This window comes from Methanoregula sp. PtaB.Bin085 (assembly GCF_002067035.1).
In the GTDB taxonomy this organism is placed as follows: Archaea; Halobacteriota; Methanomicrobia; order Methanomicrobiales; family Methanospirillaceae; genus Methanoregula.
On the sequence record NZ_MVQB01000060.1, the window covers coordinates 57,672 to 113,634 of the forward strand.

Consider the following 55,963-nt stretch of genomic DNA (forward strand, 5'->3'; position numbering starts at 1 on the left):
AGCCTCCTTCTGATCGGGTTCGGGCTTGGGCTGGTTGTCACCCCGGTTACGACCATGATCATGATGGCGGTCCCAAGGAGCCGGTCCGGCATGATCTCGAGCCTGACAACCCTGTTGCGGACGGCACCCCTCTCTATCGGGATTGCCACATACAACCTCATCTTCATTCAGGGAATCCTTGCCATCGCGAAAAATCACGATGTAACACGATCATCTCCGATGGATATCCAGCTGCATGTGCTTTCTGCCGGGTTCGACCTTGCATTCCTCCTTTCGCTGGCACTCGGAATAATTATCCTGGCAATCGCCGTGATAACCCGGGAGGAGGTTCACCCGGACTATGCCGATGAATATACGGAGATTCTCCGGACCCGTTGAACAGCGTGCTGGGATTCCGGAATCCTGTTTACCAGCTCCCTTTTTATTGTAACCATCTCATCAGATCATGCTTTCAAAATTTCGGGGTAGCAGACAGTGAAAGTTCTATTACGATACCCATGAAAAGATCTGCCGGATATGCATATACGATCGCTTACATTCCTTCACGACAGGTTCCCAGAAGGAGATTGTTACCCGTTCAACCTTGCTGTTTTCACCAGCACGGAGAAGATTGCCTTCAATACGCCCGTCACCTTCTTCATTGGCGAGAATGGTACTGGGAAATCAACACTGCTCCGGGCAATCGCCCGGAATGCGGGCATTCATGTCTGGGAAGAGCATGAGGGGAGGCGGGACAGCAGAAACCTGCATGAAGACCTGCTGCACCAGGTTCTCCGGATCGAGTGGTCAGAAGGGAAGGTGACGGGATCGTTTTTTGCTTCAGAACATTTCCGCCATTTTGCCGAGGCTCTTGATCAGTGGAGCAGGGCAGATGCCGGCTGTCTTGACTATTTCGGCAGCACCTCGCTCATAGTAAAATCCCACGGGCAGTCGCATATGGCGTTTTTTGAGAACCGCTTCGCACGGAAAGGATTGTACCTGCTCGATGAACCCGAGAATGCTCTCTCGCCAAAACGGCAGCTTGAACTGCTGCACCTGCTTCGGGGATTCTCAAAACGCGGGGACGCGCAGTTCATCATCGCCACCCATTCCCCGCTCCTCCTTGCGCTGCCGGAGGCGGAAATATTCAGCTTTGGCAAGGCCCCGATACAGAAGGTCACGTACGAGGATACGGATTATTACCAGGTTTACCGCGACTTCCTTATCGGGAGGGAGAAGTACCTGGGATACGGAGAAAAAGACCGGGACATCAGCCCCGCCTGAACGAATCGATTGCGACGCTGTAAGGAGAACCGTCTTCCATATAGATCAGTTCGATCTCGTTTTCCCCCACGATCTCGCCGATACAGTACCCGCCGTACTCTTCAGTGATAAAGAGCGTCCTGCCGTCCCGCCCGATTGCACCGGCAAATCCGGATACGGATTCATTGCCGTTCAGCGTGAACAGAATTTTACCGGCAAAGATGCGGCCCTTCTGCTCCGTAACATTCATTTTTACAATAAGATTGTGGTACTCTGAAAAGCCCGTTCCCTGGTCATACCCCTGCATGGGTCCGGTCCATGTGCCTGTCAGATCAGGTATACCGGCTCCTGATGTTGAGCCGCCGCCAACAGCCCCGGACTGCTGTGCAGGTGCTGCAGCAGTACACCCGCTGGCAGCAACGGTCAGGAGACAAAGAAGGATTATTCCTGCTGTTTTCATATCCAGTCCATGAAGTATCAGGGAAGATAATCCTTCGGGTTCTGGCGAAAAAAGAAAATTGCTTATGCAACTTTTGTCATGTTCCAGAAATCCGGATCAGTAATGCGGAAGGACCCGCCATCGAACGATCCACGATAATTATAGTTACCGCGCTTTATCCGGTACTCATATCTCCCCATGCCGAGATCGGCCTTCGACCAGGTTCCCATCCTAAGAAGCGTTCCCTGGTTATTATCATAAAATAAAATAACACCATCTTCTCTGAAGGTCCATCGGATATCCGGGGAGTGATCGAGCGGGACGGACTTGTAATTGTATTCGTAATTTCCAGCTCTTGAGTAATAATTGGTTTTCGGGTCAAACTGCAGCTTGTCGAAGATGAACGAACCGATAACGGGATCGTTCTGGACTATAGGTTTCCCGAGTGGGGGTACCGTGGGATCGGGTGCGATTGGCATGCATCCCGTGGAGGTCTGATAACAATCTGTGGTTTTTGCCACAACCGGAGTATGGACAGCTGTGACCCCGCTGGCAGGTGTCGGGGATGATGCAACAGGCTGCGATGAAGAGGCAACCGGGAGGACTCCCCCAAGCCCCGGCACAATGGCAAGTGCTATGGTCCCGATGAGGAGGAGGAGGGATATGATTGAAAAGAGCACCTGGAGGGATCCAAGGATTTCGGCAATCCTGCGCAGGGGATCGTCGTCAGGCCGGAAGAGTTGCTCGTAAATCAGGAATGATGCAAAATTCAGCCCGATCAGAATGGTAGCAAACGTTCCGGTATGTACCAGGGCTGCATCGATTCCCGACCTGAGTATCCAAAAGAGGATCAGGATGATGAAAAAGACGACGTTGACAAGCAGGGTGAATTTTATTAAATTTGCCAGTGTCGGACGTCTTTCATCAGAATAAATCGCCATAGGGAAGTTTTGGGGAATTCGACTGATAAATATTTCTATAATTTTCACATTTTCCTGTCAGACAAATAATCGATCTGGATGAGAATTGCAGTTATTCTTTCCGGATTGTCGTGAATTATCCTCCATGACTTGATCCGGTCACTGCTCCCGATACCTTATGGCCAGAGAGTAGAAAATACTTAACCCATGTCGACAAACGTCTCACCAGAAGACTCTTTCCGCTGTGCCGGAAGACAAAAACAATCAAAGGGGACGAACCGGTATGGAAGAAATTGAGGATATCATTGCCTCAGCAGAAGAAGATGCAGGGGATTTCCCGGATGATGACGAGGATTCCGCTTCGCTTACATGGACAATAGTCGATGGAAATACCGCAATAAAACAAACCGACAGGGCTGCTTTTCTGTACCGGGAAACGATCCTTCCGCTGCCAGTTCAGGAGTTTTTCGGTGTCCTGAACCTAGATCCCGGCCATAAGAAACGGCTCGTTCTGCTTTATGGCACCCGCAGGTTCGATACGTATATTGAGAAAACCGTCCACACCTCACCAGTAACCAGGATGATATGGAAAGCAGATTTTGCAGCAATGCTCAACCAGCAGTATCCCCTGTGGCTTGATTTCTTCAAAAAAACCCGGGCTGAAGCCGTTGATGCGCCAACGATCCAGTTTACCAGGAGGCGGGATCCCGACCATTTTGACCTGGAACTCGAGGGGGCCTGCTCACAGGAAACAGCAGGTGATTTCGAAGTCCCGTACAGTCCAGGGGATACGGTTGACAACGATACGCTCAGGACCGCGTTCCGGTGCGGTCCGCAGGGTGCGATACGGCGGTCCCACGGCATTAACAGCCTGGTCCTTGTGTCTGACCACACCAGCTCCTCGAACGAGGATAAGTGGATCGGGAAGGTCTTCCACTTTACCGGTCCGGGATCCGGGAACGAGCGGGGTCTGTCGTCTCCCCTCAACAAGACGCTCGCTGGGTCACCGGAGAGCGGCATCAGGCTCTTTTTATTCGAGGTGTTCGAAGATGCAAAATACGTGTTCATTGGCGAAGCAGAGCTCGCAGACAGCCCCTACCGTTCCCGGCAGGCGGACGGCGGGAAAAATCCGCATGATGTCTATGTCTTTCCCCTGAAACTCAAAGGAGGAGGGCGGCCGCCGGTTACCCGGAAAGATCTGTCGAAAGAAATTACAGGGTCTGCCCAGAAAAAAGGAAAGCCCCTGCCGCTCCCCGAGCTGGAGTTCCAGGCACGGTATGCAGTCAAAACGGGAGGCAGGCGGGAAGTGGTCTCAGAGGTTTTCGAGCCCGACCGGATCGTTTCAGAATATGCAAGGCGCCGGGCAAACGGCACCTGTCAGCTCTGTAACCAGAATGCACCTTTTGTTACAGCAGATGGTGAACCATACCTCGAGATTCACCATATCATTCCGCTCATCGATGGGGGGGAGGATGTGATCGGGAATGTTGTTGCCCTCTGTCCCAACTGCCACCGGAAGATGCATCTCCTGAACCTGCCTCCGGACGTAGCCCTGCTGAAAAGGAGGACCGAAGGAAAGAACTGATGTACCGGGTTCAATTCCCGGCATTTAATCCATACTGCACTGAACCGGAGCAATCAGTTTCAGATAATCGTAAAATCAAAAAAAGGGAGGCAACCAAACCAGATATGTGCGGAAACCGGCCGGAAGGGAATATGAAAAACATTGTCCTTATCGGCATGCCGGGCGCTGGAAAGAGCACAACCGGTGTTATTCTCGCAAAAGCGTTGCGACGCAATTTCATCGATACTGACATCATGATACAGGAGCGTTCAGGAAGGCTCCTGCAGGAGATCATTGATACCGATGGGCCCGATGCACTCAAGCGAATCGAGGAGGAGACAATCCTTTCCCTTCATACCAGGAATTCGGTTATCGCCACGGGCGGAAGCGTGGTCTTCAGCAGCCGCTCGATGCTGCATCTCAGTCGGGATGGAATTATCATATACCTGCACGTTTCATTTGAAGAGATGGAAAAGAGACTCCGGAATATCATGACGCGGGGTATCATCCTCTCACCCGGCGAAACGCTCCATGAAATGTATGACGAGAGAATCCCGCTCTATGAACGGTATGCTGATTTCACGATCGATTGCTCAGATGAGGATTTCGAGGCGGTTGTTGGTAAGATAATGAGGGTGGTTGCGCCGGAAGGGATCGTGTCAGTACCCTCGTAGATTTAATGACGTATCGGGGACTTCATCAGAAAAGGAGCATTCAGGACAGTAACCTTAAGTTCAGAATGACGCAAAGAACGATCCAGTCACATCAGAATACGTCAGTCATCGTCTTCATAGTCATCGTTCATTTCCGGCCACAGATATTCGTCGTTGGCAGGGTTCCTCGTATCATCTTCATACGGCCGGAGATCCCGTAGCGGATCATCCTCAGGATCCCGCTCACCCCACTGATCGTCGTTCTTTATCCTTCTGATGTGCCTGTCGACGGCATTACCGCTCTTGTCTGCTGACTGGCGCCGTTTGCCCTTTACCATATGATCCCACCACACCCTGACGGTTATGCTGAAAATCAAAACTCAATCCACATTTCAGAAATAAAAAGATTTGCAATGGGAGCAGAAAACCTGTCAGGGGGATGCTCTTCCTCCAAGACTGAGAAGTCGCTTCCGATAAACACCGACAACCTCACGGCCAAAGATGCTGAGATGGGGAATAATCCGGATTACTGCTCCCATCAGTACCAGGAGGAAGATGAGCCCGAGTATCTCAGCACACACATTATGTGCCCAGAAGAAGTTTGCATCGCCGGTCCCCGTTGGATCCGGCAATGAACCGAACCATTTGTCTGAAACTGCAATGAATAGTACGGAAACCCGGAGCAGGTTAAGAAGGAATATCGGGGGAACGATGATGAGAAATGCCTGGATAGCCTGCCGGGGGGTGAGATCCTTTTCTGAAGCAACGATCCCGAGCATCATCGCTATCGCCACAATACCTGTGCAGCCAAGGATGATCTGGTTGGCAAACCCGTTCTCGAAGATCACATCCCATGCAAGCATCCTGGGATGGTGGCCGAGTGCTGTAATGATCATAAACGATATCGTGACCACAAGCGTAATGAGCCCGTTTCCCAGGGCAGGAACAAGCATGAACGGCACCAGTATAATGGTGGCGATCGCCGCGGCACGGGAGAGCTGAAGAACAACGGTATCTTCCCGAAGCAGACAATCCACGGTTATTACGAGAAAAGGAAGCGATACCAGGGCCAGCAGGGGATACAGGAAGTTCGCTTCACGGAGGAGAGCGGGCATCTCTGACCAGAGATTGAGAACAATGCAGGTCCAGCCGGCGATTGCAGGATATTTACGGTACTTCCCTGCAATAAAAAAACCAAGGAACGAGAGGAACGCTGCACCGATGATAATGTCACTCATGGGGAACCTGCGAAAAGTTCTGGTACCCGTTCACCGGCCGGTTTAATATTGCTATGGATTTGCGGGGCACAAAGGATATCATCAAACACATCCTGCACTCTTGTACTCATGCCCCGCATACCAGCAATTCCATTCATAACTGCAGTCTGTCTTGTCCTGTGTGGAGTGTTTCTGAGCGGGTGCGCCGAGAATCCCCGGACGCTGACACCGGACACAGGATCTGTCAGGATCCTTTCGTCGCCTCCAGGAGCGGAGGTCTATCTTAACGGGGAATACCGGGGGACGACTCCCGCTGCCATCAGCGGTATCCCGGCAGGTAACTACTCGCTTGAGCTGCGTGCGAACGGGTATGATCGCTGGACATCTCCTGTTATCATACAGCGCGGGGGCCTGGCGAACATCTCGGCAACACTGGATATTATCCCCGGAACCTCCGTGCCGGTGACATTCACTCCGGCAGTCACTGCCACAGCGCTGAAGGGAAACCCGGATATCCACATCGACGGTTACTGGATGTATCCGCCGGGAACTTCCGGTACTACCGAAAACATGGTACCCCTCCTTATCCACGCCAATGGATTTAATGTCGGGGATGCCGATGCAAGGGTTGTTACGGCATCTGCAAACCTGTACTATGGGGGGCGCCAGATCTGCTGGAAGACCGTTTACTTCGGGACCCTGAAAGCCGGCGGCCATGTTATAACGGAAACGATGATCTCCTGCCCCCTGCCATCGAACCTGAAGAGTGCAGATCTGACAATCCGGTTCGAAAACATCGTTATTTCCCGTTAACGGCACCGGAAGATACTTTCCGTCCGGGTGTTGACCGGATCTGCAATGCTCACGGGTCCTGGTTTCAGGTATTTTCCCGAAAAGGGGGATATGCCCGATCACTGATCTGGATCAACAGGGACAACTGGTTCTAACGAAAAATTATTCCCTGCGCATTGTGACGAACGCGAGAATCACCATGCCGATTGCGACAAGGATGGTGGTTAATCCCACCGGGGATTTTGTCTGGATGGGAGCCGGGCCTGATGGCCAGGTATAGGTTGGAGAGGGAGCAGCTTCCTGCACCTGTGTCTGCACAAGTGTCTGGACCGGTACCTGGACGGTGTTCTGAGCGGTGGCTGCAGCCGTCGTTTGTTTCAACGTCGTTGTTGCAGCGCCGCCAACAACCAGCCCTGATGATCCCCACTGCCGGAAACAGTATTTTGCAACTGACCCGCCGGATACTGATTCCTGGCCGCATGTCGTCTTCGTACACTGCACGTACCCGTTCGTTCCCCATTTAGAGAGAGCACTACCTTCCGAAAGGCATTCACAGGGAGCCTGGCAGGTCGTTGTAGCTGCCGAGGCTGAGCCCCCAATGGGATGTAGGCAATAATACTGGATCATTGCATTCGCACTCTGGCCGCACACATTCTTGTTGCACCGATCGTACCCTTCGGGACCCCATCGTGCTGCAGCTTCATTTTCCGAGATGCATTCGCATGGCGCACTGCAGGTATAATATTGCCCTCCGGCCGAGGGATGCTCATTTTCTGCGCCGATTGACGTAGCTGCGCCCGCTATGCCGCACATGACTGCTATCATTCCGATGAACAGCACAATCCTGACATACTGGTTCCTTATCATTTCCTGTCACCACTCACCGGCCCCCTTCACCGCGCCGGGATTCTCATATGATGATCCGGTTGACCCGGTATTATACGGTTTGTTTTTATTTTTTAAAAAGGGAGATTATTTCCTTCTCAGGCCTGCTGCAACAGGAAGTACCAGTCCAATCGCTGCAAGAATCGTGATAATCCCTGAAGGGGATTTCTGGGTAGCTCCTGCCGCAGCAGGTGCCCCGGCAGCCGGCGCCTGGGCTTGTGCCGGTGGCGCTGCCGAGGATCCTTTCTGGTGGAGGCAGTAGTACTGCACCATCGCATCGGCGCTCTGCCCGCACACGGTCTTGCTGCAATATTCATACCCGTCAGTACCCCATCGCTGCATGGCCTGCGTGAGGGACATGCACTCGCATGGGGCGGTACATGTCGGCGCATCCGCGCCCGATGTTTCGTGAGGCTCTGCAACAATTCCCATCCCGGCAGCACTCACCGTGCCGCACAGGACTGCAGCCAGTCCGATAAGAAAAACAGTCCTGAAATAATCAATTGTTTTCATCGCTGATCATCCTCAACCGACAGGTCCTGATTTCCTGCCGGATATATAGTACGGAGAATTGGCTGAACCGGTAATATACTTTTTGTTTCAGTCGAATCTCGCGAGGCGGGGTGAGACCTGAGAAGCAGCCAAAGGGTTCTTCGACTTGTCGAACCTCACACATGACATCAATACGAATAAAACCGGATAATGAGATCGCCAGGGTATTCCCGTTTCTTAACAGTTACCGGATCGATCGTCGCACTGAAAAGCAGATCGAACACCACGGTATCAAGCCAGCCGGCCTTTTTCACATATTCTGGAAACAGACACCAACGACTTTTATCGTGTCATACCGCGCGGCAGGATTGCGGACCTGCTCCTTTGTTACCGACATGTACGGCATTGCAAGGCCGCCCATGATTATTATATTTCTCGGATTCACAGCCGCTGTCTCACCGCTCACCTGCATACCAGTATCCGGGACCTCGTGCAGTTTCTGCGTCTTTGTTTCATCGAGATATGGTACGAACACCTTGTGATAGTGCAATCCGCGACCGGCCATTGCGAGCACCCCGATAAACGGTGTACAGGTTCCCGTACAGCCATAGTATACGATATGGTCGCCCGGTTGCAGGCGCAGCCCTGGATGTACCCCGGAACGGCCGGAGGATGCCCGTGATCCCAAGATACGTTTCATTAATCATCATCTGCCGGAAAAGAGTTCTTCGTATTTCCATACCAGAATCCATTTACCCGGCGATCCCCTGTTTCCTGCCGGCGGAAAAATATTTTTTTACCGGCATGCCAGTATGCTCATGGAACCGGCCCGGGAAACAATGGAGGAAGAGGTTGTCCGGCACGGCAGCCGTGAGTTTGTACTCACGCTTTCCCGCGAGGATTTCTCATCTGTGTATCCCGGTATGGTTCGGTATATCCTGTCCGCGAGGGAAGGGGATCTTACGCGTGCTGTCTTCCGGACAAATACTTTCGAATATTCCCCGCAGGTTCCTCTCGCCGCTGAAACCGCAGTCCGGGATAAGGTAACCGCATGGAAACGGGAACTCGTGTCGGACCCGGATGCAGTCTTCTCAGTATATCCCCCGGATCAGAAAGGGATACATGGGACTCCGGGAGACAGTGTCATCATCCTCCAGGGCAGCCCCCGGCCGGACGGCAACTGCAGCATTCTGGCCGGTCTGGCAGCAGAAGCCGCACGGGAGGCCGGGCAGACGGTACGGATTATTTATCCCCATGATCTCGATATCCACTGCTGTATCGGCTGTTATCAGTGTTATAACACCGGCACGTGCGTGTTCGATGATGATATGACAGGTATTATTAATGCCGTCCGCGGTGCCCGGCTTTTCATCGTCTGTTCCCCGGTATATACCAATACGGTTCCGGCCGGGCTTAAGCTCGTGATCGACCGGATGCAGGCCTACCATGCGGAGCGGACTCTCCATAGAGACAATGACGGTAAGAAAGGGTTACTCTTGTCGGTTGCCGGCCGCATGGGTGAGGACAATTTTTCCTGCATCACGAAGGTGATCATCCCGTTTTTCCGGAACCTTGGGATAGAACCCGCCGGGCATGTGCTGATCGACAGTATGGATGCCCTAAAGGATATCCGGCAGATTCCCGGGCGGGTGGAAGAAGTAAAAAAGGTAGTTACGGGCAGTCTTCGCAGGTAACATGGAGGGATCGTCTCCTTTACACCGGCCCGGATCACAATCCCCAAATACCACGCAGACGTGGATATGATCAGGAGATGCCTATGCAGGACGGGATCAGGCAATGGTGAAAGTGGGCGTGCATGTCTCGATTGCGGGATCACTGGACCTTGCAGTGGACCGGGCAAAGGATGCGGGATGCGACGTCTTCCAGATGTTCTCCCGGAATCCCCGGGGATGGAACTATAAGCCCCTTGCAGAAGAGGATGCCACGCTGTTCCGGTCAAAGGTAAAAACTACCGGCATCATGCCGGTTGACCATATGCCCTACCTGCCGAATCTTGCCACACCGAAACAGGATATGTTCGATAAGTCTGTCGAAACTCTGACCGCAGAGCTGGATCGGTGCGGCCGGCTGAAGATCCCGTATCTCGTCACCCATCTCGGCCACCATCTCGGCGACGGGATTGCGGGCGGGCGGATGAGGGTGATAAAGGCTATCAGCACGGCAATGAAAAAAGCCGACAATGACGTTATGCTCCTCCTCGAAAATACCGCCGGCGAGAAGAACAGCGTGGGCAGTTCTTTCGAACACATCCGGGGTATCATGGACGAACTCACGTTCCCCGGCCGGCTCGGGGTCTGCTTCGACACCTGCCACGCCTTCGCCGCCGGCTACGAGCTCCGGACAGATGAAGGGATCAGCGATACTCTTGCGCAATTCGACGAACAAATCGGGCTGGAAAACCTCAGGGTCATCCACCTGAACGACACGAAGGGTGACCGGGCTAGCGGCCTCGACCGGCACGAGCACATTGGTATGGGATTCATTGGCGAAGACGGCATGCGGCGTATCCTGCATCACAAGGCCCTCCGGGACCTCCCGTTCATCTGCGAGACGCCGGTCGACGACCGCCGGGATGACCGGGGCAACATCGCAAAGGTCCGGGAACTGGCCCGGTGAGCGGGATACTTCCTGTATCGCGGTCTGCCTCTTTTCGTTCGGCTGCTGCAGACTCCATAAAAAAATTTTATTTTTTCCATTCGATTCCGATCAGATGGTTAAAACCGTTTTTACCAATTAAATAAATTCGACCCCCCCTTGCAAGCCAGTACACGAAATGCAGCAATTTTACCTCATAAAAAAAGGGAAAAATATCGGGAGTCCGGAAGGGCGGTTGGAGGGGGTCGAATTTATTTTTTTCCACTAATGCCATTTCGGAATCCGGCCTGAAAGGAAAATTACGGGAGTGAACCCTGCAGGTCGCGATGCCCGGTCTGCGGGAAAAATAATAATCGACCCCCCGACATGTTTCGGGGGCGGTTTTTCATATATCCTTTATCTGTTCCGGCACCGACCCTGCACTGAGCGATCATGGGAAATTCTTCCAGCCCTGAGTGCGGAGGCCGTCCCGATGGTTCCGGACCTGCGGGGAGGCGTACGATTCGCGCAACGGGATACCGGAGGTTTTTCTTTATCCTGTTTATCGCCACCGGTATCATAATCGTCATCATCGGTTCAGGAATCCTCATGCAGACCTTTACCCTCCAGGGAACCCCCGCACCCGCCGCAGGTCTGGCCGTTCCCCCCACCACAACGGCCATGATTCCGGATTCCGGTGATACTGCCGGGGTCATTACAACGCCGATTCCGTTCTCCCCGGACCTGAACGGAAGTCCCGGCTGGAGCGTCCCTGAGGTGCCGGTCATCAATGCCACGTCACTTGCCGCACGGGTTCACGGCCTGGTCAACCGCGAGCGGCAGGCGCATGCAGTTCCTGCACTCCGTACTGATCCGGCACTCACGTCCCTTGCCTCTGCCCACAGCGCGGACATGGCATCGCACGGGTATTTCGGTCACGTGAACCTTCAGGAGCGTGACGCGACCGCCCGCGGTGCCGCAGCGGGATATGAATGCCACCGCGATGCTGACCCGTATTACTCGTATACCATTGCCGAGAACCTGTTCGCAACGTACTGGTATGATTCGGTCCTGTTCATTCACGGAAGCGCAACCGGGTTTGGCTGGAAAACGGAAGAGATGATTGCGGAGGAGACCGTAGACGGGTGGATGAAGAGCCCGGATCACCGCGAGAACCTGCTCGACGCAGATCTTTCACGGGAGGGAATCGGTGTTGTTGTCGGGGAGAACGATCTGGTCTTCATCACCGAAGATCTCTGCTGAATACCGGATTTTGGAGTGCAGCGGGACCTTCAGCGGTTCACATACTGGTGGTCGTGTACCACCGCCGGCTGCTCAAAATACGCGGCGGTATACTCCCGTCCCTCCACCGTTCCGACGGCATTTTCAATATTCTTCGTGATACCGGTACAGCCTTCGCCCTTCACGCCTCGGACGGCGACCTGCACCCTTCCTTCCCTGTCGATCGTTATCTCAAGTTCCTGCATTTCCATGGTTCTTCTCTCCAGTCTGGTTACGTAAGCCGGTGTACCGGCGCATTCAGCTTCACTAGCGCCCCGGTCAGGAGGTCCCGTGCCGAGAGGCAGAGGTTCCGCTCCGGATCGATGGTGAACGTGCATTCAAACCGCGGTTCGCCCTTCCGTGCCGGGGGGGTGGCGACCAGGAGTGTTGGCGAGCGCTGGTTGGCGTGCACGGCCTGCCCCGCACGGTCTGCATCCTGCGCCGGGCCCGCGAGCCGGACTCCGCCGCCGGAGTCCGAGACCAGTTCGATCCGGGGTGCCGTATCCCCCGGCGTCCCCCCGATCTCGTAAAGCGGGATGCCGAGATGGGTTTGGCCGTCGTACGCTGCACTGATGATGACCCGGGCCACCTGCCCGGCACTCGGGTACCGCGTTCCGCTGTGCACGAGGAAGCGGTAGTGGTGCTCCTGTGCGGCCGGGTCCCAGTACCGCAGCGCGTACGAGCAGGCGATCCGGTCCGCCGTCCGTAACGGGGTCCGGTATCCCGCTGCCCCCCGCGCCGCCGCATCCAGCAGGTGGCCGTCATACACAGCCGCTCCCCAGCACCGCGACCGCACCGCTTCCTGAATGGCGGGGATAGCACAGCCGGAACCGACGAGGAAGACTGTACCGGGAAGGCCTGCGGACACTCCGTGCGTACGGAGCGAAGAGAGCACCCTCCCGATACATTCCTCAACCAGCGGGACAACCTCGCGGGCGGCGAGGATCCGGTCGAAGTCGGCTGCCCCGAACCGGGCTTCGAACGTCCTTCCCGAAAGGGTATCGATCATCCGGATCACTTTGTCCCCTGACGCTGGAAGTCGTTCGCGGAGCAGCGATGCCTCGTACCAGAGCTGCGGCATGAGGCGGAGAGCCCGCGGATCGCTCTCCGGCAGACGGAACCTTGCAAGCAGGTCATGGACGATCCATGCGTCAATTTCCCGACAACTCACCGGGCCGTTTGCCCGCGCCAGCACCCGCAGCCCGCTCCTGTCGCCACCGGAAGATGAATGGCCTGCACGGGCAAGCGCAACAATTTCCAGCCCGGTTTCCGTGAAGCTGACGAGAAGGACATGTTCCCCGTCAGCGGGCAGATACCCGTACCCTTCCAGGACAGCCTCGTACTCACAGATGGTTGAACAGGAGCACGCACCGGCATTGCGGGCGATCCGCTGAAGGAGTTCAGCATATCCCGGCGGTGCCCCATCCGGCAGGCTGAAAACCGGATGGGCCCCGGGATACTGCCGGAACACATCCGACAGGAGCGGTGCCAGAAGATCAGCTGCTGCCTCATCGTACCGGACCATGCGGCCATTCCCGGCCGGCACCTGCACGGGGCTGTTGTCGCAGAGGTACTGCCGCAGCCACCGGGCGGTTCCGGGAGAATCGGCGGTCCCTGCCATCAGTACCGCATCGCCCCTCCGTTCCACCCCGCCATCACGGTATTCGATGAGAGCGGGGACAAGGTGAACAGGAAGACTTCCCTGCGGTGCGGGAACCTCACGGGAGATGCCCGGAAACGCAAGGGTGCGGCACTCCCCGCCCGGTCCGCAGGCAGCGATCACAACAGCGCTTACCCCGATGTCGATACCAAGCCGCACACCACAATCTCCCTGTTCACGTTCCACTGTCATCCTCTTCACCCCGCGATCTGGATATCGTAACACCCGGCTGTATCGGTGGGAGCACAGATCCCGATTTCCCCCTGGAAACGGGCAGCAAGCAGGGCATTGTGGTACTTTGCCTTGCCGCATCCCGGCTCCTCCCCGGCCGGTGCTGTGCCGGCAGCAGCAGGACGGGCGTGCAGGGGGAAGGGGATAACCGGCAACGCATGAAACCGGCAGAGGCCGTCCCCGCCGGAGCTGACCAGCGTCTTTCCATCCGCGAGAACCGCAAGGCCGGTCACGGCTCCGGCATGGGCCGGCACCGTCCGGATGAGGGTGTTGTCCACCAGTGAGAAGAAGGCGCAGGTGCCGGTGTCGTATCCCGCCGCGAGGGTGCAGCCGTCCCCGCTGAACGTAAGGGCGGTGACCCTGCCGGGAAGACCCGGCAGATCCTGCACAGTCGTACCGTAGGGGAGGCGGCAGAGCCGGATGACCCTGTCGCTGCTCCCGGCGGCAATGAGGGTCCCGTCCGGTGAGAATGCGAGCGCCCCCACCTCCGAACGGGAATGGCGGAGGACCCCGCAGGGCTCCCCGCTCTCCATCCTCCAGAGCCGGACCGTGGTATCGTTGCTCCCGGTAGCGAGGAGGGAGCCGTCCCGCGATACCGTGCAGCAGGTGACCGTGCTCGTGTGGCCGGTGAATGCACGGCCGGGGGTCATCTCCGGCACCCGGAAAAACCTGCAGGCACCGTCCCAGCCGCCGGTAACCAGCAGCCCCCCGCCCGGGACGAACGTGCAGCACCGGAGCGATGTCCCCGCCCGTTCCCCTGCTGCGGCAAGACTCCCGTTTCGGATATCCCAGCAGCGGATCGATGAGTCCGCCCCGGTAATCACGAGAAACGTCCCGTCCGGGCTCATGGCAGCTGCCCTGACGGAAGGGGTGTAGAGGTCGAGGACACGGACAAGGGTGCCATCCGATCCGTCGATGAGCCGCGCAGTACCGTCTTCCGTCACGGCTGCGACAAGGTTGCCGGCAGGACCCGCGAGAACGGCGATCCCGCCGGCATGCGCATCGAATGTCCGGACGATTTCAGCGCCAGGAACCCGCCAGAGCTTCGTTGTCCCGTCCCAGCTGACCGTGGCGAGCCTTGCGCTCCCCTGGGCAAGAGTGCAGGTTGTGACTGTCTTTTTGTGGCCCCTGAACTCCCGGACGAGTTTTCCGTCCGGCATGCGCCATATGCGGACAGAGCCGTCGTGGAACCCTGCCGCCAGGATGCTGCCGTCGGCTGCAGCTGAACAGGAGGTGACGTGTCGGCTGTAGAGCGGGATGGATACCTCCGGCACCGTCTTTTCCGCCTCCCAGCAGACGATCGCGTGACGGTCGCTCCCCACCGCAAACCACCTGCCTTCCCGGGGTACCGCGCTGCAGAGCGCTCTTCCGGAAAGGCCGGTATATGTGCACTCCTTCTCTCCCGTCACAACATCCCACCGCGCAGGATGGCCATGTTCATAGACCGCAAGACAGGATCTCTCCCCGGGATCGAAGGATAGATGCAGGACCGGGCTGCCGTTGCCGGGAAGGGTCTGCGGGCTGGTCCCGTTCACGGGCCGGACAACCGAGAGCGTGCCATCCGCATGACCGCAGGCAGCAATTTGTCCTGATGGTGCGGGCGCAATGCAGGTAAGTGGCGAAGGATGCAGCCTAAGGGTATACAGGGGCCGGCCGGCCCGGATATCCAGTATCGTCAAACGGCCATCAGCATCACCGGCAAAGATTGATGTACCGTCGTGAGAAAGGGCTGTTGCTGTTCCGCTGCCCTCTCCATTCCATGTCCAGACCGGCGTGCGTCCGGAAAAGCCATGGCAGCGGACCGTGCCGTCGTCACTGGTGCTGACAAGGCAGGTGTTGTCTTCCGGGATGCCGAGGAAGCGGACCGATCCCGGTCCGGCGGCAAATTCCATGGCAGGACCGGCCGAAGCCGTCCGCCATACCGAGAGCATTCCGTCGCAGCTGCCGGTTGCCAGCAGGCTGCCATCCATGGAGAAGCAGAGCCGGGTCACCTGGCCTGCCGGCCTGCCCGCCGGTTGCCGGTGTTCAGCCGAAGGTGCAGGATGCAGCCAGCGATCCGGTACCGTCTCTGCCAGATCCTCCCAGAGAAGCCGGTCGTCGCCAGGGGGCGCCCATCCCGCGGTTCTCAGGGCACGGACCGCTTCCATGCCCAGGGACAGGGGGGCAAGGGGTACCAGGAGCCAGAGGTCACCCCACCGCTTTTCTTCGGTGAGACCGGCCAGCACGATCTCCCACTCCCCGTACGACCAGCGGGGAGCATTCCGCGTCACGTCCGGTCCCGCCAGCGCCCGGGCAAGCAACCCTGCGGTGCCGTTCCTGCGGGCAGCCTCCCGGATCCTGAGCCGCACCGGTCCATCTGCAGAGGTATATCCCGCTGCAAGGAGCGGGAGAAGTCCGCCGGGACCGGGCCGGACAGGTTCTCTGTTCCGGGAAGTGCAGAAGAGCCAGAGGGCGCGGTCGGCCGGGTCAGCGGGTTCGAACCCGCACCGGGTGGCAAGCGCGATCAGCTCGTCATTGTCCCAAAGAAGGCATTCCCTGCAGAGAATTGCCGCCTGCTCCGGGTTTTGCAGCCGCATCAGCGCCTCCGATGCGATATGCCGGGTGCCGGGATCGTTTGCGGTGCAGAAGACAGCAGCCAGTTTCCGGACAGCAGATACGTCCCCGGTTCTCACCCGCCGGGCAATTCCCCGCACGGAGAAGCGGTAGAGCAACGGGCTGATGACAGGGAAACGGCCGCAGGACTCCATCCGCATCACGTCCGTGCGGTGTCGAACGTCTCGAGCGCGATCGTCTTCTCTGAGGGCGGGACCTCGCTGCGGGCGGCTGCGCGGGATGCAGAGACCGCCCTCCCTTCAGCAAGGTACGACCTGAGCAACGCAACCGTCTCGCGCTGGGAGATCGAGAGGGGGACCTGCCTGCGGATGCAGGAGAGGATATCTTCCGTGGTCACCCTCCGCATGCTGTCGTTGAAGGCAAGGTACATGGCATCGATGATGGTCTGTTCGATCTCTGCCCCCACATACCCCTCGCTCTCGCGGGCGAGCAGGTCAAGGTCATAGTCGGCAGGCACGCACTTGCGCTTTTTCAGGTGCACGGAAAAGATCTCCCGCCGCTCGGCAGGGCTCGGCAGGTCCAGAAAGAAGATCTCGTCGAACCGCCCCTTCCGGAGGAGTTCAGGCGGGAGGGCTGCGATGTTGTTCGCCGTTGCCACGACAAAGCAGGGCGAGGTCTTGTCCTGCATCCAGGTCAGGAGGTGGGCAAAGACCCGCTGGCTCGTGCCGGCATCCCCGCTCCCGAACGCGAACGCCTTCTCGATCTCGTCCACCCAGAGGATGCACGGGGCGATCGTCTCGGCAAGGGAGAGGGCCCGGCGCGTCCGCTCCTCGGATTCGCCGACAAGGCTCCCGAAGAGAGCCCCCACGTCGAGGCGGAGGAGGGGGAGGTGCCAGAGGTCCGCGATCATCTTCGCGGTCAGGCTTTTGCCGGTGCCCGGGATGCCGATAAGGGCGATCCCCTTGGGGGAGGGAAGGCCGTAGTCCCGGGCCTCGCCGGTGAACGCCCGCTCGCGGAGGCGGAGCCAGTCCTTGAGCACTGCAAGGCCGCCGACATTCTCGGGGGTCTCGGTCAGGCTGTAGAACTCGAGCGCGTCTGACTGCGAGAGGATATCCCGCTTGTCGGCGATGATGGCATCGATATCGGAATCGTCGAGCGTTCCTTTCGTCACGATAGCCTTGGAGAACGAGCGGCGGGCCTGGTTCAGGGTCATGCCGAGCGCCGCCTGGATAATCTTCTCCCGCCCTGCCTTCGTCAGCGCATGGGTGATGCCGCTCGTTGCAAGGAGCAGGTCAAGATCTGCCGAGAGTTCGGCTGCCCCCGGAGGGGGGAAGTGGACAAGGACCGCATCGTCCCGGATCTCCTCCGGCACGCGGGTGGCCGGGGTGATGATCACGATGGTGCGGCGGTTGTACCGGAATTTCTGGGAGAAGTTCCGGATCCGGCGCTTGACCTGCGGGTTGTTCCAGTACTCGTGGAAGTCCTTGAGCACGATCACCGCGTTCTCGTCGGTCTTCTGGATATCGTCAAGCGCGGCGAGCGGGTCGCGGGACTGGGTGTGGAAGTTTTTGTTCCCCGCAATCACCGCAAACCCGTCAACGGCATCCCAAGTCACGCACTGCCGGGGCGGGTCCCACGTGTCGCACACCTCCCTGATCTTTGTCGTCACCCGCTCCTCCTCGGGCGTCATCACGACGATGAGGGTGACGCGGGCACGCAGCGAGACATTGAGCCTCCGCGAGAAATCCGGTTCATGGAACTGCATCACTCCCACCTCCTGACAACGATCCGGAGCGTGCCGTCCTGCTCCTCGGTCTGGGATATGACCTCAAACCCGTCCTGCGCTGCCTGTTGGAGGACCATCTTCCTGGCATACTCCTTCTGGATGGAAGCGGCCTGCCCGGCAAGTTCCTGCGTGATCTTCCGCTCGTCGGTTCCCGCAACGCCCCACCAGTCGGCGACCATGTCATAGGTGCCATCGGGGCTCTTCACAAAACCGATCCCGTACCCTTTCCGGATCTTCGCCGCGATGTCCACCTCGTGCTCGCCATGGTGGCCGCGGATCACCGTATCCGTCTCAACCTCGTACCCGAGGTTCTCAAGACAGGTCACGAGCGCCTCGCGGTGGCGGAACTGCGTCTTGACCCGGCTGTAATGCGACATCTCATGAACCCCCGCAGCGCGATGAAAACTCTGTGACGAGCGCCGGTGTCGGGAACCCGGTCGTTGTCACGGTGCCATCAGGGGCGATGGTAAATTCCATCCTGCTGCCGGCGCCGGCCGGACAGGCTGCTTTCCGGGGGACGGGAATCCTCGTGCCAAGCGCGATCACCTGCTGGTTCGCGGATCCCTTCAGCGGGTCCGGTGCCGCCAGGCCGGCAACATAGGGGCCGGTGATGAGGAGATCCGTAACTGCGAGGAGTGCGGGCCACGTGGGATCGTTTCCTTCTGCAAGCTGTTCCGTGGTATAACCGGAATAGGTTATCACGGACAGGCCGGCCCTGCGGAGCCGTTCCCCGAGTTCCGCAAGCGGGCCGGCCTGGGCAAACGGTTCTCCGCCCGAGAAGGTAACACCGTCAATACCGGGGATGGAAAGGATTGCCCTGGCAAGGTCGTCGGGATCAACCAGCGTTGCCGGAGAAAAGGACTGGAACTGCCCGTTGAAGCACCCTTCGCAGCGGAAGGGGCATCCCTGCACCCAGACAACGGCCCGGATGCCCGGTCCGTTCACCGCGGACCGTGAGAGGAAACCCGCGAGGTTGAGCATGCTCATCGGCCGGTATCCGGGGTCGTTGTATTCGGTCACCATCATCTTTCCGCCACCTGTTCTGGCACGGGAAACAATTCCGGTGTGGGGGCCCGTGTATCCTATAGTATTACCCGAGGTTTCCCGGAATGGTGTTCATCCGCGGGGACGTGCAATTCAGCATACTTATGAGATACGATTGGACTATACAGGTTCGATTTTTCCCTTTTTAAAGGCGATCGGCCCGCAGTTTGTCAGTATTTCTTTTGTATTTCCTAAGGAGTACTTCGGTTCCTTCCCATGCCTTCCGGACACGAACCACGCGCTGGCAGAAAGAGGAAAATGGCCGGATCGTAATCCCTAAGTAAACAGGGAATGCCACCACATGATGCGCACGGTATTACCTGGCCACTCTCCCCCCGCCGCCCTTATATCCCCACGGCAACAATAGATCCGGTAGTGAAAGCGGTTATTGATGGAACGGCAGTGAGGCTCGGGAAGGACGGGCGGTCCCTCTATGACCAGAGCGGGTACGGCAGGCCGGAGGGCGAATGCCTGCGGCTTTCGCCGCAGGAAACCCTCTACCTCCTCCACCGCCAGAAGATCGAGGTGCCCGGGCATACGTTCGAGTCCCTGTTCGCGGAATTCGGGGAACAGCCCGGGTTTTTGCGAAGTTTCCTTGTATACCGCGACCTGCGGGAGCGGGGGTACGTTGTCCAGACCGGCCCCCACGACTTCCGCGTCTTCAGGCGCGGCGAGGGGCCCGGGAAGGGCGAGTCCCTGTATCTTGTCCGGGTCCTCTCGGAACGCGACCCGATCCGCTTCGGGAAACTTATCGAGGAGGTCGTCGCTTCAAAGAACATGCGCAAGCAGTACGTGCTTGCAGTGGTTGATGACGAGGACGAGCTCACGTATTACGAGATCAAGCTCCCGAAGCTCGCCGATGCCTGCAGCACGCTCCCTGCACCCGGGCGGCATGATGCGGTGCTCGTTGGGAAATCCGCGATGGTTTCCGTTCCCGAAGGATCCGATCTTGAACAGGCAGGGTACGGGAAACGCCTCGATCCCGGCCGGCTGATACTGTCCCCGGTAGAACTATCCTTTCTGATAGGGAAAGGGACCGTCACTCTCATGCGCAATGGAGAACCCGTTGGGCTGGAAGAATTCACCACCCTTGCCGGCGAGACCGACGCCGAGCTGGGGTTGAAAAATGCGGTCTATGCCGAGCTCCGGTCCCATGACTATACGCCTCGGACCGGCTACAAGTTCGGGCACCACTTCCGGGTGTACTGCGGGAAGAATGTCCACTCCGACCTGCTCGTCCATGCCGTTGAAAAGGAGGCTTCCTTCCCGATGAGCATCATCTCCCGATCCGTACGGATGGCGCATTCGGTCAAAAAGAAGATGTTCTTTGGCGCCGTACATTCCTCCGGAATCCAGTTCGTGGAATTCGCCCGGATCAAACTCTAGAGTCACTACCATGGCAGAACCGCAGATCAACCCCTGGTCAAGCACCCCGTCCCTTGATATCGAGAAGACGTTTTCCGATTTCGGTATCGACCCCATCGCACCGGTGATGGCAGAACTCCCCGAGATCCCGTACTTCATGCGGCGGGGCATCGTTGTCGGCCACCGCGACTACCTCCCGATCGCACGGGCGATCCGGAACAAGACGCCATTCCACATCCTCACCGGGTTCATGCCGAGCGGCCATCCGCATCTTGGCCACCTCATGGTGATGAAGGAGGTGGTCTGGCATGTGCAGCAGGGCGGGAACGGGTATATCACGATCGCCGACCGCGAAGCGCACGCGGTCCGGGGCCTGTCGTGGGAGAAGTGCAACGAGTTCGGGAAGGAATACCTTGCCTGCCTGTATGCGCTCGGTTTTGACGGGACGACGTATTTCCAGAGCAGGAACAACCGGCTCAAGGACCTTGCTTTCGAAGCGGCGACAAAGGTGAACTTCTCGGAACTGACGGCGATCTACGGTTTCGGCCCCGACACTGATCTCGCCCACGCGGACGCCGTCATCACGCAGGTGGCCGATATCCTCTACCCCCAGATCGACCGGGAACCGGCACCGACGCTCGTGCCGGTCGGAACCGACCAGGACCCGCATCTCCGGCTGACACGGGGGATCGCCCACAAGATGCGGATGTTCACGGTCGAGGAGCGGGACGGGTACATCAGTGTCCGGTCGAAGAATGCCCCCGATGCAGCAATGGAAGCCATTAAAAAAGCCTTCCCGCACGCGAAAAAGTACGAAGGGCACGTGGACATCAAAGGGGCGCAGTGCGCCGATGTGAAGGAGAAGGTGCGTACCATCGAGCGGGCACACGGCGGGTTCGCGTTCTATACCCCCTCATCCACCTACCATATCTTCATGCCGGGACTCACCGGCGGCAAGATGTCGTCGAGCATCCCGGAGAGCATCATCTCGTTCTACGAGCCCGAGGCGGTCGTGAGAAAGAAGGTAATGAGCGGGATCACCGGCGGGAGAATGACCCTCGAGGAGCAGAAACGCCTTGGCGGCGAACCGGACAAGTGCTCGCTCTACCTCCTCAACCTCTTCCACATGGTGACGGACGATACCGAGCTTGCGGAGATAAAACGGAAGTGCATGGCCGGCGAGGTCACCTGCGGGCAGTGCAAGAAGGAGACTGCAGAGCGGGTTGTTACGTTCCTGAAAGATTTCCGGGAGAAGATGGACGCATGCGCGGACAGGATACAGGTGTAAGATGGCGGAACTGACACAGAACGAGAAACGGCTGCTTGCTGTGCTTGAGAAGGAAAAGAAAGCGGATGCCCCGCATATCGCCGGCCTGCTGGGTGCAACTCCCGAGGCGGTCGTGCAGTGGGGCCACCTGCTGGAAGACAAGGGACTTGCCGCGGTGGAACGGATCGTGGTAAAGGAGTTCACGTTCACCGATGAAGGGAAGACCTATGCACAGAACGGCCTTCCCGAGACGCAGCTCCTCCGCTTTATCCTGCCGGGGACACAACTTGCCGATCTCCAGAAGCACGAGGCGTTCCGGATCGGGTTCGGCCAGCTTCGGAAGAAGAAACTGATCACGGTCGTTGGGACACAGGTATCAAAAGTCCCGGGTGCGTCGACCGATGAGGATGAATCGGCCCTGAAAAATCCGGATGCCACCAGCCCGAGGACAAAAGAACTGATCAGGCGCGGGATCCTGCAGGAATGTGAGACGGTCCGGAATGTCATTGCCATCACCCCCACAGGGCTCGAACTCGCGAAGAAAGGCCTCGATCTCCGGGAAGAGACCGGCACCCTCACCCGCGAGATGATCCTGTCGGGAAGCTGGAAGACCGCAAACCTCCGCCGCTATGATGTAACCAAGCTCCCGAAGAAAACCTGCCCCGGGAAGATCCACCCTTACCAGCGGATCATCCAGGAGATGAGGGAGATCCTGCTCGATATGGGCTTCGAGGAGCTCTACGGAGACATTGTCCAGCAGTCCTTCTGGAACTTCGATGCCCTCTTCCAGCCGCAGGACCATCCGGCCCGCGAGATGCAGGATACGTTCTACCTCAGAGAGACCCTGCCGCTTCCGCCGGGATGGGAGAAGGTGAAGGCCATGCACCTGTCCGGCGGCGAGACGTCCTCGACCGGCTGGGGCGGAACCTGGAAGGAGGAGAAGGCCGAGCAGTGCGTGCTCCGCACCCACACAACAAGCCTCTCAATCCAGCACCTTGCCCGGAACAGGAATCCTCCGGTCAAAGCGTTCGCGGTTGGACGGGTCTACCGGCGCGAGACGATCGACACCACCCACCTTGCCGAGTTCGAGCAGCTCGAAGGGATTGTGATGGACGAGGATGTCTCGTTTGCGAACCTGCTCGGGATCCTCCGCGAGTTCTACAACCGCATGGGTTTCACGAGCGTGCGGTTCAAGCCCTCCTATTATCCCTACACCGAGCCGAGCCTCGATGCTGAAGTGTATATCGACGGCATCGGCTGGATCGAGATGGGCGGGGCCGGCGTCTTCCGCGAGGAGGTCACGGCACCGATTGGTATCAGTTACCCGGTCCTTGCATGGGGCCTTGGCGTCAGCCGTATCGCGATGCTCCGTCTCGGTCTCAAGGATCTCCGGCTCCTCCACAAAAGCGACGTGGCGTTCCTCCGCGAGACACCATCGCTTCGCAGGGCAAGGGGAGGGATCTGAAATGGCGGTCATCACCCTCCCCTACAGGTATCTCGAGCGGCTGACCCGCACCGATCGGAAAACAATCCTCGAAAAGGTGCCCCTCATCGGTTCCGATATCGAGCGCCTCGAGGAAGACCACGCGGACGTGGAGTTCTTCCCGGACCGGCCTGACCTGTTCTCCCCGGAAGGAGTTGCCCGGGCCATGCGGGGGTATCTCGGTATCGAGACCGGCCTCCCCCTGTACCCGGTCAAACCGTCAGGTATCTCGTTCACCATCGACCCGAAACTGGCAAACATCCGCCCGGTCCTGGGTGCTGCAGTAATACGGGGTGTTTCTTTTGACGATGAGTCCATCCAGAGCATCATGTCCCTCCAGGAGTCTCTCCACTGGGCAGTCGGCCGGGGCCGGTCGAAGGTTGCCATCGGGATCCATGACATGGATACCGTGAAACCGCCCTTCCGCTACCTTGCCTCCCCCCGGAGCAGGAAGTTCGTGCCGCTCGACTACTCAGAAGAGATGACGATGGACGAAATCCTTGAAAAGCACCCGAAGGGCAGGGATTATGCAAAGATCGTGAATGACTTCCCCCTCTTCCCGCTTATTGTTGACCGGGACGACCATGTCCTCTCGTTCCCGCCTATCATCAACGGCGAGCGGACGCGGGTGACCATCAACACGAAGAACATCCTGCTCGACACCACCGGCACCGACCGGCGGGCGGTCTCTGTTGCCGTCAACATCATCTGCACGGCCATGGCAGAGGCCGGGGCGGCCATCGGGAGCGTGGAGATCGAAGGGGTACAGACCCCCACCCTCACACCGGCTGAACGGACCGTGAGCGTGAAGGAGTGCTCCCGCCTCCTCGGTGCTGACCTGACTGCGTCATCGATGGCGGAACTCCTGAAGAGGATGCGTTTCGGAGCTGAACCTGCCGGTGCAGACACGGTGATGGTGAAAGTGCCCTGTTACCGGGCCGATATCATGCATGACTGGGATCTCTTTGAGGACGTGGGGATCGCGTACGGGTATGACAGGCTTGAGTCCCACCCGCCGAAGACCTCCACCGTGGGTAAACCCCACCCTGTCCAGGTCGCGATGGTTCTTGCACGGGAAGCCTTTACGGGGCTCGGTTATCTCGAGGTGATGCCGTTCACGCTGACCAGCGAGGAAGTCATGTACGCACGGATGCAGCGCCCGGAGACAAAGGGTGTGCTTCGCGTACTGCATCCGATCACTGTCGAGAACACAGTCGTGAGGACGGAACTTCTCCCCCTGCTCCTCGAGTTCCTCACCTTCAACCGCCACCGGGAGCTCCCCCAGCGCCTCTTCACGGTCGGCGACGTTGTCGTGGACTGCAGGACCCATCAGCAGGCAGCGGGCGTCAGCACTCATCCCGATGCGGATTTCTCGGAGGCGTACGCATCGGCCGATGCCGTGCTTCACGAGCTCTCTGTCGATTATACCGTGAGGGAATCGGCTGACCCGGCCTTTATCGACGGGCGGCGCGGCGATATTATCGTTGCCGGAAAAAGAGTCGGGGTCTTCGGCGAGATCCACCCTGCCGTGCTCACCGCCTTCGAGCTCGAGCACCCTGTTGCAGCGTTCGAGTTCGACCTCAGAGCCGTACCGGGATACCCCGGCCCCTGAGGTATTCTTTTACATCTTTTACCGTGAATTCGCCGTAATGGAAGACGCTTGCCGCAAGACAGGCATCTGCCTTCCCGTTCACAAACCCGTCATAAAAGTGTTCGAGGGTGCCAACCCCCCCGCTCGCAATCACCGGTATACCGGCTGTATCGGATATCGCGGAGGTGATCGCAATATCGAACCCGTTCTTCGTGCCATCGGTTTCCATGCTGGTGAGAAGGATTTCACCGGCTCCCCGTTCCTCGGCCTCCTTTGCCCAGGCAACTGCATCGATGCCGGTTGGCCTGCTCCCGCCATAGATCACCACTTCATACCAGCAGGTTCTGCCGTCAGTGAGCTGTACCGGGATTGCTTCCGGATTGGGAGTAAAGTTCCGGCGCACGTCCATTGCGCAGACAATGCACTGGGTGCCGAAAGCCTCAGCCCCGCGGGTGATGAGCGCGGGATCGTGCACAGCACTCGTATTGAGGCTCACCTTATCGGCGCCGGCCCGGAGGATCTGCTGGATATCATCAATCGATTTCAGCCCGCCCCCGACGGTGAGCGGGAGGAAGAGCTGGTCGGCTGCACGCTTGATGAGTCCGACAATGATCCCCCGCTTCTCTTTCGATGCGGTGATATCGAGGAAGACCACTTCGTCTGCTCCCTGCTCGTTATACCGCCCGGCCAGCTCGACCGGGTCGCCTGCATCCCGGAGACCAAGGAAGTTTGTCCCTTTCACAACCCTGCCATCCTTGAGATCGAGGCAGGGAATGATCCGTCGCGTGAGCACCATCGGGTACATTCTTTCCCGGCCGGAACTATCTACATTTCCCACGCAGGATACCCCGCGGAGTTTTTATGTAACCTGCCGTCCCTATTCATAGGGTAGTCAGTATCCGGAAAGCCGGTTTTACCGGGATTTCCCCCCATGAGGATTTCCATGAACTCAGGAAAATTAAAGATCGAATGGGCGGCGCAGTACATGCCGGTGCTCGCGGCCATAAAAAAACAGTTCGAGAAGGAGAAACCCTTTGCCGGCATGACGATCGGTATGGCGCTCCACGTCGAGGCCAAGACCGCAAACCTCGTCTCCACGCTTGCCGCCGGGGGAGCAACGGTGCACATCACCGGCTGCAACCCGCTCTCAACGCAGGATGATGTTGCCGAGGCCCTCAACCACGTGAAGAACGTGCACTGTTATGCAAAGCGGGCATGCACGGTCGACGAATATTATGAGGCAATTGACCGGGTGCTCGATGCAAAGCCGGTCATTACCATCGACGACGGGATGGACCTCATCCATTACATCCACACAAAGCGCCGCGACCTCATAAAAAATGTCATCGGGGGCTGCGAGGAGACAACAACCGGGATCCACCGCCTCCGTGCCATGGCAGCGGACCGGAAGCTCGAGTTCCCGGTCATTGCGGTGAACGATACCCCGATGAAACGGTTCTTCGACAATGTCCACGGGACCGGAGAGAGTGCCCTGTCATCCATCATGATCACGACGAACACCCTGATTGCCGGCAAGTACTTCGTCGTTGCAGGGTACGGGTTCTGCGGCCGCGGCCTTGCACGGAAAGCCCACGGGCTCGGCGCCAAGGTCATCATCACGGAGGTCGACCCGCGGCGTGCCCTTGAAGCCCACATGGACGGTTTCATGGTCATGTCGATGGATGAAGCGGCGGCAGTGGGAGATATCTTTGTCACAACGACCGGCAATGTTGCGGTCATCGGTGCACGGCACTTTAAAAAGCTGAAGGACGGTGCCATCCTGTCGAACGCCGGTCACTTCAACGTCGAGATCGATATCGACTGGCTTCATAAGAACGCCGGAAAGATCATCCAGCGCGACGGCATCGAGACGTTCATGCTCGGGAAGAAGGCCGTCCACGTCCTTGCCGAGGGAAGGCTCGTCAACCTCGCCACCCCCAAAGGTATGGGCCATCCCATCGAGGTCATGGATTTAAGTTTCGCCCTTCAGGCGCTCTGCACGCTCCATATCGCAAAGAACGGGAAGAAGCTCAAGGGCGGTGTATATGAGGTGCCAAACGAGATTGACGAGCAGGTGGCAAACCTCAAGCTCGCATCGCTGGGCCTCTCCATCGATACCCTCACCAAAGAGCAGAAGAAATACTCGTGCAGCTGGGATATCGGGACGTAAGATCCAATCCTGTTTTTTTATATTCCCTGTGAAGGGATCATTTCCAGGGAAACACCATCCGATTATTCTCCTTACCTCACCCTCCCCGCGTACAGGTATTCCTGCGCCCATCCGCAATAGTTCCCGAAATGCCTCCGGGCAAACCGGTGGATCGTATCATAGTCGCGGTTCGTAAGCGGGGTATCTGCAGATAACTCTGGCAGGTAGTGCTCCGCCATGATCCGGCGGATCCAGACATCGACCGGGAATGCCTCGTACTTCTGGAACGCAAAGAGCAGGATGCAGTCGGCAGCTTTCGGGCCGACGCCTTCAAGTGTCATCAGCTCTTTGCGGGCATCCGCGTAAGGGAGCCGGCTGATCGCGTTTGCCCAGTCCTTTGCATTGGTAACTGAGGATGATGTACCGAAAACATAGGATTGCCGGTACCCGAGCCGGCATTCGGTGAGCCCGCTATGGCCTTCACAGATAATAGAGGACGGTTCCGGGAACGTATGGTACACGCGCCCCCGGAATTCAATGCGTTTCCCGAACTTCTCCGCGATGGAGGCGATCCTGCGGCGGATCGTTGGGATATTGGAATTGGTGGAACAGATATAGGAGATTGTGCATTCCCACGGGGGCTGCCGTACGAGGCGGAGCCCCCGGTTCTTTTCAATGCATGCATGGATGAACGGATCGGTATCGATAGAGTTGAGGATTGCCACAAGATCGGTATCGAGAGAGAAATAATGAACGATGAACGATGCAGGCGCTCCCTCGTACGTCAGCCGGTTCCCGTCCTGCCGTATCCTGATGACACGGTCACCCACAACCCCGTACCACCAGCTGTCATCCATGCGGTTCCAGCGGAACACCTGTCCGCAGGAGAGGGTGGCATCCAGACTGAACGGCTGGTCGTGTCGAAGTGTCAGGCAAGGCATCGGATATATACCCTCACCAGTTTATCCCGGAGACTTATTATGCTGTTTCTGAAGGCAGCGAACTTCCAGACACTTCCCGGGAAGGCAGGATAAGAACGAAGATGATTTTAATATATAAATCAATAGTTCCTGTCATGGAACTGGCAGCAACGCTGAAGGCTTTTATTGAAGAGGGACAGGATTGGGAACGCAAACACACGTCGGTCAGGGGAGTGTCGATCATCCGGCTCCCGGCGACAAAGAACCGCGCCGCTTCCCTGGCAATTGATATCAACCCGGTTGGCGACAACGGGCTCCCGATGAAGAAAAAAGGAATTATGATCATGAACGCGGCAGAGCTTGCTGCGTTCCGGGCTGCTTTCAACAACGAAAAGATTGACGGTCTGATCTCCGCGCTCGAGGAAGTGCTCCCGGAACGCAAGGTTTCAGGGAAACAGGCTAAACCGGACGTTTTGCAGATATAACAAGAAAAACCCAATCAGCTCGGGATATCCATGAGGGTGGCGACAGCGTTATGCGCGATACTGGTAATCACAGCGACAGCACTGACAGGATGTCTCGGTACAAAAACAATTCCGGAACCATCCCCGCTAAACCCCACCCTTCTCATCGATTACCAGAGGTCTGGAGGGATCGCTGACATAGACGACCGGCTGGTGGTCTTTGATAACGGTGCCGCCATCGTACATAGCCGGAGCATCAGCAGGGAGATAACGCTCAACCAGTCCGACCTGCAATCGGTAATTGCGATATTCAATGAAAGCAGGTTTGTGAGTCTTGAAGGGAATTTTACCTCAGCCCGTGGTGGTGCAGATCTCCTGCGGTACAGAATAAGTTACCGCAACAAGACGGTGATTACCGAAGATACGGCAATTCCTTCCACCCTGGAACCGGTCATCAGGGAATTGGACCGTTATCTGGAGAACGGTCTTGAGAATCCGATCGACCTCCCACGCTACCGCCTGACTCCCTAAGGAAGGGCATGCAGTTCGGTTATACAGTTTTTTCTGCAACGGTGAATTTTACCGGCAGGTCCGGAAAAAACCGGAAACGCGTATTGAGGAAAGGAAATGAAAAGGGAAGGATCGGAAAAATTACCGGTTTTCGTACATGCAGGACTGGACATCGTGCCCGAGTTTGCCGATGGCGTCGGCACGGCATCGCTGGCAGTGCCGCATCTGTTTGACATATTTTGAGCATTCATCCTGCATCTTGCGCTTCATCTCCTGCGTTGGCGGGGCGATGTCGGCAAACTTGTACTGGGAGATGAGGGGGATGAGGTTGAAGGTATATACACCCATTTCGCCGACCTTTTTTGCAATGGCGGGGATGTGGTCCTCGTTGATGCCGGGGATATAAACCGTGTTGACCTTGACAATCATATTCCGTTTTACCGCTTCCTCGATCCCTTTCAGCTGCTGGGAGAGGAGCAGCTTTGCCGCTTCAATCCCGGTATACCGTTTGCCGTGGTAATCGACGAACTGGTAGATCTTCGCTCCGATCTCCGGGTCCACAGCATTGAGCGTTACCGTAATATTACCAACATCATATTTCTGCAGGAGGTCGATTTTGTCCGGGAGCAGCAGGCCGTTGGTACTGATGCACTTGATGACGTTGGGGTACTGTTCGTGCAGTCGTTTCAGAGTCTCGAAGGTCTCCTCGTTTGCAAGCGGATCCCCGGGCCCTGCAATGCCGACCACCTTGATGTAATTATACTTGTCAACCACTTTTTTTACCATATCCATGGCTTCATCGGGATTCAGGACCCGCGTCGTCACACCGGGCCGGCTCTCGTTCACGCAGTCGAAGTCGCGGATGCAGTAATTGCACTGGATATTGCATTTCGGGGCAACCGGTATATGGCACCGGCCGAAGTTGTGGCACGCTTTCTCCGAAAAACAGGGATGTTCCTGGATCTTCCGCATCTGCGCGGCATCCCACTGTACCTTCCGTCCCGCAACGTCTGCAACCCGTACCTGGTCCGCCATATTCAACAGTATACCGGATGCGCTGTTAACCTATAAATAAAGTACAATCGTGCTGATCATGGTACACCCTGCTTTCAGCAACCGTTCAAACAACTGTTTATCATGGCAGGCTGAACAATAGGTGAGGATAGCATGAAGAAGTCCGAGAAACTGAAGGGAAAAGAAGCCGTGACTGCCCGGAAGAAACAACGCATGCAGTATGCCGTTGCAGGAACGGCGATAATTTTCTTAGCGCTCATTGCCGGGTATATCCTCTTCAATCCTTTCGTTGCAAAGAACGGCGATACAGTAATGATATATTATACCGGGTCCTTTGAGAACGGCACGGTATTTGACTCCAATGCCGGAGGAAATCCCCTGGTATTCACCATTGGTGACCATGCAGTTATCACCGGTCTTGAAGAGGCAGTAACCGGCATGGCACCCAATTCAACAAAGACCGTGACTATTCCCTCCGATAAGGCATACGGACCGTACCGCGAAGATCTGATCATGGTTATGAACAGGTCCATCCTCCCGCCGGATATCGAACCGGAAGTCGGGCATACCTATTCGATCCGGCGGACGAATGACCGCGCTGTAGCCTATGTCAGAATACTCAGTTTCAATAATTCCAGCATCACGGTTGACCAGAACCACCTCCTGGCCGGCCAGAACCTGACGTTCGCGATTCAGTTCATCGGGTTCAGCAAAGAATAGCATCCCGTTTCTTTCTTTTTTTTCTGAGGTACAACTGCCAGCGTTATGCAAAGCAACGGGAATTTTACATTCATCCCCATTCCAGACAATAATTCAGAAACGATGGGCCCGGCCGGATTCGAACCGGCGACCTCCGCCGTGTAAGGGCGACGTCATAACCGACTAGACCACGAGCCCCAGACTCTTACTATGTCACCCTGTATCCTATTAATAATGTTGATGGCAGGACGGAAGAAGGTGTTAAATGAGGTGAAAGAAACATGGGGGGAGAAATCCCGAACCCCATGCAAAACCATTCCATCGCAACCTGCGCTGATGACTTACGGGGAGGGATCGAACTGCAGGATCTTCCTGCCGTCGCGGTCGAACATGATGAGCTGGTTATTGGTTATTGAGTAGGTTTCTGCATCCTGGAGATCGGTGAAGTAATACGATTCCTGGCTCATGACACCGACGGGGGTCTGGCAGAGGTTATTCTGCGGGACAACCGGACGCCTGAACCAGATCCGGGACTCTTTTCCAAGCTGGTAATCTGATGAGTACCCGTTGCAGCCTCCGGATCCCGTGACCTTCCCTTCATTCAGGAAGGTTGCCGTGATGGTGCTCCCTTCTGCCACCTTGGACCAGATTTTATTTTCACCGGATAACCATCCAAGCGTCCATGTTGTACTGGTGAGAGTCGGTCCTGCAGCCGTGACAGGTGCGGCAGATGGTGTCGGCGTGGTTGTGGATACCGGCATTGCCGGGGTCTGCGCCGGCTGGCTCGCGCAACCGGCAATAAAGGCGGCCATGACGAGCAGGCCGATACAGGCGAAATGCAAAACTTTCATACTAAATGAAGAATTCGTTTTTAAAAATAAACATAGCGGTCTGATTCGGGTATTTTCAGAGCATCTGAAAAAGCATGATGGGATCGCTGGTTTATTGTATCACCGGCTCAGCAGGAACGGGCATGAACGGGGTTCACACAAGGAGACTGAAAATCGCAGGAACAGGATTATTTTCAATAGATCTCCGGTTCAAGGCCTCGGTATGGCGGGGCCCGAGCCGGTTCCATAAAAACGCTCATTGGAGAACCCCTTGAAACGCCCGTTGTTTATCGGCGGTATTCAACACAAAGGTGCCGGAGATGCCATTGCGCCGGGATGGCCGGATCAGGGAGTGCCAGCCATTTCCAGAACACTTCCGGAATCGGATATTTAACGAATTTTTTTTTCTCGTCAGATCCTGCTGAAAAAGTATCAATCGTGAAAAACGTTGTCAATAACTCATTTGACTGCCGGGTACGTACTTAACTCACTCAGAGCGTACTTTACTCCTTTTTTCGGTCTCCGTCGTGAGCGATACCGCCGATCAAGCAGATCCCGATTGAAAAATCGCGGGCAGGGGATGAGGGGTCGGTTGAAAATTTTTTTCCGGAGATCGATGTGCGGTTGAAAGAATTGTTGCGGGGCAGGCAGGATTATGACAGCTTCCTGTCGCGGGGAGCCTTTTTAAAAAAAGGGTATAGTCACATTTCAGCGACTAATTTTTTACTCTGATGGACGCCCCCTTGCGCCAACCCTGCCCCCGTTGGGGGCGGGGGCGCATGTGATTCTTCTGTATTTCCGGGAGGCCTGATCCTGATAATGCAACGTTATCGCAATTGGGGCGCCATAGCGGCGGGGCGAAGCCCCTGGAGCGTCAATATTTTTGTCCTTTCTCATGAACACTTTTTTGATCCGAATTTTGGAACAATGTTCTGACTCTTTTTTTTCTCTCTTAAATTCCTTAACGATCTGGTAGTTAAAATGGCACTATACCCTAAAAAAATTCCCGAATTCTTGTAATGTTCATCATCCGGGTGTGAATTTTTGTATCTATACACGTCTCCGGAACTGAATCATCTTCAAAAATTTTTAACGGTCCGTCGTGTTTAAGCCGTTCAAAAGTATCCTGAATAGATCACCGGTTCCGGTATTCAAAGAATGGAAAAAAGGGAAAAATCCTTTTTTGGAGTTCCGGATTATTCTTTTTTCAGTTTGATATCGATCCCGTATTTCTCAGCGTTCCGGTCGGCGATGGCCTGGATGGCGGCGATCTCCGCGTCCTGCCGCGAGGGCTTGAAGAGATGGCGGAACCGTTTCTGGGTCTTCAGGTACTCCTCGACCGGTTTCCTGACAACCTTCCTGACCTTCGAAACCTTTCCGTCCACCATCTCGAAGTTCACCCAGAGGCCGGTCTCGAGCGCCAGTTTGGCAATGGCGATGGTCTGTTCGCCTTCAAAACCCCACCCGGTACAGCACGGGGCATGGACCTGCACGTAGCAGGGCCCCGGGGTGTTGATCGCTTTCTCGACTTTCTGTTTCAGATCTGCAGGATATGCAACAGATGCCGTGGCCACATACGGTGCGCCATGGGCAGCCAGGATCGCCGGCATGTCCTTCTTGGGCCGTTTGTTCCCAAAGGAACACTTCCCAGCCGGGCTCGTTGTCGTGCTCGCATCATAGGGCGTTGCTCCGGACCGCTGGATACCGGTGTTCATATAGGCCTCGTTGTCGTAGCAGATGTACGTGAAGTCGTGCCCCCGCTCAAATGCACCACTGATACAGATCATACCGATATCGAAGGTTGCACCATCACCGGCCATGATCACGATCTTCTCGTTCCGGCCCTGCTTTTTCAATGCTGCATCGATCCCTGATGCAACCGCCGCAGCATTCTCGAAGAGCGAGTGGATCCACGGGACCTTCCAGGCAGTCTCGGGATACGGTGTGGAGAATACTTCCATGCACCCGGTCGAGTTGACCACGATGGTGTTTGTCCCGGCTGCCTGCGTTACAAGCCGGGCTGCCAGTGCAGCCCCACAGCCACCACAGGCGCGGTGCCCGCAGTCGAACAGTTCGCAGGTCTTCTTTGGTTCGGCCATTTCAGATCAACTCCCTGCGCAGGCCATAGAACTGGTCTCCAATTCCTCTTTCGCAGAGTGTGACGATCTCCTTGATATCTTTCTTCCGGATGTCCCGGCCTCCAAGGCCGAGGATATACCCTTTCACCGGGATCGTGGAACCGTACATTGCATCCCGCACCTCAATTGCTGTTGCACCGCCACGGGATCCGAGAGAGACATTCTTGTCAAGTACGGCAATCCGTTTCACATGCGAAAGCCCTTTCACGATCTCCTCTGCAGGGAAGGGGCGGAAGACCCGGATCCGGAGAAGCCCGACCTTCATGCCTTCGGCACGCATCTCGTCGATTGCATCCTTGACTGTGCCACAGACCGATCCCATGGCAACGATTGCTGTCTCCGCATCTTCAAGACGGTAGGTTTCGATGAGGGCACTGTAATCCCTGCCAAACAGGGAACCGAACTCCTTGCCGGCTTTTGCAATAACACCCTTTGCCCGTTTCAGGGCCTGGTCCATCTCGTACCGGAACTCGAGGTAATACTCCGGCGTGGCATACATACCAAAACTCATGGGATCGCTGGCATCAAGTTTCTCGGAAGGATTGAATTTCGGGAGATATTTGTCGACATCTGCCTGCGTGAGCATGTCCACCGGTTCATACGTGTGGGAAAGGATGAAACCGTCGAAGCAGACGAACGCCGGGAGCTGGACTGCCGGGTCTTCGGCAACCTTGTAGGCCAGGAAGTGAAGATCTGTCGCTTCCTGGTTGTCCTCGGCATAGAAGTGAAGCCAGCCGGCATCCCGCAACGAGATCGAGTCCTGCATATCGTTCCAGATAGAGAGCGGAGCACCCATGGCACGGTTTGCAATCGACATAACGATTGGCAGGCGCATTCCTGAGGCATTGAAGACAACCTCGGCCATCAGCATGAGGCCCTGTGATGTGGTAGCGGAGTAGGCACGGGATCCTGCTGCACTCGCGCCGACACAGGCCGAAAGTGCCGAGAGCTCGTTCTCAACTGTTATATATTCTGCATCGAGCATCCCGTTCGCAACAAAGTCTGCGAGCGCCTCGACGATGTGAGTCTGTGGCGTTATGGGATATGCAGAAACCACCTGCGGGCGGCAGAGCCGGACCGCCTCTGCAACCGCGTGCGATCCTTCGGTTATCTCCATCATCTACTTCTCCTCCTGTTTCATGGTGATCGCTTCCTTAGGGCATTCCTCAGCGCAGATCCCGCAGCCTTTGCAGTACGTGTAGTCAGGCTCGAAGAATCCGTCAGTATTCTCGTGAACACAACCTTCGGGGCAAAGGGTCTGGCACATCCCGCACTTGGAACACTTTTCGTTGTCGAACGCGGGTTTGAAGACACGCCATGACCCGGTTTTGTTATCACGGGACTTTCCGGGCCGTGCCCTGCAGCCAACTGCAAGTGCCATTATGCGGCCCCCTTTACGGTGTCGAATGCTGTTTTTGCCGCCGCGATATTCTTTACTGCAAGATCTCCCGGGAAACGGTGCCTCAGCGCCTTTTCAAGCGCAGCAAATTCAATTTCTCCGGAAGCTGCGGCAAATGCCCCCATCAGCGTGGTATTGGTGATGGGCAGACCGAGCACTTTCAGGGCAATGGATGTTGCATCGATGATGATAAGCTTCACCCCTTCCGGTACCTGGTAATCCGGTTTCTTCTCCGTGTTGACGATGACGATCCCGCCCTTTTTTACCCCGTGGAAGACATTGACATCCTTGATCAGCGTGCTGTCCTGAACGATGATATAGTCCGGTTCGTACACCTGGCTCCGCTTCCGGATTTTCTTGTTGTCAAACCGGACAAAGGCCTGCACGGGCGCCCCGCGACGTTCAACGCCAAATGCCGGGAATGCCTGGGCAAAGACGCCGCCTTCAAATGCAGCGACTGCAATCAGTTCGGCAGCGGTGACCGACCCCTGGCCACCCCTGCCGTGGATACGTAGCTCTCTCACAAAAAATCCCTAATAATCTTACATGATAAATCAATATAAATCTAGAGATCCACCCGTATCCCGAGGACCTCCCGTTTTCCGGAGAAAACGTCGCGGGCGATCCGGGAAAGGCCTTTTGAAGCGCACCATTCGTCATACACTGAAACAGTACAACCAAGGAGTTCCTGCACTTCCTGCGCGATTACCGGTGCAAGACTTCCGGCAAGCGCCACTTTTGCATGGGTGTTGAGAAGGCGGAGCGCTGCGCATTCCATTGCGGCAAACATTGCCACCGCACGCATCCGTTCGCCTTCCGGCAGCGAGAAGTTCACACCGGCATGCTGGAAGGCTTCGTTTGCTGTCCACTCCCCGGCATCCACTTTCCTGATGGCATCGACATCAAGTGCACCGTGCAACGTGCCCGGGGCGAAGATGCAGGCATCGAATGCCCCGACAAGTTTCCCCCCGCTGACCAGGAGTGAGACGGTATTCGAACTGACATCGGAGATTATCACATCCCCTCCCATGGTACTGCAGGCTTCATAAGCAATCCCGATCTTCTCGGGGCTGGTCTGATGGGAATACACTTTGAACCGGGGATCCGTGGGGGATCCTCGATGCAGGCCCGGCATCACGATTGCAGGGATTCCGCTTGCCTTCACCTCGTCAAAAACCCGGGTCCCCCCGCCGATATGCTTTCCGGCCCCGTCACGGCTGACAATTCCCCTGTTCTTCACATTCCGTATATCGGTAATCGCGCTGATATTGTCACCCATGGAATAACAGACTGCAATCCCTTCGATTCCTCCGATCGGGCAGAGACGCGAAAGATCGTTGATGCGGAACTCCTTTGCCGCTTCCCGGGAGATCGCAAACACGCCGTTATCCCCGGCGAAACGCATCGCCGTAGTGCCATGGTCGATACCAATGAACATACCACTAATCCTATAGGATGGAGGACATATTAGGTAATGATGTTTGATGTGGTGACAGGTGGAGCCGGCTTCATCGGTTCCCATCTCGTGGATACACTGGTCGCCCAGGGCAATGAGGTACTCGTCATCGATTCGCTCGTTGCCGGCCGCAGGGAGACTATCGCACGGCATATCGACTCCCATGCAGTCCGGTTCCTGAAAAAAGATCTGCTGAAGGACGGCTGGCAGAACGCGATTCAGGGTGCCGACCGGCTCTTCCATCTTGCCGCGGATCCGGATGTCCGCCAGAGCGCGGCAAACCCGGATCCCACGATGAGGAACAACGTTGTTGCAACATACAGGGTACTTGAGGCAATGCGCCTCCACGATGTTCCGGAAATCGTCTTCACGTCCACATCAACGGTTTACGGGGAGGCAAAAATCATCCCGACACCGGAAGACTATGCACCACTCGAACCAATCTCGGTTTATGGCGCAAGCAAACTGGCATGTGAAGCGCTCATCTCGGCATACTGCCATTCATTCGACATGAAATCCTGGAACTTCCGCTTTGCCAATATCATCGGCGAACGGAGCGGTCATGGTGTTATTACGGACTTCATCAGGAAACTCCGCGCGAACCCCGCCGAACTTGAGATCCTTGGTGATGGCAGGCAGGCTAAATCCTATCTTGAGGTGCACGAATGCATCGCGGCTATGCTCTTTGCCACCGGGAAGGCACGGGGCACGGTAAATACCTTCAATATCGGATCCGAGGACTGGATCGATGTCAAGACGATTGCAGAGATCGTCATTGAAGAGATGCATCTCGAAGGGACAAAACTCCGGTTCACCGGCGGGGAACGGGGCTGGGTCGGGGATGTGCCCCGGATGCAGCTCTCGCTCGACCGAATCAAGGCCCTCCGCTGGAAACCCCAGATGGGATCAAGGGAGAGTGTCCGTCTCGCCATAAGAGACCTGCTGTCAGGATCGTGATGGGCGAAATGAAGTATATTGTCATCCTTGGAGACGGCATGGCGGACGAGCCGCTCGCTGAACTGGGGGGGAAAACACCCCTCGAATATGCCGACACACCGAATCTCGATCGAATGGCTTCTGAAGGCGCCTGCGGTATGCTCCGGACCATCCCCGATGGATTCGAGGCCGGCAGCGACATCGCAAACATGGCAGTCCTCGGGTATGCCCCGGAAAAGTACTACACCGGGAGGGGTCCTCTCGAGGCGCTCAGCATGGGAATCGATCTCGCCCCTGACGATATCGCGTACCGGTGCAACCTCGTCACGATTGAAGAGAATACAATGGCCGATTTCTCGGCCGGCCATATTACCAGCGGGGAGGGTGCCGGCCTCTTCGCATCGCTTCAGGAAGCTGTGCCCGGGGTTATGTTCAGGGCAGGTGTCAGCTACCGCAACCTGCTCGTGGTCCATGGTGGAAAAGGTGCTGTCACTATACCTCCCCACGATATTGTCGGTCAGTCGGTTTCGCAATACCTTCCCACGGGGGAGGATTCCGGGATCCTCCTCCGGTGCATGGAGGCCGGCCGACAGGTCTTCAGCCGGCACCCTGTTAACGCAGCCCGGATAAAAGAAGGAAAGCGCCCGGCAACGGGGATATGGCCATGGAGCGGGGGGCGTAAGCCGGCATTCCCTCGGTTTGCCGAGAAGTACGGGAAGACCGGCGGGATTATCTCGGCCGTCGATCTTCTCAACGGGATTGCCCGCTGTGCAGGAATGGACGTGATCACCGTGCCGGGAGCAACCGGATATCTTGACACCGATTACGATGCAAAGGCACGGTACGCGCTCGAGGCGATCAAACGGCTGGACTTTGTGTATGTCCACATCGAGGCCCCGGATGAAGCAGGTCATCTCGGGAGCATTGAGGAAAAAGTGAAAGCCATTGAACACGTCGACGGTGTCGTTGGTACTATTCGAGATACGTTTGACGGCGTACTTGCAGTGCTGCCCGATCACCCGACACCGATACGTGTCAGGACCCATACCCGTGATCCGGTTCCCTTTGTTGTCACAGGGAAGGGATCGGACGGGAGCGCTGCATTTTCAGAAGCGGCGGGAAGGTCCGGCGGACTTGGGATACGAAACGGAACGGAATTTCTTGAATTCCTCTTCGCGTAACGAGAGGGTGGCATCAGTCCCCTGCTTCATCATGGATCAGTGGGGGTAACTTTCATCATCTGCCGTACCCTTACCGGCGTAATTATCTCTCTTGATACATCAATATGTTTCCATCATGGGTTTTTTAAAACATGATCTGATGCCGTGGTTTTCCCATAATGATGTGGATATCGCCGGAAATTCATCAAAACAAATATTTAAATTGAGGGAACACCACTGCTGATTCATGCAAAAAAGCACGGGAATCCTGTTTGTTTTCCTTTGTATTGCATTCCTATTCGTGGCCGGATGCGCAAATAAGGAGACATCCAATGTAACACCACAAATTGTATACATTACCGTACTGGTTACACCGACACCCGTGCCTACAACGATTCCCACAACGGCCACGGAAATAAAACCCCCCACCGCGAGCCCTGAGAAAATACTGGATGAAGAATTCATTGATTATGTCAATAGCAACAAGATTTTTGAGTCAATGGAATCGCTTGCATATGCAAATCCGGGTTCATATTCCATCAGTACGGGATACAACGCGGCCTCACGCGAGGAGGCTGAACGGTTGACTGCCATTCTGGTCAAATCGAAAATGCCCGGAACCGAGAAGGTGAAGGCGTACCGGTCAGCGATGATGAATGCGCTCGCAATGATGGATGGCAGCACCGCAGGATTCTCGCGGTACCGTGATGCCATGGAGACTGTAATCCTGACAAAAAACGCTGCATTTGCTGAATTGCATTCAACAGGATCAGGCGTTGTAAATGCAATAAACCTGGCTGGTCGGGGAAATGATATTCGGTTGTTCAATACAACGGAATCAGGTTTGAAAATCTTCACGATGCACCATGACGGGGATCATAATTTTGCAATAACCCTCAAAGATAGCGATGGGAGATATATCTCGCTGCTTGCCAACGAGATTGGTGAATACAACGGGAAAAAGTCGGAGAACCTGACAGCAGGAAATTATACACTCGATATCACCGCTGACGGGGAATGGACAATCGGGATACGATCTGGCTGACCGGTTCTCGTTTTTTTAATTGTGTTCAGAGCAGGTATACCCTGCGCCAATGCAGTTATTACCGATGCGGTAAACGTGTACTACAATGAAAAAGAACCTGCTGATGTGGGACGAATCGCTCTTCCGTGACCCTGACGTGCTGGAGATAGACTATGTTCCCGAGCAGTTCGAATACCGTGAAAACCAGATGCGTGAGCTTGCATTCCAGATCCGCCCCGGGCTCCGGGGGGGAAGGCCACTCAACACGGTCTGCAAAGGCCTCCCGGGTACGGGAAAGACCACCAGTATCAAAAAACTCTTTGCCGAGATCGAGGAAACGACAAAGAAGCTTGTCCCGGTCTACATCAACTGCCAGATCGATAATACCAAGTTCGCTATCATCTCGCAGATTTACAAAAAGCTCTCAGGCCACCTCCCTCCGTCTTCCGGTACATCCTTCAAGCAGGTATTTGATGCAGTAGCCCGCATCCTCATCAAGGATGATATTGTTCTCCTCGTGACGCTCGACGATGCAAATTATCTCCTGTACGAGAACGAGATCAACAAAGTGCTCTATACCCTGCTGCGCTCGCACGAGACATACGAGGGGACCAGGATCGGGGTTATTGTTATCATCAGCGACATGGACGTGGATCTCTCGAGGGCTGTCGATGCCCGCGTTGCTTCGGTTTTCCGCCCGACCGAGATCTACTTTGCCCCCTATACCGATGCAGAGATCCGCGAGATCATGAAAGCCCGCGTTACCCAGGGACTGTTCCCGGGCGTCCTTTCCGATGAACTCCTCGATCTCGTGGTCCGGCAGACTACCGGCAGCGGAGATCTCCGTGTTGGTATCGATCTTCTGAAACGCGCAACACTTTCAGCGGAACGGGCAGCCCGGAGGAGCATCGAACGCGAAGATATCTGCGGCGCCTACGAAATATCGAAATACCTGCACCTGAACTATACCGTAAAGACGCTGAAGGACGAGGAACGCCTTGTCCTCAAATCCCTTGCAGAACGAAGTGAACAATCGCACGAGATGAACGCGGGTGATGTATACAAGGAGATCAGGGAATCAAACGCCATCGGATATACCCGGTTTTATGAGATAGTAAAAAAGATGGATGCGATGCGCCTCATCAACCTGCAGTACCGCGAGGGAAAAGGAAGGACGCGGATCATCACCCTGAGGTATGAACCGCACAAGGTGCTCGAGTATCTCAGGTAACCTTATACTGAACCAACGTCGCAAATGTTTCAAAAATATTATCTATCAAAAACCCCTCTTTAATCATACAGGGGTTTTCTTTCATGTTAAGTGTAAACGAACTGGCACTAGAGATTTTTGATAATCTGGCCGATCTGGCCGAGGAATTCAATTGCGCATACCATGAACTGGATAATGGTGCCCGCATCGTTGACTGCGGTGTGAGCACGCGGGGGGGGTATGCAGCAGGCAGGGCCTTCACCGAAATATGTATGGGAGGTCTTGGGGAAGTAAACTTCCGGATGGGGCAGATCAAGGAGTTCCCGATGCCCTTCATCGAGGTTGCAACGGATTTCCCGGCCGTTTCATGTCTCGGATCCCAGAAGGCCGGGTGGACGGTTAAGGTCGGAAACTATTTTGCCATGGGAAGCGGTCCCGCGCGGGCGCTCTCCCTCAAGCCAAAGCACACGTTCGAAGTCATCGAATACGATGATGATTTTGACTGCGCCGTTATCTGTCTCGAAAGCGACCACCTCCCGAACGCGGAGGTCATGACCAAGATCGCCGAGGAATGTCATGTCGATGTCGCCAATGTCTGTGCTGTTGTCGCACCGACTTCCTCCATTGTCGGTTCGGTCCAGGTTGCCGGGCGGTGTGTCGAGACGGCAATTTACAAACTGAATGAACTCGGTTTCGATACCAGAAAGGTCATCGCTGCGATGGGTACTGCACCGGTCCCGCCCGTCCGGGGTGCAAAGCTCGCAATGGGTGTAACCAACGACGCTACCATTTACCACGGCAGGATCAGCCTGACCCTGAAAGCACCCGAGATCAAGGATTATCTCGAGAAGATTCCGAGCAACAAGTCCAAAGGATATGGAAAGCCATTCAACGATATCTTCAAGGAAGCCGGCTACGACTTCTACAAGATCGATACTTCTCTGTTCTCGCCCGCAGAGGTCATTATCAACGAGTTAACATCAGGCGATGTTTATCATGTCGGAACCGTAAACACCGATGTGACCCTGAAATCGTTCGGACTCCTCAAATAGAACGGTATATCAAAAATTGCTATCTTTTTTCGTACCAGTACCCCAGATGTATCCTCCCGTTTTCCCGGGGGTTTTTTGACAAAACCAGGTTCGGAAAATTCGATGTACTTCGGGCATATTCATAAGGAAAACGGTCAGCAGAACATCGGGATCTGAAAAAATTACTCCGACGCCTTCATTGACAGAATATACGGAACAACAACGAGCACAACGATGAGTATTCCCATGAACTGCAGGAAGAAGTACAGGATCTGTTCACGGGTATCATCATAGAACCTGAGATCGAAAGCATATGTTCTGTTCCACCGGACCGTTGTGGTATTGTCCGGGTTTTTCGTGACATTCGCACCTGAACTGAGACCAGCAAGCAGCGGATTCTGCACATTAAATTCCTCGGGGATGGTCACGTTCACATGATACGGCCTGGTAAATACAGCCTGCAGGTGGTTGTCCCGGAGAGGAGCGGTATACGATACAGTATAGTTCCCCTTTTCGAAGGTGATGGAACCGGGCCTGCCCCATGGTGTGCTGGTGTTGAACGGGACCGGTGTTCCGTTTGCCGTGAGACGTATATCCCCTACCGTGAGAGGTACATTTTCACCCATGAAACCGACGTCGGTAAATTCATACCGGGCGGTATCGTTAATCTCAACGATTGCCTCGTACGCTGTCCCGTTTGAGAAGATAATGTAATCTGCCGACAGGGCTCCGGCAAAGGGAGCCATTATCAGCAGGATTACAAGTGCAGCGCAGAGATCAGCGAAGGAAGATCGGCGTCGATCTCCGTGGGGGGCTCGCATTGTTTTATCACCGTATCGGGATCCTTGAGGAGATGCCCGGTGACAATGCAGACAATCTTCTCGTCCCGGTCAATTGCACCCGTTTCCACAAGCTTGCGAATACCGGCAACCGATGCAGCTGATGCAGGTTCGACACCAATACCTTCCTTCCGGGCGAGATCCCTCTGCATCCTGAGAATCTCCTCGTCAGTTACAGATTCAGCTATGCCACCGGTTTTTCGTATTGCCGTCAGGGCTTTCTCCGCATTCACCGGTGCACCAATCCGGATCGCTGTTGCCACAGTCTCTGGATTCTTCTCGGGTATAACTTCTGCAAGGTTTTCCCTGATCGCTCTGACAACCGGGCTCGAGCCGGCTGCCTGGATGCCGGTCATCTTCGGCAGCCTGTCGATGAATCCAAGCTCCTCAAGTTCCATGAATCCCTTATGAACTGCTGAAATATTTCCAGCGTTCCCCACTGGCAGCACAAACCGATCCGGGACCTCCCCCAGCTGATCAAGTGCCTCGAACCCCATGGTCTTCTGGCCTTCCAGACGGAACGGATTGATGGAGTTGAGAAGGTACAGGCCGTGCGAGAGGCAGAGATCGTGGGTCATCTCGAGGGCACGGTCGAAGTTACCGCGGATGGAAATGACCTTCGCACCATGCATCAGGGCCTGGGCCACCTTCCCGACCGCCACCTTCCCGGCCGGGAGCAGAACAACTGCCGGTATACCTGCCTTTGCTGCATACACCGCAAGGCTCGCGGAGGTATTTCCGGTGCTGGCGCAGGCCACACTCTTCTTTTTCAGCTGGAGGGCCATCGAAACCCCGACCGTCATACCCCGGTCCTTGAAGGAACCGGACGGGTTCATGCCCTCATGTTTTGCATACAGGTGCTTAAGACCCATCTCCTTGCCGAGACGTTCAAGGTGATAGAGGGGGGTGCCCCCTTCCTGCAGGGTAACCGGCGGGATGGTTACGGGCAGCAGTTCCCTGTAGCGCCATACAGAAATTGGCCGCTTGTTCCAGGTCGCCCTTTTTATAGTCAGGGTATCGAGCGGGTATTTCACCGCGAGGAGATGCCCGCACTTTTTGCACGTATAGATGACCTCGTCAGCCGGGAAGGTGGTACCGCAACTGACGCATTCAAGATGGTACATGTGAATACTTTGGCCCTCCGGATACATATAGGCGTGCGGTTCCCTGTACAGCCCGAAGAACAGGCAGGCCGGGATATTTCCTGATCCATGGGTTATCGTGCGCTGGTGTCGCGTGAAAGCGATCGATAGAGCGTTTCTTTCCGGTCTTTTTCAACAGGAAACTGACGGCGGGTCGAATCGACAACTGAAGGATCGACATCGATAAACAGCAGTTGTTCTGCATCGTTTGCTCTGGTGATAACAGAACCGCGAGGATCTGCGGCCATGGATCCCCCGGTATACATATCAACAGGATTGGTCCCGGTTGTGTTCACGCCGACCACGTACATCTGGTTTTCGGCAGCACGTGCAGTGATAAAGAGTTCCCAGTGGTTCTGGCGTTGTGCCGGCCATGCCGCCACAACGAAAACCACGTGAGCACCACCCCGGGCATAGAGACGGAATAGTTCGGGGAAACGGAGATCGTAACAGATCGCCATCCCACAGCAAAGCGGCCCGAGAGTGAACAGACCGAGTTCGTTACCGGGATCATAGCCGGCCTCTTCATGTGCGGGACTGAAAAGGTGGATCTTTGAGTACATGGCAGAAATCCCGCCCTCCCGATCAATCACGATCGCAGTATTCCGGGGTTTTCCACTGCCCCCCTGCCGAAAGGATCCAAGGATGCAGATCCGGTTCTGTCCTGCGAGTTCCCTGAGTCTGGAAACAATATTCCCTCTGATATCCTGAATATTCCGGCCGGATTCCGGATCCCACCCGGTTGCAAACTGTTCGGGAAAACAGATCAGGGATGCACCGGATGCAGCGGCATGCCTGATAAAAACGGCTGCCTTTTCAAGGGTCTTTTCCGGCTCTTCCCATACACTGCTGATCTGTGCACAGCAGATCCTGACGGGGGCGGATGGCGGCTGCATGAAAACATCCTCAGGATTGCTCACGGGGCATGCTGAAAATTATCAGGCCGGCACTCATGACAATCAGCATAGCACTTGTCAGGAGGAGGTACGGGGCGGATGCAATCCGGACCCCCAGAAGCATGACACCGATGATCGTGCCGGCAACCGTGATACTGCTCCCGATGAGCACAAGTCCGATGGACGTTAGATCCCAGTCCTGCACACTTACCCTCCCGCCAGCAGGGGAAATGCGGTCCTGACTCCTGTGAGGACGAACTGCACGGCAATGGCGATGAGCAGCATACCCATCAGACGGTTTATCGCCCGGTATTCCCGCTGGCCGATCTTTGACATGATATAGTCTGAATTTTTCATCATATAATAGGTGATCACGATGGAGAGCACCACTGACAGCACAACAACCCCGACTGCCGGCAGCGCTATAGCCGTTGCCTCGTTCATGAGCACGATAGTGGTGGTAATCGCCCCCGGTCCCGCGATCATGGGGATAGCAAGGGGCATTATCGCAATGTCTTCCATATCGCGGGACTCGTATTTTTCTGTTGCCGTCAGCTTGGTCCGCGAGGTTCTGGCATAGACCATCTCCATGCCGATTCCGAAGAGAAGGATTCCGCCGGCGATGCGGAACGCCTCAAGGCTGATACCAAGAAGCTGGAGGATCGCGGCTCCGAGTGCTGCGACAAAGAGGAGGATGAACAGGGCATACCTGCAGGCATCCCGTGCAATGAGTGTCCGGACCTCATGATCAAGACCGGTTGTGAGAGAGACATAGATCAGGGTTGCCCCGAGCGGATTGACAATAATCAGGACAGATGATAATGCCAGCAGGGCAAAACTGATGATATCTCCCGCCATGAAGGATAGTGCGGCTGCAAAAAGTAATAGAGGTTATGGTCCACCCGAACATCTGCTGCGGCAGTTTTTCTCAATATCGTGGTTCCCGAAACCACCCGGAGTTCGGAGAACGCTGAGGGAGTCTTTTCAATCCCGTACAGGAAAAAAGTGAGAGATCAGTATTCGTACAGCACGGCCTCGTCAATCCGCGTGTACGTCGAAAGTTCTGCCGGTTTGAAGTGAATCCCGATCTCGCGGGCTGCACTCTCCGGTGAATCGGATCCGTGGATGACATTGCGCCCGATATCGAGGCCGTAGTCCCCGCGGATAGTGCCGGGTGCTGCCTCCTGCGGGTTTGTTGCACCGATAATCCTGCGGGCGACCGTCACCGCATTCCGTCCTTCCCACACCATGAGGAAGACCGGGCCTCCCATAATATACTGCTTGAGGGAGGGGAAGAAGGGTTTGGAGAGGTGTTCCTTATACTGGTCGGTGACACGGGCCTCCGGCAGTTTTTCAAACCGAGCTGCAACGAGTTTCAGCCCCTTCTTCTCAAACCGTGAAACAATATCCCCGACAAGTCCCCGCTGGACACCGTCGGGTTTGATCATGACGAAGGTGCGGTCCATAAAAAAAAGCTCACTCCTTCTTGCCGGAGGCTTTCCTTCCGGCAGAAGTCCATTCAACGCGGCGGGGGACCCGGCCGAGCTTCTGGTTGTTCTCGCACTTGGTGCTGCAGAAGTAAAAGATGGTCCCGTCTTTTTTTATGAGCATCTTACCGGTACCCGGCTCAAGCTGGGCGCCACAGAAGGTGCACACGTTTTGTTCAACCATTGTTTACCTCCTTGACATCTTCTTTGCTTCGCGCTCGGTCTCAAGGAGCATGACGATATCCCCCTCGCGGATCGGGCCGACCGTGTTGCGCGTGATAATCCGGCCTTTGTTGGTGCCATCGAGGATGCGGCACTTGACCTGCATTGCTTCACCGTGCATGCCGGTGGAGCCAACGACCTCGATTACTTCTGCCGGCGTTGCATCGTCTGCCATGGTAATACCCTCACGCCTTCAGCGCGGCAAGCTGCTTTGCAAGCTCATCGATCGTTTCCTTCGCTTTGCCAGGCTTGATGATGGCTGCAGCCGCGGAGCCGACATCGAGGCCGCTTGCGGCACCGATATCGTTCTGCTTGTTGATGAAGATATACGGGATCTTCTTCTCGTCACAAAGGGGAGCAAGGTGCATGACGATCTCTTCGGGCTCGACATCTGCACCGATCACGACGAGGGATGCAATTCCGCGTTCAATGGCTTTTGTTGCCTCATTGGATCCCTTCTTGATCTTTCCGGTGTCTCTTGCAACCTCAAGGGCTTCAAGCGCCTTGTTCTGGAGCTCCTCGGGAGCCTGTGTTTTAACATAACCTTTTGCCATAACTCACCTCATTCAGGAGTTGATCGCTCCTTCATTACTCATCAGTCAGCAATGATGTAGCCATATCAATTCAACAGGAACGGAAATAAAGGTTTGTGCACAGGTGATCCGGGGGTGACAACGGCACACCGTTTGTTATCCGCAGGGCATCACACGAGCCGGTAGATATCGGTTCCGCGGGATGAATATATTTTCGTCAGTCCATCAGCGGGTAACGCCACCACATACCGCTCGCGTTCGGGAGTGCCGACATAGAGCAGGGTCGCGTTGTATTTTTTCATCAGCGGTACGGTCATTTCCGGCTGCTCATAGATTGCCCTGATATCTGCCGGGCGCTCCGAGTACCACCCGTCATCGTTGCCTCTCCACATGAACTCGTGGAACGGCTGGCCGACGATTGAGGGAATTCCCGTGAATGACGAGACCCGGGAATAATACGAATAATCGCCCTTCTCGGCTTCGACAAGGATCTCCCGGCTGTCAAGGGACCTGAGGAACGCTATCGCACCGGCATCAGCAGGGTTCTGGATTTCCAGATACGCGAGGCCGTCGAGAGTTCCCGGAGCATAACTGACCGGTGCTACGATCACGAACGGGAGGATGAAAAGGATTGTTATGGTGACAACGGTCAGGATCGCAGTTCCTGTCCTTGAAAACTCAGGCAGTCTCAGGGAAACAGCACACCAGCGTCCTGCCATGACAAACGAAGCAGTTCCAAGCATCAGCCATGCGGGAAGGTAGCACTTGAAGACCGTATTCATCCGGAAAAACGTTTCGCCCATGTTATCCTTCATATACACCAGTTCGCATGCGATGAGAATCGCAAGGCCGAATGCGGCAATGATGCCGGGAATATCCCGGTCGGCTTTTGCAACGAGATACACGAACGGAATGACCGCGATCGCTGCCGCAACGTACCCGGGGAGGGCAAACGGCAGGCACACAAGCAGGAGCCATGGCTTTTTCCGGATCTCCGGAACAAGGAGTGCTAACAGGAGGGCGATGAAGATACCGTTCACCCAGAGGAACTGGAGAGGATCCGAGGGGGTTCGGACGAGTGCAATTGCCCCGGTGTGGGTTTTCAGCTGGAGGTAGAACGGCAGATAACAGAGGATCGATACGGGGGGAATCACAAGCAGAAATGCCCAGGCAGACCGGTCGCTGGAAGACCGGTGTCTCCAGATAAGGAGAAATGCCGTGATGACCACAAGGGGAGCGTAGAGAAGCACATCCCATGTGTTGAAGAGCGGCATGGACCCGAGACTTATTGCGACAAGTACCATGGTCCAGCATTTCCCCGCCCGTTCCAGCGTTTCCCAGCGTTTGTATGCATAGATGAGAAGGAAGAGCAGGAAGACCTGGTTGAAGATGGAAACCACATGGGCATGAACGTCCCCCCAGACAAACGAGAAGAGAGGATACTCGTTGATGGTGTTGGTTATCGTACGGGTCCCCAGCCATGACAGGGATGAATCATATGCCGGATTGACTGCCTTTCCCGTGATAATCTGATAGATCAGTGCCGGATTTGGCATTACAAGGGTGACAAGGGGGAGCCAGCGGAGGCGGTCGAGGAGCAGAGTACCGATGGCATAGAGGCTGATCGCAGAAAGGGCAAAGATTGTCGGGAGAGACAGGTTGAATGCAATCGTTGACGGGACGCCGGAGACTATCGCAAGACACCCGAGCATCCAGTAGCCGAGATAATAGTAGACGTTCAGGAAACCCCCGGAGAACCACGGATCGAGCGGGGGGACAACCGGCTCCCGTATCACGGAAGCGAGGAAACCGTGGTCCATGAACTTCTCGGCATAGGAGATAGTCGGATTGGCAAAGCGGATATCCAGCATGAAAAAGAAAGCAATGAGGAAAAGAGCTTCCCAGTGCCAGACGGATTTCAGTTCTTCAGGGGAATAATCTCTATGGTACAGGTGGTATGCCATAAGAGCAAGGAACGGGAGAAGCGCAAGATGGATTGGCAGCCGGACAAGTCCGCAGTACCATGAGAGTATGGTGAAAAGAAGGACCGATGCCGGAAACGCAGCAGGGAAAGCAAATTGTCCGAATGTTTTCTTCAGTGACGGGTAAAGCGAGAGCTGGAGGAGCGTGAGGACAACGAGCCAGCTGATAACACAGAAGGCCTGCTGTTCAGCTGGCAGGCGGTTCCCCCCCTTCGAGTCTGCTGTCAAGTGCCGTCTTTATCGTGGGAACCACCCAGTCACCGAGGTAATAGATCGAGACAATACCACCAACAAGAGTAACAAGATTCTTGATGAGATGATCGATAATTGCAATCAGGATTGCAGCAGAGGCCGACACCCCTCCTGCGAGCCCGAAGGTAAACCAGAGGGCTGCTTCATAGGTACCCATGCCACCCGGCGTGAGCGGGACCGCTTTGACCAGGTTTCCGATGACAATCCCAAGGACAATGATGACAAAGGGGATCTGCTCATCAAACATCCTTACAACAGCATAACAGACCAGAACGTCAAGGAGCCAGATGATAATCGAAGATATGCTCAGGATAATAATGGACCTGATGTTGAGGGATGCCCGACGGATTTCATGGAGCATATTCAGGATAATCATGAGATACCTGTTTTCGGAACTGAACCGGCCGATTAAGAGGAGGAAGAGAAAAAACAGCGCACCTGCTGCAAGGGGAACAATGATCAGGGTTGTAAACCACGCCGGAGCATTCAAAATAAAAAGGAGTGAGACTGCTCCGAGCAGGGCGACCGTAATAATATCAAAGACGCGTTCGACAACAAGCGAGGATATCCCTTCCGAGTATGTGGTGCCGTACTCGTGTTTCAGGATGAAGATCCGGACAAAATCACCGAGACGGGCCGGTAGTATCAGGTTCACGGTCTGGCTGACAAAAATACAAGCTGTTGAAACGGTGACGCTGACAGTATAATTGAGGCTTTTCAGGATGGAGTGGTAACGCCAGCCCCGGAGCCACCAGGCACACAGGCAGATGGCAACGGCGATCGCAAGGTAGAGGGGGATGATATGCCGGATTGCTACGATGAGATCGTCCCGGATGCTGTAGAGCATATAGCCGAGGATCCCGACAGCAATGAGCGTCGGAATGGCAATGGCGCTAATTTTCCGATACATGAATCTGCCACCACAAACGCAGGATTGCAGTGCCCATCTCGAACACATCCCTGAACCGTACTGTTGTGCCTTTCCCTGCACGCCACCGTACCGGTAATTCTGAAATCCGGTATCCTTTGCGCTGGGACCGTACCAGGATCTCGGTATCCCAGAACCAGTGATTTGACCGGATGGCAGGAAGAACAGGGAGAATCCGATCCCGGTTAAATGCTTTGAACCCGCACTGGTGGTCGTATATGCTGCTCCGCAGGATCAGCCTGACGAGGAGGTTGTATCCCCGGCTCGCGATCTCCCGGTCACCGGAGCGAACGATATCGCTGTCAGGCAGCAGCCTCGAGCCGGTCGATATATCCGAACCGTCACGGACTGCGGATATCAGGGCCGGGAGGTGTTTCATGTCTGTTGCGAGATCCACATCGTAATAGCAGACGATTGATCCCCGGGCTTCCCGGATAGCCCGGTTCAGCGCCCTTCCCCGTCCCTGGCGTTCATCGCTGTGGAGGAGGCGGACACGGGGGTCCCGCTTTTCAAACTCACGGACATATTCCGTGCTTCCATCGGTGCTGCCATCTTCGGCAACAAGGATCTCGAAATCGGGAGTTATTGCAGAGAGTGTATCAACAGAAGTCTCAAGAGCGATCTCGAGCGAGGGGCGGTCGTTAAAGACCGGAATGATGGCGGTTATCGCCGTCTCAGCCATGGATATTTCCCCCGCTGATGCATGCAGCTGCTTCTCTTCCTGCCCTGACTGACCCCTCCATGCTGCGTTCAGGATAATTCGTCCGGGAGAACATACCTGCCATGTAGAGGCCCTGCTGCTCATACGAGGGAATCAGCGATTTATAACCGGTAGTGTAGACCGGGCCGGCGAAGGGATCGACAGCAACCCTGTGCCACCGGATCTCTGCCGGTGCAACAGAAAACCGGGTGCAGAAATCGTCGATCATGACCCTGTCGGCGTTTGCCGGGAGGTTGCCGGAGAAATACGAGGCAAGATATATGATGTGTTCGCCATACCGTTCACGGGGGATGAAATTTGTATGACTGACGACAGCACCGTAGGGCGCCCGGTCCTTCATGTTCAGCCAGTAGATGCCGTGGGTCACATCCCGGTCAATCGCGAGCGTAACACACGCAGCACCCTGATAGGGAATCGGAGGAATAGCAGGTCCGCCGGCTTTCTGCAGTACCTGGGGAGGTATGGTGGATAATACCGCATCATACGTCGTATGGTTGACCGCCCATTTCTCCCCTGTACGGGTGAGCGAGGTAACCGGAGTCCCTTTCCCGATGATCCCCCCATTCTTTTCTATGGATTTTTCCAGGGAATCAATAAGGCGCTGGAAGCCCCCGTTGAGATACCCGAGGCGTTCACCCGATACTCCGCGATCAGACCGGATCGCTATCCTGCTGAAAAGCCATGCAGCAGAGACTTCCTTTCTCCGATCCCCGAACTTGCTTTTCAGGAGCGGCTCGAAAAACGAAGTGTAGACGTTGTCACCGAGATGATCGATAATATAACGCTCCGCCGGGATATCGTCAAGAGCGGCGAGATCCGTTTTTTTTGCTGTCAGGGTCAGCAATCCGAGCCGGGCTTTCCCCAGAAGAGAGAGTTCGGGATACCGGATAATCTCCGCAGGCGTATTGAGGGGATAGACTGTACCGCCGGAGTAATACCCGGTTGTCCCGGTCCTCCATTCAAGACTCTCATGGATTCCCAGTTCCCTCATCAGGGCAAACAGGTGGTTATCTCCGGAGAAACAGTGATGGTAATACCGCTCGATCCAGTATCCATTGACATTATACGAGGACAGGCAGCCACCAAGGTACGGCATCTTCTCGAACAGATGGATCTCGTGTTCACCGGCAAGCATATGTGCAGCTGCAAGGCCGGTCAATCCTCCGCCGATGATACAGATCCGCATGGTTCCTGATCCATAGTATTTTTCATGGCGAAATGAAAAAGGCTCCGTAATAGAGCGGAAAAGAGCAGTACATCCCCGTAGATACGATAAGAAAGTTTTTGTACTGTTGAATTCAAGTTCATACGAGTAAAAGGTCTTAAAAGGAATTAAAAGAAAATAATTATCCGTTAGCCCATTGGATGGTGTAACCAGATGCGCGTATTTTTCATAGGGTTTGGTCAAGCGGGCGGCAAAATTGTCGATATGTTCATCGAACAGGACAGGAAGCTCGGGACCAACAGTTTCCGGGGGATTGCTGTAAATACTGCGCGAACCGACCTGATGGGACTCAAGAACATCGAGATGAAAGACCGGATCCTGATAGGGCAGACCATGGTCAAGGGGCATGGTGTCGGCACCGATAACGTGACCGGTGCCCGGGTCACCGCTGACGAGATCGACAGCATCATCAGCGCCATAGACATACGCGGAACCCATGATGTGGATGCATTCGTTATTGTTGCCGGTCTCGGCGGGGGAACCGGATCCGGAGGTTCACCGGTCCTTGCCCGCCACCTCAAGCGGATTTACCGGGAGCCGGTATATGCCCTCGGGATCATCCCGGCACCGGAAGAAGGCCGCCTCTATTCCTACAATGCAGCCCGGAGTCTCACAACCCTCGTGAATGAATGCGACAATACGTTTATTTTTGACAACAGCGCCTGGAAGAACGAGGGGGAGAGTGTCAAGGGTGCATTCCAGCGCCTGAACAATGAGGTTGTCCGGCGATTCGGTGTCCTCTTCCGTGCCGGTGAAGTGACCCGGATGGGCGTAGGCGAAATGGTCGTCGACTCCAGTGAGATCATCAACACCCTTCGCGGGGGAGGCATTACTTCCGTGGGATATGCAATCAGCGAAGTGATGAGCAAGCGCACCAAGGACAAGCGGGGGCTTATCGGGGGTCTCAAGAATAAACTCGGCGGAAGGAAAGAAGCAAATGAAGAGGTTCTTCTCGGGGAAGATCGGTCGGCAAAGATCGTCGCCCTCGTCCGCAGGGCGATGCTGGGGAGGCTGACACTACCCTGCGATTATTCGACCGCGGAACGGGCGCTGGTTATCATTGCCGGCCCTCCTGACGAAATGGACCGGAAAGGTGTTGAAAAAGCGAAGAGCTGGGTCGAGGAGAATATCGCCGGCGTTGAAGTCCGGGGAGGAGACTACCCGGTGCAGAGCGAGTATGTCGCTGCAGTCGTCATGCTGGCAACAGTCGGCAATGCACCGAGGATCAAGGAACTCCTTGATATCGCAAAGGAGACAAAAGAAGATGTTATTAAATCAAAAGAGAAAAAGAGCAGTATGTTTGAGGAGGGTATCGACCCCTTATTTGAGTGAGGTTTCTGATGAAGGGTATAGCTAAGTGTATTGTTCTTGCATTATCGCTGATGTTTTGTTTCCCGGCAGTATCTGCATTTGCAATGTCATCGGTCACCATCGATCCTCCCGGGCCGCTGACCGCCGGAACTCCCGTAATTATCACATTCAAGATCGACCTGACCGCATCCGGGGACGAGACATTCCCTTCAGGAGATGAACTGCAGATGTCAACGGACCTGGACTCGGCCCAGTGGACCTGGTCCCTTGTCCTTGACGGCGTGGATACCGTGCAACCCTCAACATCAGGAAGGGTTCTCTCGGTTTCCGGCTGGATTTTGTCCTATCCTTCCTCCATGGAAGAATCGATGAAGGTTACCCTGCAGGGTAAGGCACCGGCTTCTACCCAGACGACGAACAAGACCATGCTCAAGGTATGTGAATATGACAGTCATGGCAATCTCCTCTCCAGTTCCTGTGTGGAAAAGACTCAGATCATCGTGAACCCGGCAGAGATAACGAAGAAAATAGCGGAGATGGAAGCATCCCTCCAGACATACAGGAGCCATATCGATGAGAAGTCCGCCCTTGGCATCGACACTGCGTCCGGAGAAGCAAAATATTCAGAGGCCGACCAGAAGATCAAGGCTGCAAAAGGCCTGCCATCGACCCAGTATCTCCAGGCATACAGCAACCTGGATGCTGCAAAACGATCCATTGAAGACGGGGAGATTGCCCTCGACCGTGCATGGGCAGAGAGCGAGCTTGCCAATGCCCAGATCCCCATCAACAAAGTCGACGAGATTATTGCGTGGTTCAGGTCCAATGCAAGCACCAGGGATGACGCACAGCTCGCCACCATCATGACAAAACGCGAGGTTGCCGTGAGTTACCTCGTTACTGCCCAGGACGAAATCAACAATGGCAACTACAATCAGGCGAGGGTCAAGGCGCAGGATGCCTTCAATAAGGGTAACGAATCCTACACCGATGCCCTGAACAGGCAGACTGAAATCGGGAAGGGCTTTTTTGCAAACCTGCCCATACCCAAGTTCGGGAAACTCCCGATCGTCCCCATCATCGCAGTTGTAGTGGTCGTCCTTGTCATTGTCGGTGTTTTCATCTACCGCAAGCGTTCACACTGGGACGAACTCGGATAGATCCCTTCAGAAATCCACTTTTTTCTGCACGGTAACCAGATCAAATCATTCCTCCCGGGAATCTTGGGAGAATCCGGATCAATCAATCTTTGATTTTCACTTTCATCAAACCCTGGATGAAAATTGCGGGTATTCCTGTACCCGCTTGTTGGACTCAGAGTGTCCAGCATTTTTCAGCAGATTTTGATCGAAAAATTTTCAGCAAGGATCGATTAGTGATTTTCAAACGCGATTACGATCTCGATTGAAATTCTGATTCGGATCAATCAAGCTTTGATTTTCATTTTTCCATCAAACCCTGATTGAAAAATTTTCAGCAGACTTTGATTGAAAAATCGCAGGTGAACTTTGATTAAAAACCTGCTGCATGATGAAATGCTCCGACGTATTCCCCGGATTGTTGCTGTGGAGGATCAGCTTAACTTTTTGCAGGCAAACCCTGATTAAATTTTTTTCAGCAGACTTTGATTGAAAAATTTTCTGCAAGGTTTGACTGGTGTTTTTCAAACACGATCATGATCGCGATTGAAAACGTAAGCCGGATTAATCGAAACGTGCTTGAAGACAGTCCGCTCTGTCGCGCTCATGCCAATGAAGGCGTTCCCGTGGATTTAGCCTGAAGAAACCGGAGAATTCTTCCGGAAAGAATCCCCGCTCATGCAACGATTCCTGCCCCGCCGCTCATAACACCCGGGCATCCGCCAGATCTGCAGATCATACTCCTTTTTGGCAACGGATGACAATCATTCTCTATGCAGGTGACCTTCCTTGGCACCAACGGATGGTTCGATACCCCCACCGGGAACACAGTCTCAATCCTTGTCCGGACACGGGATTTCGACATCCTTTTCGATGCCGGCAACGGGATATACAAGGCTGACCGGTACATATCGCAGGAAAAGCCGGTGTACCTTTTTCTTTCGCACTTCCATATCGACCATATCGCCGGCCTCCACATCCTCGTCAAGTTCCGGCTGAAAAAAGGTCTGAAAATCTTCTGCATGCCGGGCGGCGCTGCTCTCCTCCATACCTTCGCGGGGGAACCGTTCACGGTACCGCTGGAAAAACTCCCGTACCCGGTGACCGTTACCGAGCTTGAAGAGGGATCCCACACCATCCCGTTCCCTGTCGAGTGCCGGAGACTCGTCCATCCCGCTCCCTGTTATGGCTATCGCGTAGAGATCGACGGGAAGACTGTAACGTTCTGCACGGATACCGGCGTCTGCGACAATGCCGTCACGCTTGCCCGGAATGCCGATCTCCTC

At 55.6% G+C, this 55,963-nt stretch carries 59 protein-coding genes and 1 tRNA gene (2 of these 60 only partly in view); 24 read left to right on the forward strand and 36 right to left on the reverse strand.

What is annotated here, in order from left to right; all coding sequences use genetic code 11:
* Positions 1-378: the end of an MFS transporter gene (locus A4E33_RS12695; protein ID WP_292348610.1), read on the forward strand. It extends 1,257 nt beyond the left edge of the window; 378 of the gene's 1,635 nt are visible here — the last part of the coding sequence; the start codon falls outside the window, past its left edge; it ends in the stop codon at positions 376-378.
* Positions 379-516: 138 nt separating this feature from the next.
* On the forward strand, positions 517-1,263 hold the full coding sequence (locus tag A4E33_RS12700) for an AAA family ATPase (RefSeq protein ID WP_292348612.1): 747 nt from the start codon (positions 517-519) through the stop codon (positions 1,261-1,263).
* On the opposite strand, the gene A4E33_RS12705 is transcribed toward A4E33_RS12700, so the two are convergent.
* Both A4E33_RS12705 and A4E33_RS12710 read right to left on the reverse strand, forming a co-directional pair.
* Complete coding sequence (locus A4E33_RS12705) at positions 1,250-1,702, reverse strand: hypothetical protein (RefSeq protein ID WP_292348613.1); 453 nt, start codon at positions 1,700-1,702, stop codon at positions 1,250-1,252. The genes A4E33_RS12700 and A4E33_RS12705 overlap by 14 nt on opposite strands.
* A gap of 62 nt (positions 1,703-1,764) precedes the next feature.
* Positions 1,765-2,622: a hypothetical protein gene (locus A4E33_RS12710; RefSeq protein WP_292348615.1), complete on the reverse strand. Its 858-nt coding sequence runs from the start codon at positions 2,620-2,622 to the stop codon at positions 1,765-1,767.
* A 262-nt stretch (positions 2,623-2,884) separates the two neighbouring features.
* On the opposite strand from A4E33_RS12710, the gene A4E33_RS12715 reads away from it, so the two are divergent.
* A complete protein-coding gene (locus A4E33_RS12715) occupies positions 2,885-4,186 on the forward strand; it encodes an HNH endonuclease signature motif containing protein (protein WP_292348616.1) in 1,302 nt (433 codons plus the stop codon).
* Positions 4,187-4,317: 131 nt separating this feature from the next.
* On the forward strand, positions 4,318-4,839 hold the full coding sequence (locus A4E33_RS12720) for a shikimate kinase (protein WP_292348618.1): 522 nt from the start codon (positions 4,318-4,320) through the stop codon (positions 4,837-4,839).
* Between the two features lie 101 nt (positions 4,840-4,940).
* Here A4E33_RS12720 and A4E33_RS12725 read toward each other — a convergent pair whose 3' ends face one another.
* Positions 4,941-5,156, reverse strand: coding sequence for a hypothetical protein (locus A4E33_RS12725; protein WP_292348620.1), 216 nt, complete (start codon positions 5,154-5,156; stop codon positions 4,941-4,943).
* A gap of 93 nt (positions 5,157-5,249) precedes the next feature.
* Positions 5,250-6,056: an archaeosortase A gene (gene artA, locus A4E33_RS12730; protein WP_292348622.1), complete on the reverse strand. Its 807-nt coding sequence runs from the start codon at positions 6,054-6,056 to the stop codon at positions 5,250-5,252.
* A gap of 108 nt (positions 6,057-6,164) precedes the next feature.
* On the opposite strand from artA, the gene A4E33_RS12735 reads away from it, so the two are divergent.
* Entirely contained in the window at positions 6,165-6,848 is a 684-nt protein-coding gene (locus tag A4E33_RS12735) for a PEGA domain-containing protein (protein ID WP_292348624.1), read from the forward strand.
* A gap of 141 nt (positions 6,849-6,989) precedes the next feature.
* Here A4E33_RS12735 and A4E33_RS12740 read toward each other — a convergent pair whose 3' ends face one another.
* The 3 genes from A4E33_RS12740 to A4E33_RS12750 all read right to left on the reverse strand — a co-directional run bounded on the left by A4E33_RS12740 (position 6,990) and on the right by A4E33_RS12750 (position 8,904).
* On the reverse strand, positions 6,990-7,694 hold the full coding sequence (locus A4E33_RS12740; protein ID WP_292348626.1) for a hypothetical protein: 705 nt from the start codon (positions 7,692-7,694) through the stop codon (positions 6,990-6,992).
* Between the two features lie 105 nt (positions 7,695-7,799).
* Positions 7,800-8,225 (reverse strand): hypothetical protein, encoded by a 426-nt coding sequence (locus A4E33_RS12745; protein WP_292348628.1) that lies wholly within the window; start codon positions 8,223-8,225, stop codon positions 7,800-7,802.
* Between the two features lie 289 nt (positions 8,226-8,514).
* Entirely contained in the window at positions 8,515-8,904 is a 390-nt protein-coding gene (locus tag A4E33_RS12750; protein WP_292348629.1) for a DUF2124 family protein, read from the reverse strand.
* A 112-nt stretch (positions 8,905-9,016) separates the two neighbouring features.
* Between A4E33_RS12750 and A4E33_RS12755 the strand changes: the two genes are divergently transcribed.
* From A4E33_RS12755 to A4E33_RS12765, 3 genes are all read left to right on the forward strand, one after another.
* On the forward strand, positions 9,017-9,898 hold the full coding sequence (locus tag A4E33_RS12755) for a flavodoxin family protein (protein WP_292348630.1): 882 nt from the start codon (positions 9,017-9,019) through the stop codon (positions 9,896-9,898).
* A gap of 103 nt (positions 9,899-10,001) precedes the next feature.
* Entirely contained in the window at positions 10,002-10,841 is an 840-nt protein-coding gene (locus A4E33_RS12760; protein ID WP_292348631.1) for a deoxyribonuclease IV, read from the forward strand.
* 567 nt (positions 10,842-11,408) lie between these two features.
* Positions 11,409-12,062: a CAP domain-containing protein gene (locus A4E33_RS12765; RefSeq protein WP_292348632.1), complete on the forward strand. Its 654-nt coding sequence runs from the start codon at positions 11,409-11,411 to the stop codon at positions 12,060-12,062.
* Between the two features lie 29 nt (positions 12,063-12,091).
* Here the strand turns inward: A4E33_RS12765 and A4E33_RS12770 are convergent, their stop codons facing one another.
* Genes A4E33_RS12770 through A4E33_RS12795 form a run of 6 tightly spaced genes read right to left on the reverse strand, consistent with a single transcriptional unit; the run spans position 12,092 to position 19,336 of the window.
* Positions 12,092-12,292 (reverse strand): DUF2997 domain-containing protein, encoded by a 201-nt coding sequence (locus A4E33_RS12770; protein ID WP_292348634.1) that lies wholly within the window; start codon positions 12,290-12,292, stop codon positions 12,092-12,094.
* A 20-nt stretch (positions 12,293-12,312) separates the two neighbouring features.
* Positions 12,313-13,932 (reverse strand): hypothetical protein, encoded by a 1,620-nt coding sequence (locus tag A4E33_RS12775; RefSeq protein WP_292348635.1) that lies wholly within the window; start codon positions 13,930-13,932, stop codon positions 12,313-12,315.
* A 5-nt stretch (positions 13,933-13,937) separates the two neighbouring features.
* Positions 13,938-16,718: a WD40 repeat domain-containing protein gene (locus A4E33_RS12780; RefSeq protein WP_292348637.1), complete on the reverse strand. Its 2,781-nt coding sequence runs from the start codon at positions 16,716-16,718 to the stop codon at positions 13,938-13,940.
* 5 nt (positions 16,719-16,723) lie between these two features.
* Positions 16,724-18,289, reverse strand: a complete 1,566-nt coding sequence (locus A4E33_RS12785) for an AAA family ATPase (protein ID WP_292348638.1) — start codon at positions 18,287-18,289, stop codon at positions 16,724-16,726.
* Positions 18,289-18,687 (reverse strand): DUF1257 domain-containing protein, encoded by a 399-nt coding sequence (locus tag A4E33_RS12790; RefSeq protein WP_292348640.1) that lies wholly within the window; start codon positions 18,685-18,687, stop codon positions 18,289-18,291. The genes A4E33_RS12785 and A4E33_RS12790 overlap by 1 nt, the downstream gene beginning before the upstream one ends.
* Position 18,688: 1 nt before the next feature.
* Entirely contained in the window at positions 18,689-19,336 is a 648-nt protein-coding gene (locus A4E33_RS12795; protein WP_292348642.1) for a 4Fe-4S single cluster domain-containing protein, read from the reverse strand.
* Positions 19,337-19,729: 393 nt separating this feature from the next.
* Here A4E33_RS12795 and endA point away from each other — a divergent pair, with 393 nt between their 5' ends.
* From endA to pheT, 4 genes are read left to right on the forward strand one after another with little or no spacing between them, the layout of a single operon-like run.
* A complete protein-coding gene (gene endA, locus A4E33_RS12800) occupies positions 19,730-20,740 on the forward strand; it encodes a tRNA-intron lyase (RefSeq protein ID WP_292348643.1) in 1,011 nt (336 codons plus the stop codon).
* A 10-nt stretch (positions 20,741-20,750) separates the two neighbouring features.
* A complete protein-coding gene (locus tag A4E33_RS12805) occupies positions 20,751-22,007 on the forward strand; it encodes a tryptophan--tRNA ligase (RefSeq protein WP_292348645.1) in 1,257 nt (418 codons plus the stop codon).
* Between the two features lies 1 nt (position 22,008).
* Positions 22,009-23,451, forward strand: coding sequence for a phenylalanine--tRNA ligase subunit alpha (locus A4E33_RS12810; protein WP_292348646.1), 1,443 nt, complete (start codon positions 22,009-22,011; stop codon positions 23,449-23,451).
* Position 23,452: 1 nt separating this feature from the next.
* Entirely contained in the window at positions 23,453-25,081 is a 1,629-nt protein-coding gene (pheT, locus tag A4E33_RS12815; RefSeq protein ID WP_292348648.1) for a phenylalanine--tRNA ligase subunit beta, read from the forward strand.
* On the opposite strand, the gene hisF is transcribed toward pheT, so the two are convergent.
* A complete protein-coding gene (gene hisF / locus A4E33_RS12820) occupies positions 25,050-25,856 on the reverse strand; it encodes an imidazole glycerol phosphate synthase subunit HisF (protein WP_292348895.1) in 807 nt (268 codons plus the stop codon). The genes pheT and hisF overlap by 32 nt on opposite strands.
* 147 nt (positions 25,857-26,003) lie before the next feature.
* Between hisF and A4E33_RS12825 the strand changes: the two genes are divergently transcribed.
* The gene (locus A4E33_RS12825; RefSeq protein WP_292348650.1) at positions 26,004-27,230 is read left to right on the forward strand and encodes an adenosylhomocysteinase; all 1,227 of its coding nucleotides are present in this window, start codon (positions 26,004-26,006) and stop codon (positions 27,228-27,230) included.
* 71 nt (positions 27,231-27,301) lie between these two features.
* Here the strand turns inward: A4E33_RS12825 and A4E33_RS12830 are convergent, their stop codons facing one another.
* A complete protein-coding gene (locus tag A4E33_RS12830) occupies positions 27,302-28,150 on the reverse strand; it encodes a DNA-3-methyladenine glycosylase (RefSeq protein WP_292348651.1) in 849 nt (282 codons plus the stop codon).
* Between the two features lie 134 nt (positions 28,151-28,284).
* On the opposite strand from A4E33_RS12830, the gene A4E33_RS12835 reads away from it, so the two are divergent.
* Complete coding sequence (locus tag A4E33_RS12835; RefSeq protein ID WP_292348653.1) at positions 28,285-28,614, forward strand: hypothetical protein; 330 nt, start codon at positions 28,285-28,287, stop codon at positions 28,612-28,614.
* A 30-nt stretch (positions 28,615-28,644) separates the two neighbouring features.
* Complete coding sequence (locus A4E33_RS12840) at positions 28,645-29,124, forward strand: hypothetical protein (RefSeq protein WP_292348654.1); 480 nt, start codon at positions 28,645-28,647, stop codon at positions 29,122-29,124.
* Between the two features lie 120 nt (positions 29,125-29,244).
* Here A4E33_RS12840 and nifB read toward each other — a convergent pair whose 3' ends face one another.
* Positions 29,245-30,138 (reverse strand): nitrogenase cofactor biosynthesis protein NifB, encoded by an 894-nt coding sequence (gene nifB, locus A4E33_RS12845; RefSeq protein WP_292348656.1) that lies wholly within the window; start codon positions 30,136-30,138, stop codon positions 29,245-29,247.
* Positions 30,139-30,270: 132 nt separating this feature from the next.
* On the opposite strand from nifB, the gene A4E33_RS12850 reads away from it, so the two are divergent.
* Entirely contained in the window at positions 30,271-30,837 is a 567-nt protein-coding gene (locus A4E33_RS12850; protein WP_292348658.1) for a peptidylprolyl isomerase, read from the forward strand.
* 103 nt (positions 30,838-30,940) lie between these two features.
* On the opposite strand, the gene A4E33_RS12855 is transcribed toward A4E33_RS12850, so the two are convergent.
* The 7 genes from A4E33_RS12855 to A4E33_RS12885 all read right to left on the reverse strand — a co-directional run bounded on the left by A4E33_RS12855 (position 30,941) and on the right by A4E33_RS12885 (position 36,621).
* Positions 30,941-31,014: transfer RNA gene (locus A4E33_RS12855), tRNA-Val, on the reverse strand.
* 143 nt (positions 31,015-31,157) lie between these two features.
* Positions 31,158-31,667: an META domain-containing protein gene (locus tag A4E33_RS12860; RefSeq protein ID WP_292348661.1), complete on the reverse strand. Its 510-nt coding sequence runs from the start codon at positions 31,665-31,667 to the stop codon at positions 31,158-31,160.
* Positions 31,668-32,842: 1,175 nt separating this feature from the next.
* Entirely contained in the window at positions 32,843-33,745 is a 903-nt protein-coding gene (locus tag A4E33_RS12865) for a thiamine pyrophosphate-dependent enzyme (protein ID WP_292348663.1), read from the reverse strand.
* Between the two features lies 1 nt (position 33,746).
* Positions 33,747-34,904: a pyruvate ferredoxin oxidoreductase gene (porA, locus tag A4E33_RS12870; RefSeq protein ID WP_292348665.1), complete on the reverse strand. Its 1,158-nt coding sequence runs from the start codon at positions 34,902-34,904 to the stop codon at positions 33,747-33,749.
* Positions 34,905-35,165, reverse strand: a complete 261-nt coding sequence (locus tag A4E33_RS12875) for a 4Fe-4S binding protein (protein ID WP_292348666.1) — start codon at positions 35,163-35,165, stop codon at positions 34,905-34,907.
* Positions 35,165-35,707 (reverse strand): pyruvate ferredoxin oxidoreductase subunit gamma, encoded by a 543-nt coding sequence (locus A4E33_RS12880; RefSeq protein ID WP_292348668.1) that lies wholly within the window; start codon positions 35,705-35,707, stop codon positions 35,165-35,167. Before A4E33_RS12880 ends, A4E33_RS12875 begins: the two co-directional genes overlap by 1 nt.
* Before the next feature lie 41 nt (positions 35,708-35,748).
* On the reverse strand, positions 35,749-36,621 hold the full coding sequence (locus tag A4E33_RS12885) for a methanogenesis marker 12 protein (protein ID WP_292348670.1): 873 nt from the start codon (positions 36,619-36,621) through the stop codon (positions 35,749-35,751).
* Between the two features lie 39 nt (positions 36,622-36,660).
* On the opposite strand from A4E33_RS12885, the gene A4E33_RS12890 reads away from it, so the two are divergent.
* The 5 genes from A4E33_RS12890 (at position 36,661) to mch (ending at position 42,021) form a co-directional block, all read left to right on the forward strand.
* Positions 36,661-37,596, forward strand: coding sequence for an NAD-dependent epimerase/dehydratase family protein (locus A4E33_RS12890; protein ID WP_292348897.1), 936 nt, complete (start codon positions 36,661-36,663; stop codon positions 37,594-37,596).
* An 8-nt stretch (positions 37,597-37,604) separates the two neighbouring features.
* Positions 37,605-38,756: a cofactor-independent phosphoglycerate mutase gene (locus A4E33_RS12895; protein ID WP_292348899.1), complete on the forward strand. Its 1,152-nt coding sequence runs from the start codon at positions 37,605-37,607 to the stop codon at positions 38,754-38,756.
* 478 nt (positions 38,757-39,234) lie between these two features.
* Entirely contained in the window at positions 39,235-39,780 is a 546-nt protein-coding gene (locus tag A4E33_RS12900) for a hypothetical protein (RefSeq protein ID WP_292348672.1), read from the forward strand.
* Positions 39,781-39,865: 85 nt separating this feature from the next.
* Positions 39,866-40,990: an ORC1-type DNA replication protein gene (locus tag A4E33_RS12905; protein ID WP_292348673.1), complete on the forward strand. Its 1,125-nt coding sequence runs from the start codon at positions 39,866-39,868 to the stop codon at positions 40,988-40,990.
* Between the two features lie 83 nt (positions 40,991-41,073).
* The gene (mch, locus tag A4E33_RS12910; protein WP_292348675.1) at positions 41,074-42,021 is read left to right on the forward strand and encodes a methenyltetrahydromethanopterin cyclohydrolase; all 948 of its coding nucleotides are present in this window, start codon (positions 41,074-41,076) and stop codon (positions 42,019-42,021) included.
* A gap of 161 nt (positions 42,022-42,182) precedes the next feature.
* On the opposite strand, the gene A4E33_RS12915 is transcribed toward mch, so the two are convergent.
* The 13 genes from A4E33_RS12915 to A4E33_RS12975 all read right to left on the reverse strand — a co-directional run bounded on the left by A4E33_RS12915 (position 42,183) and on the right by A4E33_RS12975 (position 52,188).
* The gene (locus tag A4E33_RS12915) at positions 42,183-42,746 is read right to left on the reverse strand and encodes a DUF5803 family protein (RefSeq protein WP_292348677.1); all 564 of its coding nucleotides are present in this window, start codon (positions 42,744-42,746) and stop codon (positions 42,183-42,185) included.
* Between the two features lie 11 nt (positions 42,747-42,757).
* Complete coding sequence (gene thrC, locus A4E33_RS12920) at positions 42,758-43,963, reverse strand: threonine synthase (RefSeq protein ID WP_292348678.1); 1,206 nt, start codon at positions 43,961-43,963, stop codon at positions 42,758-42,760.
* Positions 43,964-44,055: 92 nt separating this feature from the next.
* Positions 44,056-44,877, reverse strand: a complete 822-nt coding sequence (locus tag A4E33_RS12925; RefSeq protein ID WP_292348680.1) for a nitrilase-related carbon-nitrogen hydrolase — start codon at positions 44,875-44,877, stop codon at positions 44,056-44,058.
* 10 nt (positions 44,878-44,887) lie between these two features.
* Positions 44,888-45,082: a hypothetical protein gene (locus A4E33_RS12930; RefSeq protein ID WP_292348682.1), complete on the reverse strand. Its 195-nt coding sequence runs from the start codon at positions 45,080-45,082 to the stop codon at positions 44,888-44,890.
* Positions 45,083-45,084: 2 nt separating this feature from the next.
* Positions 45,085-45,735, reverse strand: coding sequence for a MarC family protein (locus A4E33_RS12935; protein ID WP_292348684.1), 651 nt, complete (start codon positions 45,733-45,735; stop codon positions 45,085-45,087).
* Positions 45,736-45,890: 155 nt separating this feature from the next.
* On the reverse strand, positions 45,891-46,343 hold the full coding sequence (gene ndk, locus A4E33_RS12940) for a nucleoside-diphosphate kinase (protein ID WP_292348686.1): 453 nt from the start codon (positions 46,341-46,343) through the stop codon (positions 45,891-45,893).
* A gap of 10 nt (positions 46,344-46,353) precedes the next feature.
* Positions 46,354-46,548, reverse strand: a complete 195-nt coding sequence (locus tag A4E33_RS12945; protein ID WP_292348688.1) for a 50S ribosomal protein L24e — start codon at positions 46,546-46,548, stop codon at positions 46,354-46,356.
* A gap of 3 nt (positions 46,549-46,551) precedes the next feature.
* Positions 46,552-46,761, reverse strand: coding sequence for a 30S ribosomal protein S28e (locus tag A4E33_RS12950; RefSeq protein WP_292348690.1), 210 nt, complete (start codon positions 46,759-46,761; stop codon positions 46,552-46,554).
* Positions 46,762-46,771: 10 nt separating this feature from the next.
* The gene (gene rpl7ae, locus A4E33_RS12955) at positions 46,772-47,140 is read right to left on the reverse strand and encodes a 50S ribosomal protein L7Ae (protein WP_292348692.1); all 369 of its coding nucleotides are present in this window, start codon (positions 47,138-47,140) and stop codon (positions 46,772-46,774) included.
* Positions 47,141-47,289: 149 nt separating this feature from the next.
* Positions 47,290-49,329, reverse strand: coding sequence for a DUF2298 domain-containing protein (locus tag A4E33_RS12960; protein WP_292348693.1), 2,040 nt, complete (start codon positions 49,327-49,329; stop codon positions 47,290-47,292).
* Positions 49,289-50,263, reverse strand: coding sequence for a lysylphosphatidylglycerol synthase transmembrane domain-containing protein (locus tag A4E33_RS12965; protein ID WP_292348694.1), 975 nt, complete (start codon positions 50,261-50,263; stop codon positions 49,289-49,291). The genes A4E33_RS12960 and A4E33_RS12965 overlap by 41 nt, the downstream gene beginning before the upstream one ends.
* Positions 50,247-50,963 carry a dolichyl-phosphate beta-glucosyltransferase gene (locus tag A4E33_RS12970; RefSeq protein ID WP_292348697.1) on the reverse strand — a complete coding sequence of 239 codons (717 nt, stop codon included), beginning with the start codon at positions 50,961-50,963 and terminating at the stop codon, positions 50,247-50,249. Before A4E33_RS12970 ends, A4E33_RS12965 begins: the two co-directional genes overlap by 17 nt.
* A complete protein-coding gene (locus A4E33_RS12975) occupies positions 50,956-52,188 on the reverse strand; it encodes an NAD(P)/FAD-dependent oxidoreductase (RefSeq protein ID WP_292348698.1) in 1,233 nt (410 codons plus the stop codon). The genes A4E33_RS12970 and A4E33_RS12975 overlap by 8 nt, the downstream gene beginning before the upstream one ends.
* A 192-nt stretch (positions 52,189-52,380) precedes the next feature.
* Here A4E33_RS12975 and A4E33_RS12980 point away from each other — a divergent pair, with 192 nt between their 5' ends.
* The 3 genes from A4E33_RS12980 to A4E33_RS12990 all read left to right on the forward strand — a co-directional run.
* Positions 52,381-53,559, forward strand: a complete 1,179-nt coding sequence (locus A4E33_RS12980; RefSeq protein ID WP_292348700.1) for a tubulin/FtsZ family protein — start codon at positions 52,381-52,383, stop codon at positions 53,557-53,559.
* An 8-nt stretch (positions 53,560-53,567) separates the two neighbouring features.
* Positions 53,568-54,698: a hypothetical protein gene (locus A4E33_RS12985; RefSeq protein WP_292348701.1), complete on the forward strand. Its 1,131-nt coding sequence runs from the start codon at positions 53,568-53,570 to the stop codon at positions 54,696-54,698.
* Between the two features lie 752 nt (positions 54,699-55,450).
* On the forward strand, positions 55,451-55,963 hold the 5' portion of the coding sequence (locus tag A4E33_RS12990) for an MBL fold metallo-hydrolase (protein ID WP_292348703.1). 231 nt of this gene lie beyond the right edge of the window; only the first 513 of its 744 coding nucleotides appear in the window; its start codon is at positions 55,451-55,453; the stop codon falls past the right edge of the window.

Excerpts from the sequence above, each read along its gene's own strand:
- A4E33_RS12945 (WP_292348688.1), bottom strand. The coding sequence starts at position 46,548 with ATGGTTGAACAAAACGTGTGCACCTTCTGTGGCGCCCAGCTTGAGCCG.
- A4E33_RS12755 (WP_292348630.1), top strand. The coding sequence starts at position 9,017 with ATGCTCATGGAACCGGCCCGGGAAACAATGGAGGAAGAGGTTGTCCGG.
- A4E33_RS12790 (WP_292348640.1), bottom strand. The coding sequence starts at position 18,687 with ATGTCGCATTACAGCCGGGTCAAGACGCAGTTCCGCCACCGCGAGGCG.
- A4E33_RS12965 (WP_292348694.1), bottom strand. The coding sequence starts at position 50,263 with ATGTATCGGAAAATTAGCGCCATTGCCATTCCGACGCTCATTGCTGTC.
- A4E33_RS12780 (WP_292348637.1), bottom strand. The coding sequence starts at position 16,718 with ATGGAGTCCTGCGGCCGTTTCCCTGTCATCAGCCCGTTGCTCTACCGC.
- A4E33_RS12750 (WP_292348629.1), bottom strand. The coding sequence starts at position 8,904 with ATGAAACGTATCTTGGGATCACGGGCATCCTCCGGCCGTTCCGGGGTA.
- A4E33_RS12975 (WP_292348698.1), bottom strand. The coding sequence starts at position 52,188 with ATGCGGATCTGTATCATCGGCGGAGGATTGACCGGCCTTGCAGCTGCA.
- A4E33_RS12900 (WP_292348672.1), top strand. The coding sequence starts at position 39,235 with ATGGAATCGCTTGCATATGCAAATCCGGGTTCATATTCCATCAGTACG.
- A4E33_RS12715 (WP_292348616.1), top strand. The coding sequence starts at position 2,885 with ATGGAAGAAATTGAGGATATCATTGCCTCAGCAGAAGAAGATGCAGGG.
- A4E33_RS12905 (WP_292348673.1), top strand. The coding sequence starts at position 39,866 with ATGAAAAAGAACCTGCTGATGTGGGACGAATCGCTCTTCCGTGACCCT.
- A4E33_RS12890 (WP_292348897.1), top strand. The coding sequence starts at position 36,661 with ATGTTTGATGTGGTGACAGGTGGAGCCGGCTTCATCGGTTCCCATCTC.
- A4E33_RS12775 (WP_292348635.1), bottom strand. The coding sequence starts at position 13,932 with ATGACAGTGGAACGTGAACAGGGAGATTGTGGTGTGCGGCTTGGTATC.
- A4E33_RS12700 (WP_292348612.1), top strand. The coding sequence starts at position 517 with ATGCATATACGATCGCTTACATTCCTTCACGACAGGTTCCCAGAAGGA.
- mch (WP_292348675.1), top strand. The coding sequence starts at position 41,074 with ATGTTAAGTGTAAACGAACTGGCACTAGAGATTTTTGATAATCTGGCC.
- A4E33_RS12810 (WP_292348646.1), top strand. The coding sequence starts at position 22,009 with ATGGCGGAACTGACACAGAACGAGAAACGGCTGCTTGCTGTGCTTGAG.
- A4E33_RS12865 (WP_292348663.1), bottom strand. The coding sequence starts at position 33,745 with ATGGCCGAACCAAAGAAGACCTGCGAACTGTTCGACTGCGGGCACCGC.
- A4E33_RS12925 (WP_292348680.1), bottom strand. The coding sequence starts at position 44,877 with ATGCAGCCGCCATCCGCCCCCGTCAGGATCTGCTGTGCACAGATCAGC.
- A4E33_RS12795 (WP_292348642.1), bottom strand. The coding sequence starts at position 19,336 with ATGATGGTGACCGAATACAACGACCCCGGATACCGGCCGATGAGCATG.
- A4E33_RS12850 (WP_292348658.1), top strand. The coding sequence starts at position 30,271 with ATGAAGAAGTCCGAGAAACTGAAGGGAAAAGAAGCCGTGACTGCCCGG.
- A4E33_RS12770 (WP_292348634.1), bottom strand. The coding sequence starts at position 12,292 with ATGGAAATGCAGGAACTTGAGATAACGATCGACAGGGAAGGAAGGGTG.
- A4E33_RS12985 (WP_292348701.1), top strand. The coding sequence starts at position 53,568 with ATGAAGGGTATAGCTAAGTGTATTGTTCTTGCATTATCGCTGATGTTT.
- rpl7ae (WP_292348692.1), bottom strand. The coding sequence starts at position 47,140 with ATGGCAAAAGGTTATGTTAAAACACAGGCTCCCGAGGAGCTCCAGAAC.
- A4E33_RS12885 (WP_292348670.1), bottom strand. The coding sequence starts at position 36,621 with ATGTTCATTGGTATCGACCATGGCACTACGGCGATGCGTTTCGCCGGG.
- ndk (WP_292348686.1), bottom strand. The coding sequence starts at position 46,343 with ATGGACCGCACCTTCGTCATGATCAAACCCGACGGTGTCCAGCGGGGA.
- A4E33_RS12740 (WP_292348626.1), bottom strand. The coding sequence starts at position 7,694 with ATGATAAGGAACCAGTATGTCAGGATTGTGCTGTTCATCGGAATGATA.
- A4E33_RS12805 (WP_292348645.1), top strand. The coding sequence starts at position 20,751 with ATGGCAGAACCGCAGATCAACCCCTGGTCAAGCACCCCGTCCCTTGAT.
- A4E33_RS12980 (WP_292348700.1), top strand. The coding sequence starts at position 52,381 with ATGCGCGTATTTTTCATAGGGTTTGGTCAAGCGGGCGGCAAAATTGTC.
- A4E33_RS12825 (WP_292348650.1), top strand. The coding sequence starts at position 26,004 with ATGAACTCAGGAAAATTAAAGATCGAATGGGCGGCGCAGTACATGCCG.
- A4E33_RS12725 (WP_292348620.1), bottom strand. The coding sequence starts at position 5,156 with ATGGTAAAGGGCAAACGGCGCCAGTCAGCAGACAAGAGCGGTAATGCC.
- hisF (WP_292348895.1), bottom strand. The coding sequence starts at position 25,856 with ATGGTGCTCACGCGACGGATCATTCCCTGCCTCGATCTCAAGGATGGC.
- A4E33_RS12745 (WP_292348628.1), bottom strand. The coding sequence starts at position 8,225 with ATGAAAACAATTGATTATTTCAGGACTGTTTTTCTTATCGGACTGGCT.
- A4E33_RS12860 (WP_292348661.1), bottom strand. The coding sequence starts at position 31,667 with ATGAAAGTTTTGCATTTCGCCTGTATCGGCCTGCTCGTCATGGCCGCC.
- A4E33_RS12935 (WP_292348684.1), bottom strand. The coding sequence starts at position 45,735 with ATGGCGGGAGATATCATCAGTTTTGCCCTGCTGGCATTATCATCTGTC.
- thrC (WP_292348678.1), bottom strand. The coding sequence starts at position 43,963 with ATGTACCATCTTGAATGCGTCAGTTGCGGTACCACCTTCCCGGCTGAC.
- A4E33_RS12720 (WP_292348618.1), top strand. The coding sequence starts at position 4,318 with ATGAAAAACATTGTCCTTATCGGCATGCCGGGCGCTGGAAAGAGCACA.
- A4E33_RS12895 (WP_292348899.1), top strand. The coding sequence starts at position 37,605 with ATGAAGTATATTGTCATCCTTGGAGACGGCATGGCGGACGAGCCGCTC.
- A4E33_RS12705 (WP_292348613.1), bottom strand. The coding sequence starts at position 1,702 with ATGAAAACAGCAGGAATAATCCTTCTTTGTCTCCTGACCGTTGCTGCC.
- A4E33_RS12950 (WP_292348690.1), bottom strand. The coding sequence starts at position 46,761 with ATGGCAGACGATGCAACGCCGGCAGAAGTAATCGAGGTCGTTGGCTCC.
- artA (WP_292348622.1), bottom strand. The coding sequence starts at position 6,056 with ATGAGTGACATTATCATCGGTGCAGCGTTCCTCTCGTTCCTTGGTTTT.
- A4E33_RS12735 (WP_292348624.1), top strand. The coding sequence starts at position 6,165 with ATGCCCCGCATACCAGCAATTCCATTCATAACTGCAGTCTGTCTTGTC.
- A4E33_RS12840 (WP_292348654.1), top strand. The coding sequence starts at position 28,645 with ATGAGGGTGGCGACAGCGTTATGCGCGATACTGGTAATCACAGCGACA.
- A4E33_RS12835 (WP_292348653.1), top strand. The coding sequence starts at position 28,285 with ATGGAACTGGCAGCAACGCTGAAGGCTTTTATTGAAGAGGGACAGGAT.
- pheT (WP_292348648.1), top strand. The coding sequence starts at position 23,453 with ATGGCGGTCATCACCCTCCCCTACAGGTATCTCGAGCGGCTGACCCGC.
- A4E33_RS12765 (WP_292348632.1), top strand. The coding sequence starts at position 11,409 with ATGCAGACCTTTACCCTCCAGGGAACCCCCGCACCCGCCGCAGGTCTG.
- A4E33_RS12830 (WP_292348651.1), bottom strand. The coding sequence starts at position 28,150 with ATGCCTTGCCTGACACTTCGACACGACCAGCCGTTCAGTCTGGATGCC.
- A4E33_RS12710 (WP_292348615.1), bottom strand. The coding sequence starts at position 2,622 with ATGGCGATTTATTCTGATGAAAGACGTCCGACACTGGCAAATTTAATA.
- A4E33_RS12760 (WP_292348631.1), top strand. The coding sequence starts at position 10,002 with ATGGTGAAAGTGGGCGTGCATGTCTCGATTGCGGGATCACTGGACCTT.
- A4E33_RS12785 (WP_292348638.1), bottom strand. The coding sequence starts at position 18,289 with ATGCAGTTCCATGAACCGGATTTCTCGCGGAGGCTCAATGTCTCGCTG.
- A4E33_RS12915 (WP_292348677.1), bottom strand. The coding sequence starts at position 42,746 with ATGGCTCCCTTTGCCGGAGCCCTGTCGGCAGATTACATTATCTTCTCA.
- nifB (WP_292348656.1), bottom strand. The coding sequence starts at position 30,138 with ATGGCGGACCAGGTACGGGTTGCAGACGTTGCGGGACGGAAGGTACAG.
- porA (WP_292348665.1), bottom strand. The coding sequence starts at position 34,904 with ATGATGGAGATAACCGAAGGATCGCACGCGGTTGCAGAGGCGGTCCGG.
- A4E33_RS12875 (WP_292348666.1), bottom strand. The coding sequence starts at position 35,165 with ATGGCACTTGCAGTTGGCTGCAGGGCACGGCCCGGAAAGTCCCGTGAT.
- A4E33_RS12970 (WP_292348697.1), bottom strand. The coding sequence starts at position 50,963 with ATGGCTGAGACGGCGATAACCGCCATCATTCCGGTCTTTAACGACCGC.